The organism is Arthrobacter gengyunqii (assembly GCF_023022985.1).
GTDB classification, from domain to species: domain Bacteria; phylum Actinomycetota; class Actinomycetes; order Actinomycetales; family Micrococcaceae; genus Arthrobacter_B; species Arthrobacter_B gengyunqii.
Window position 1 is genome coordinate 3,411,589 of the sequence record NZ_CP095461.1, and the last position, 53,668, is coordinate 3,465,256.

Annotated in this window: 59 protein-coding genes, 1 other RNA gene, 1 pseudogene and 1 riboswitch (1 of these 62 cut by a window edge); of the genes and pseudogenes, 31 read left to right on the forward strand and 30 right to left on the reverse strand. The window is 65.2% G+C overall.

Annotated elements, in window-relative coordinates:
- From MUG94_RS15765 to MUG94_RS15790, 6 genes are all read right to left on the reverse strand, one after another.
- Positions 1–926: the 5' portion of a YsnF/AvaK domain-containing protein gene (locus tag MUG94_RS15765; protein WP_227890635.1), read on the reverse strand. It extends 34 nt beyond the left edge of the window; only the first 926 of its 960 coding nucleotides appear in the window; the start codon lies at positions 924–926; the stop codon falls past the left edge of the window.
- Between the two features lie 261 nt (positions 927–1,187).
- Positions 1,188–2,876: a long-chain-fatty-acid--CoA ligase gene (locus tag MUG94_RS15770; protein ID WP_227890636.1), complete on the reverse strand. Its 1,689-nt coding sequence runs from the start codon at positions 2,874–2,876 to the stop codon at positions 1,188–1,190.
- Between the two features lie 105 nt (positions 2,877–2,981).
- Positions 2,982–3,944 (reverse strand): ATP-grasp domain-containing protein, encoded by a 963-nt coding sequence (locus MUG94_RS15775; protein ID WP_227890637.1) that lies wholly within the window; start codon positions 3,942–3,944, stop codon positions 2,982–2,984.
- A gap of 38 nt (positions 3,945–3,982) precedes the next feature.
- Positions 3,983–5,587 (reverse strand): AbgT family transporter, encoded by a 1,605-nt coding sequence (locus MUG94_RS15780; RefSeq protein WP_227890638.1) that lies wholly within the window; start codon positions 5,585–5,587, stop codon positions 3,983–3,985.
- 17 nt (positions 5,588–5,604) lie between these two features.
- Entirely contained in the window at positions 5,605–6,960 is a 1,356-nt protein-coding gene (locus MUG94_RS15785) for an amidohydrolase (RefSeq protein ID WP_227907095.1), read from the reverse strand.
- A gap of 72 nt (positions 6,961–7,032) precedes the next feature.
- Complete coding sequence (locus MUG94_RS15790; RefSeq protein ID WP_227890640.1) at positions 7,033–7,794, reverse strand: SDR family NAD(P)-dependent oxidoreductase; 762 nt, start codon at positions 7,792–7,794, stop codon at positions 7,033–7,035.
- 138 nt (positions 7,795–7,932) lie between these two features.
- Between MUG94_RS15790 and MUG94_RS15795 the strand changes: the two genes are divergently transcribed.
- From MUG94_RS15795 to MUG94_RS15815, 5 genes are all read left to right on the forward strand, one after another.
- The gene (locus MUG94_RS15795) at positions 7,933–8,628 is read left to right on the forward strand and encodes a phosphoribosyltransferase (protein ID WP_227907096.1); all 696 of its coding nucleotides are present in this window, start codon (positions 7,933–7,935) and stop codon (positions 8,626–8,628) included.
- 26 nt (positions 8,629–8,654) lie between these two features.
- Positions 8,655–9,479 (forward strand): SGNH/GDSL hydrolase family protein, encoded by an 825-nt coding sequence (locus MUG94_RS15800; RefSeq protein WP_227890642.1) that lies wholly within the window; start codon positions 8,655–8,657, stop codon positions 9,477–9,479.
- 18 nt (positions 9,480–9,497) lie between these two features.
- Positions 9,498–10,031 carry a DinB family protein gene (locus tag MUG94_RS15805; protein ID WP_227890643.1) on the forward strand — a complete coding sequence of 178 codons (534 nt, stop codon included), beginning with the start codon at positions 9,498–9,500 and terminating at the stop codon, positions 10,029–10,031.
- Positions 10,032–10,154: 123 nt separating this feature from the next.
- Positions 10,155–10,748, forward strand: coding sequence for an HdeD family acid-resistance protein (locus MUG94_RS15810; RefSeq protein ID WP_104053228.1), 594 nt, complete (start codon positions 10,155–10,157; stop codon positions 10,746–10,748).
- A gap of 151 nt (positions 10,749–10,899) precedes the next feature.
- The gene (locus MUG94_RS15815; RefSeq protein ID WP_227907097.1) at positions 10,900–12,180 is read left to right on the forward strand and encodes an ammonium transporter; all 1,281 of its coding nucleotides are present in this window, start codon (positions 10,900–10,902) and stop codon (positions 12,178–12,180) included.
- A gap of 20 nt (positions 12,181–12,200) precedes the next feature.
- Here MUG94_RS15815 and MUG94_RS15820 read toward each other — a convergent pair whose 3' ends face one another.
- Both MUG94_RS15820 and MUG94_RS15825 read right to left on the reverse strand, forming a co-directional pair.
- Positions 12,201–14,009 carry a thiamine pyrophosphate-requiring protein gene (locus MUG94_RS15820; RefSeq protein ID WP_227907098.1) on the reverse strand — a complete coding sequence of 603 codons (1,809 nt, stop codon included), beginning with the start codon at positions 14,007–14,009 and terminating at the stop codon, positions 12,201–12,203.
- A gap of 109 nt (positions 14,010–14,118) precedes the next feature.
- Positions 14,119–15,474 carry a GntP family permease gene (locus MUG94_RS15825; protein WP_227890646.1) on the reverse strand — a complete coding sequence of 452 codons (1,356 nt, stop codon included), beginning with the start codon at positions 15,472–15,474 and terminating at the stop codon, positions 14,119–14,121.
- Between the two features lie 173 nt (positions 15,475–15,647).
- Here MUG94_RS15825 and MUG94_RS15830 point away from each other — a divergent pair, with 173 nt between their 5' ends.
- Together MUG94_RS15830 and MUG94_RS15835 are read left to right on the forward strand one after the other, a co-directional pair.
- Positions 15,648–16,184, forward strand: a complete 537-nt coding sequence (locus MUG94_RS15830; RefSeq protein WP_227890647.1) for a dihydrofolate reductase family protein — start codon at positions 15,648–15,650, stop codon at positions 16,182–16,184.
- Positions 16,185–16,435: 251 nt separating this feature from the next.
- On the forward strand, positions 16,436–16,906 hold the full coding sequence (locus tag MUG94_RS15835) for a GtrA family protein (protein ID WP_227890648.1): 471 nt from the start codon (positions 16,436–16,438) through the stop codon (positions 16,904–16,906).
- Between the two features lie 24 nt (positions 16,907–16,930).
- Here MUG94_RS15835 and MUG94_RS15840 read toward each other — a convergent pair whose 3' ends face one another.
- The 4 genes from MUG94_RS15840 to MUG94_RS15855 form a co-directional block, all read right to left on the reverse strand.
- Positions 16,931–18,313, reverse strand: a complete 1,383-nt coding sequence (locus tag MUG94_RS15840) for an NAD-dependent succinate-semialdehyde dehydrogenase (protein ID WP_227890649.1) — start codon at positions 18,311–18,313, stop codon at positions 16,931–16,933.
- 85 nt (positions 18,314–18,398) lie between these two features.
- Positions 18,399–19,202 carry a trimeric intracellular cation channel family protein gene (locus tag MUG94_RS15845; protein WP_227907099.1) on the reverse strand — a complete coding sequence of 268 codons (804 nt, stop codon included), beginning with the start codon at positions 19,200–19,202 and terminating at the stop codon, positions 18,399–18,401.
- 89 nt (positions 19,203–19,291) lie between these two features.
- Entirely contained in the window at positions 19,292–19,732 is a 441-nt protein-coding gene (locus MUG94_RS15850) for an SRPBCC family protein (protein ID WP_227907100.1), read from the reverse strand.
- Positions 19,733–19,779: 47 nt separating this feature from the next.
- Complete coding sequence (locus MUG94_RS15855; protein ID WP_227907101.1) at positions 19,780–20,478, reverse strand: NUDIX hydrolase; 699 nt, start codon at positions 20,476–20,478, stop codon at positions 19,780–19,782.
- Between the two features lie 139 nt (positions 20,479–20,617).
- Between MUG94_RS15855 and MUG94_RS15860 the strand changes: the two genes are divergently transcribed.
- Entirely contained in the window at positions 20,618–21,298 is a 681-nt protein-coding gene (locus MUG94_RS15860) for a GyrI-like domain-containing protein (RefSeq protein WP_227907102.1), read from the forward strand.
- Here MUG94_RS15860 and MUG94_RS15865 read toward each other — a convergent pair.
- Positions 21,295–21,759 (reverse strand): TetR family transcriptional regulator, encoded by a 465-nt coding sequence (locus MUG94_RS15865; RefSeq protein WP_227907103.1) that lies wholly within the window; start codon positions 21,757–21,759, stop codon positions 21,295–21,297. The two genes, MUG94_RS15860 and MUG94_RS15865, sit on opposite strands and share 4 nt — an antisense overlap.
- A 145-nt stretch (positions 21,760–21,904) precedes the next feature.
- Here MUG94_RS15865 and yczE point away from each other — a divergent pair, with 145 nt between their 5' ends.
- Entirely contained in the window at positions 21,905–22,549 is a 645-nt protein-coding gene (gene yczE / locus MUG94_RS15870) for a membrane protein YczE (RefSeq protein WP_227907104.1), read from the forward strand.
- Here yczE and MUG94_RS15875 read toward each other — a convergent pair.
- Positions 22,511–23,060, reverse strand: a pseudogene (locus tag MUG94_RS15875) (dihydrofolate reductase family protein). The gene yczE and the pseudogene MUG94_RS15875 sit on opposite strands and share 39 nt — an antisense overlap.
- Positions 23,061–23,202: 142 nt before the next feature.
- On the opposite strand from MUG94_RS15875, the gene MUG94_RS15880 reads away from it, so the two are divergent.
- Positions 23,203–23,547: a hypothetical protein gene (locus MUG94_RS15880; RefSeq protein ID WP_227907105.1), complete on the forward strand. Its 345-nt coding sequence runs from the start codon at positions 23,203–23,205 to the stop codon at positions 23,545–23,547.
- Here the strand turns inward: MUG94_RS15880 and MUG94_RS15885 are convergent.
- The 3 genes from MUG94_RS15885 to MUG94_RS15895 are packed head-to-tail and all read right to left on the reverse strand — an operon-like array spanning position 23,544 to position 26,203.
- On the reverse strand, positions 23,544–24,173 hold the full coding sequence (locus MUG94_RS15885; protein WP_227890658.1) for a TetR/AcrR family transcriptional regulator: 630 nt from the start codon (positions 24,171–24,173) through the stop codon (positions 23,544–23,546). The genes MUG94_RS15880 and MUG94_RS15885 overlap by 4 nt on opposite strands.
- Before the next feature lie 42 nt (positions 24,174–24,215).
- A complete protein-coding gene (locus MUG94_RS15890; protein WP_227890659.1) occupies positions 24,216–25,484 on the reverse strand; it encodes an ABC transporter permease in 1,269 nt (422 codons plus the stop codon).
- Entirely contained in the window at positions 25,481–26,203 is a 723-nt protein-coding gene (locus MUG94_RS15895) for an ABC transporter ATP-binding protein (protein WP_227890660.1), read from the reverse strand. Before MUG94_RS15895 ends, MUG94_RS15890 begins: the two co-directional genes overlap by 4 nt.
- A gap of 113 nt (positions 26,204–26,316) precedes the next feature.
- Here MUG94_RS15895 and MUG94_RS15900 point away from each other — a divergent pair, with 113 nt between their 5' ends.
- Positions 26,317–27,102 (forward strand): alpha/beta hydrolase, encoded by a 786-nt coding sequence (locus tag MUG94_RS15900; RefSeq protein WP_227907106.1) that lies wholly within the window; start codon positions 26,317–26,319, stop codon positions 27,100–27,102.
- A gap of 3 nt (positions 27,103–27,105) precedes the next feature.
- Here MUG94_RS15900 and MUG94_RS15905 read toward each other — a convergent pair whose 3' ends face one another.
- A complete protein-coding gene (locus MUG94_RS15905) occupies positions 27,106–27,687 on the reverse strand; it encodes a TIGR03086 family metal-binding protein (protein ID WP_227907107.1) in 582 nt (193 codons plus the stop codon).
- Positions 27,688–27,867: 180 nt separating this feature from the next.
- Here MUG94_RS15905 and MUG94_RS15910 point away from each other — a divergent pair, with 180 nt between their 5' ends.
- Together MUG94_RS15910 and MUG94_RS15915 are read left to right on the forward strand one after the other, a co-directional pair.
- Entirely contained in the window at positions 27,868–28,206 is a 339-nt protein-coding gene (locus MUG94_RS15910) for a PadR family transcriptional regulator (RefSeq protein ID WP_227907108.1), read from the forward strand.
- Positions 28,203–29,192 (forward strand): permease prefix domain 1-containing protein, encoded by a 990-nt coding sequence (locus tag MUG94_RS15915; RefSeq protein WP_227907109.1) that lies wholly within the window; start codon positions 28,203–28,205, stop codon positions 29,190–29,192. The genes MUG94_RS15910 and MUG94_RS15915 overlap by 4 nt, the downstream gene beginning before the upstream one ends.
- On the opposite strand, the gene MUG94_RS15920 is transcribed toward MUG94_RS15915, so the two are convergent.
- Positions 29,185–29,952, reverse strand: a complete 768-nt coding sequence (locus tag MUG94_RS15920; RefSeq protein WP_227907110.1) for a LysE family translocator — start codon at positions 29,950–29,952, stop codon at positions 29,185–29,187. The genes MUG94_RS15915 and MUG94_RS15920 overlap by 8 nt on opposite strands.
- 80 nt (positions 29,953–30,032) lie before the next feature.
- Between MUG94_RS15920 and MUG94_RS15925 the strand changes: the two genes are divergently transcribed.
- From MUG94_RS15925 to MUG94_RS15935, 3 genes are read left to right on the forward strand one after another with little or no spacing between them, the layout of a single operon-like run.
- Positions 30,033–30,509: an Lrp/AsnC family transcriptional regulator gene (locus MUG94_RS15925; RefSeq protein WP_227907111.1), complete on the forward strand. Its 477-nt coding sequence runs from the start codon at positions 30,033–30,035 to the stop codon at positions 30,507–30,509.
- Between the two features lie 10 nt (positions 30,510–30,519).
- A complete protein-coding gene (locus tag MUG94_RS15930; protein ID WP_227907112.1) occupies positions 30,520–31,188 on the forward strand; it encodes an alpha/beta hydrolase family protein in 669 nt (222 codons plus the stop codon).
- Between the two features lie 46 nt (positions 31,189–31,234).
- Entirely contained in the window at positions 31,235–31,864 is a 630-nt protein-coding gene (locus MUG94_RS15935) for a flavin reductase family protein (protein ID WP_227907113.1), read from the forward strand.
- 9 nt (positions 31,865–31,873) lie between these two features.
- Here the strand turns inward: MUG94_RS15935 and MUG94_RS15940 are convergent, their stop codons facing one another.
- Positions 31,874–32,479 carry an antibiotic biosynthesis monooxygenase gene (locus MUG94_RS15940; RefSeq protein WP_227890668.1) on the reverse strand — a complete coding sequence of 202 codons (606 nt, stop codon included), beginning with the start codon at positions 32,477–32,479 and terminating at the stop codon, positions 31,874–31,876.
- A gap of 81 nt (positions 32,480–32,560) precedes the next feature.
- Positions 32,561–33,058: a MarR family winged helix-turn-helix transcriptional regulator gene (locus tag MUG94_RS15945; RefSeq protein ID WP_227907114.1), complete on the reverse strand. Its 498-nt coding sequence runs from the start codon at positions 33,056–33,058 to the stop codon at positions 32,561–32,563.
- A gap of 145 nt (positions 33,059–33,203) precedes the next feature.
- Between MUG94_RS15945 and MUG94_RS15950 the strand changes: the two genes are divergently transcribed.
- Positions 33,204–33,995, forward strand: a complete 792-nt coding sequence (locus MUG94_RS15950) for a hypothetical protein (RefSeq protein ID WP_227907115.1) — start codon at positions 33,204–33,206, stop codon at positions 33,993–33,995.
- An 18-nt stretch (positions 33,996–34,013) separates the two neighbouring features.
- On the opposite strand, the gene MUG94_RS15955 is transcribed toward MUG94_RS15950, so the two are convergent.
- Complete coding sequence (locus tag MUG94_RS15955) at positions 34,014–34,244, reverse strand: hypothetical protein (RefSeq protein ID WP_227907116.1); 231 nt, start codon at positions 34,242–34,244, stop codon at positions 34,014–34,016.
- A 228-nt stretch (positions 34,245–34,472) separates the two neighbouring features.
- Between MUG94_RS15955 and galT the strand changes: the two genes are divergently transcribed.
- Together galT and galK are read left to right on the forward strand one after the other, a co-directional pair.
- Positions 34,473–35,597, forward strand: a complete 1,125-nt coding sequence (gene galT / locus MUG94_RS15960; RefSeq protein ID WP_227907117.1) for a galactose-1-phosphate uridylyltransferase — start codon at positions 34,473–34,475, stop codon at positions 35,595–35,597.
- Entirely contained in the window at positions 35,594–36,751 is a 1,158-nt protein-coding gene (gene galK / locus MUG94_RS15965) for a galactokinase (protein ID WP_227907118.1), read from the forward strand. Before galT ends, galK begins: the two co-directional genes overlap by 4 nt.
- 32 nt (positions 36,752–36,783) lie before the next feature.
- Here galK and MUG94_RS15970 read toward each other — a convergent pair whose 3' ends face one another.
- Positions 36,784–37,689 (reverse strand): ABC transporter substrate-binding protein, encoded by a 906-nt coding sequence (locus MUG94_RS15970; RefSeq protein WP_231704886.1) that lies wholly within the window; start codon positions 37,687–37,689, stop codon positions 36,784–36,786.
- 161 nt (positions 37,690–37,850) lie between these two features.
- Here MUG94_RS15970 and MUG94_RS15975 point away from each other — a divergent pair, with 161 nt between their 5' ends.
- Entirely contained in the window at positions 37,851–38,222 is a 372-nt protein-coding gene (locus tag MUG94_RS15975) for a nuclear transport factor 2 family protein (RefSeq protein ID WP_227907120.1), read from the forward strand.
- Between the two features lie 46 nt (positions 38,223–38,268).
- Here the strand turns inward: MUG94_RS15975 and ssrA are convergent.
- Positions 38,269–38,638: a transfer-messenger RNA gene (ssrA, locus tag MUG94_RS15980) on the reverse strand.
- Between the two features lie 125 nt (positions 38,639–38,763).
- On the opposite strand from ssrA, the gene MUG94_RS15985 reads away from it, so the two are divergent.
- Positions 38,764–39,429, forward strand: a complete 666-nt coding sequence (locus tag MUG94_RS15985; protein WP_227907121.1) for a nucleoside/nucleotide kinase family protein — start codon at positions 38,764–38,766, stop codon at positions 39,427–39,429.
- Between the two features lie 35 nt (positions 39,430–39,464).
- Here the strand turns inward: MUG94_RS15985 and MUG94_RS15990 are convergent, their stop codons facing one another.
- Positions 39,465–41,117 carry a thiamine pyrophosphate-binding protein gene (locus MUG94_RS15990; RefSeq protein WP_227907122.1) on the reverse strand — a complete coding sequence of 551 codons (1,653 nt, stop codon included), beginning with the start codon at positions 41,115–41,117 and terminating at the stop codon, positions 39,465–39,467.
- Between the two features lie 54 nt (positions 41,118–41,171).
- Between MUG94_RS15990 and MUG94_RS17365 the strand changes: the two genes are divergently transcribed.
- Entirely contained in the window at positions 41,172–41,426 is a 255-nt protein-coding gene (locus tag MUG94_RS17365; RefSeq protein ID WP_423724283.1) for a hypothetical protein, read from the forward strand.
- A 208-nt stretch (positions 41,427–41,634) separates the two neighbouring features.
- Here MUG94_RS17365 and MUG94_RS16000 read toward each other — a convergent pair whose 3' ends face one another.
- Positions 41,635–41,934, reverse strand: coding sequence for a hypothetical protein (locus tag MUG94_RS16000; RefSeq protein ID WP_227907123.1), 300 nt, complete (start codon positions 41,932–41,934; stop codon positions 41,635–41,637).
- A gap of 114 nt (positions 41,935–42,048) precedes the next feature.
- Between MUG94_RS16000 and MUG94_RS16005 the strand changes: the two genes are divergently transcribed.
- From MUG94_RS16005 to MUG94_RS16020, 4 genes are all read left to right on the forward strand, one after another.
- Complete coding sequence (locus MUG94_RS16005; protein ID WP_227907124.1) at positions 42,049–42,990, forward strand: SMP-30/gluconolactonase/LRE family protein; 942 nt, start codon at positions 42,049–42,051, stop codon at positions 42,988–42,990.
- 64 nt (positions 42,991–43,054) lie between these two features.
- A riboswitch (guanidine-III (ykkC-III) riboswitch) is annotated at positions 43,055–43,119 on the forward strand.
- 10 nt (positions 43,120–43,129) lie between these two features.
- Positions 43,130–43,444 (forward strand): DMT family transporter, encoded by a 315-nt coding sequence (locus MUG94_RS16010; protein WP_227890680.1) that lies wholly within the window; start codon positions 43,130–43,132, stop codon positions 43,442–43,444.
- 2 nt (positions 43,445–43,446) lie between these two features.
- On the forward strand, positions 43,447–43,800 hold the full coding sequence (locus MUG94_RS16015) for a DMT family transporter (RefSeq protein WP_227907125.1): 354 nt from the start codon (positions 43,447–43,449) through the stop codon (positions 43,798–43,800).
- Between the two features lie 179 nt (positions 43,801–43,979).
- A complete protein-coding gene (locus tag MUG94_RS16020) occupies positions 43,980–45,455 on the forward strand; it encodes an amino acid permease (RefSeq protein WP_227907126.1) in 1,476 nt (491 codons plus the stop codon).
- A gap of 3 nt (positions 45,456–45,458) precedes the next feature.
- Here the strand turns inward: MUG94_RS16020 and MUG94_RS16025 are convergent, their stop codons facing one another.
- Entirely contained in the window at positions 45,459–46,670 is a 1,212-nt protein-coding gene (locus MUG94_RS16025) for an MFS transporter (RefSeq protein WP_227907127.1), read from the reverse strand.
- A 169-nt stretch (positions 46,671–46,839) separates the two neighbouring features.
- On the opposite strand from MUG94_RS16025, the gene MUG94_RS16030 reads away from it, so the two are divergent.
- The 3 genes from MUG94_RS16030 (at position 46,840) to MUG94_RS16040 (ending at position 48,119) form a co-directional block, all read left to right on the forward strand.
- Positions 46,840–47,229: a hypothetical protein gene (locus MUG94_RS16030; protein ID WP_227907128.1), complete on the forward strand. Its 390-nt coding sequence runs from the start codon at positions 46,840–46,842 to the stop codon at positions 47,227–47,229.
- Between the two features lie 112 nt (positions 47,230–47,341).
- The gene (locus MUG94_RS16035) at positions 47,342–47,638 is read left to right on the forward strand and encodes a hypothetical protein (RefSeq protein ID WP_227890685.1); all 297 of its coding nucleotides are present in this window, start codon (positions 47,342–47,344) and stop codon (positions 47,636–47,638) included.
- 112 nt (positions 47,639–47,750) lie between these two features.
- Positions 47,751–48,119 (forward strand): DUF1622 domain-containing protein, encoded by a 369-nt coding sequence (locus MUG94_RS16040; protein WP_227890686.1) that lies wholly within the window; start codon positions 47,751–47,753, stop codon positions 48,117–48,119.
- Between the two features lie 14 nt (positions 48,120–48,133).
- Here MUG94_RS16040 and MUG94_RS16045 read toward each other — a convergent pair whose 3' ends face one another.
- Positions 48,134–48,631 carry a hypothetical protein gene (locus MUG94_RS16045; protein ID WP_227890687.1) on the reverse strand — a complete coding sequence of 166 codons (498 nt, stop codon included), beginning with the start codon at positions 48,629–48,631 and terminating at the stop codon, positions 48,134–48,136.
- 222 nt (positions 48,632–48,853) lie between these two features.
- Between MUG94_RS16045 and MUG94_RS16050 the strand changes: the two genes are divergently transcribed.
- Positions 48,854–49,198, forward strand: a complete 345-nt coding sequence (locus MUG94_RS16050) for a PLD nuclease N-terminal domain-containing protein (protein ID WP_227890688.1) — start codon at positions 48,854–48,856, stop codon at positions 49,196–49,198.
- Here MUG94_RS16050 and MUG94_RS16055 read toward each other — a convergent pair.
- Complete coding sequence (locus MUG94_RS16055) at positions 49,195–50,802, reverse strand: HNH endonuclease signature motif containing protein (protein WP_227890689.1); 1,608 nt, start codon at positions 50,800–50,802, stop codon at positions 49,195–49,197. The genes MUG94_RS16050 and MUG94_RS16055 overlap by 4 nt on opposite strands.
- 300 nt (positions 50,803–51,102) lie before the next feature.
- Here MUG94_RS16055 and MUG94_RS16060 point away from each other — a divergent pair, with 300 nt between their 5' ends.
- Positions 51,103–52,428, forward strand: a complete 1,326-nt coding sequence (locus MUG94_RS16060; RefSeq protein ID WP_227907129.1) for an Nramp family divalent metal transporter — start codon at positions 51,103–51,105, stop codon at positions 52,426–52,428.
- A 94-nt stretch (positions 52,429–52,522) separates the two neighbouring features.
- On the opposite strand, the gene trxB is transcribed toward MUG94_RS16060, so the two are convergent.
- Complete coding sequence (trxB, locus tag MUG94_RS16065; protein ID WP_227907130.1) at positions 52,523–53,500, reverse strand: thioredoxin-disulfide reductase; 978 nt, start codon at positions 53,498–53,500, stop codon at positions 52,523–52,525.
- Between the last annotated feature and the right edge of the window lie 168 nt (positions 53,501–53,668).

Sequence of the window (53,668 nt, forward strand, 5' to 3'; positions counted from 1 at the left end):
GAGCCGCTGTCCCCCGACGTGCCGCCGGAGTGCCCGGAACCGCCGCGGGAATCCGTGCCGGAGCTTCGGCGAATACCGCCGTCCGTCTCAGTTTCGATCTGCTCCTTGCGGACTTCCTCCGACACACTTTCCGTGCCAGTGACGGTTTCCGTGTCCATCCGGACACGTTCCACCGGCACCGTCTTCTTGCTGACGACCGGTTCCTCGGCGTGGAGCGTCACTTCATGCTCTTCCTCGCTGAGGTCCGCTCCGGCCATGGCGGAGTCGGCGTTGGCATCCGTGATCGGCTCCGTCTCAATCCGGACCTCTTCATGGCTGACCGGAACCTCGGTGGTGACGGTCTCCGTGACGATGTACTTCCGCAGGCGCGCCTTGCCGGCCTCACGCGACCGGGTGCCCACGTCAAGCCGCTCTTCCGAGCGGGTCATGGCGTCATCAGTGGTGGGGCCAGAGGCATCGTGACCCACGGTCCCGCCCGAGGACCTGCCCGAGCGCGTGATGTCACTGTCATCGACAAGGCCCGACCTGTTCCCGGTCCCCGTGCCAACGCCGGAATCGGTCATGGTTCCCGAATCCATGGTGGTGACGTCGTCACCGCCGTCGTCGTCGTAGGTAAATCCGTAGTACCGATAGAGGGTCACCTCCTCTTCGGGGGTGATGGACCCGTCGGATTCGACCTGCGGGGAGTTCTTCACTTCATCCTTGGAGTACGGGACCATAACGTCCACGCCCTCCACCGTCGCTTCGCTCAGCGGAACAAAGGACTCGTTTGTTCCGAGGAGTCCCGTATTGACCGTGACCCACGCGGGTTCATTGGTCTGGTCATCCAAATAGAACGTTCCAACGGCACCGATTTTGTCCCCGTTGGGCCCCAAAACGTTGCCGGACCCTGCCATGAGACCTTCAACTTGCTGGTTGCTGATCATACTGTTCTCCTTCAGCTGTGAACCATGACCGTTGTACGGTCTGGTCCACGTTTGGCCGGAGCGTGCCAGCAAATCATCGAGAGGAACGACGGGAAACGACCAGACGCCGTTCGGCCTTCGACGGATACCGTGCCAAACTCCGGATGACCTTGTTAGGGCCCTGTTGGGCGGCTGCGATGCTAAGCCGGCCTGGAATCCCAAGCCTGCTTACCATTTCAACCCAACGGCATCGGAGCGTCAATAGGTAGTTCGGAAGGAAGCCTACTTCGAGTCCGTCAGCAGTTCGCGCACCTGGCGGCGCAGGACCTTGCCCAGCAGCGACTTGGGCAGCTCTTCAATCGCCACGATGCGGCGGGGAACCTTGTAGGGGGTGAGCCGCTCGCGGCACCAAGCCCGCAGGGCCGCTTCATCCAATTCCGCGCCCTCCGTCAGGACAACGGCCGCGACCACCTGCTCGCCGCCGTCGGGCCGGGGCAGGCCCACCACTGCGACGTCGGCGATGGCCTGGTTGCTGCGCAGTACTTCCTCCACCTCGGTGGGAGAAACGTTGAAGCCGCCGGTGATGATCAGTTCCTTGCGGCGGTCCACCACCTTCACAAAACCGTCGTCATCCACGGTGACAATGTCGCCGGTCCGCAGCCAGCCGCCGTCGAGCAGCACCTGTTCTGTGTCCTCGGTGTTGTTCCAGTAGCCCGCGAAGACCTGCGGGCCGCGGATCAGCAGTTCACCCGGCACGCCGTGCGGCACCTCGGAGGAGGGCTGTTCCGGATCGACAACGCGCATTTCCGTGCTGGGGAACGGAACACCGATGGTGCCGTTGCGGCGGGTTTCGGCGAACGGATTGCCCAGGGCCACCGGCGAAGATTCGGTGAGGCCGTAGCCCTCCACCAGCAGACCGCCGGAAACCTCTTCCCAGAGCTTCACGGTGGTGGCCGGCAGGGTCATTGCGCCGGAAATGGCGAAGCGGATGGTGGAGAGGTCAATGCCCCTCTTCTTGGATTCCAGCGCCGTCCTCTCATAGATCGGCGGGACGGCGCAGAAGACGGTGGGCTTGGATTTCTTGGCGGCGTCCAGCACCAGATCCACGTCAAACTTGGGGAAAAGCACCAGCCGTGACCCGGTCAGGACGGAGAAGGTCAGGTACAGGGTCAGGCCGAAGGCATGGAACATCGGCAGCACGCCGTAAATGACTTCCTTGCCCTCCTGCGCACCGTGCATCCAGGCCTGCCCCTGCAGCGCGTTGGAGCGCAGGTTGAAGTGGGTGAGCATGACGCCCTTGGGGATTCCCGTGGTGCCCGAGGTGTACTGCAGGGCGGCCAGGTCCCGCACCGACGGGCGGGGATGGGCACTGTCGATCGGAGCGGAGCTGAGCAGCTTTTCCCAGGACATGGTGTTCTCGGTCTTGGTTGTCAGGCCGGCCCTGGTGCGGCGGATCGAGGGCAGCGGCAACCGCAAGCCAATGCGCTTCAGCCGCGGCATCGCCTTGGTGATGTCCACGGCGATGACGGTTTTCACGGCGATGTCGTCGGGGAAGTCCTGGATTTTCTCCGCGGCCTTGTCCCAGATAATGGCCACCTGCGCGCCGTGGTTTTCGAACTGGTGGCGCAGCTCGCGCTCGGTGTACAGCGGGTTGTGCCCGACGACGACGGCGCCCAGGCGCAGCACGGCGTAGAACGCGATGAGGTACTGGGGGCAGTTCGGAAGCACAATTGCCACGCGGTGTCCGCGGCGCACGCCCAGCTTTCGGAGTCCTTCGGCCGCCCGGTTGATCTGGTCGCCCAACTCGGTGTAGGTGGTTTCGGCACCGAAGAATTCGAGCGCCACCTTCGGCCCGTAGCGGGCGACGGCGTCCTCCACCATGTCCGTCAGTGACTCGGTGGGCAGCTCAATAGTTGCCGGAACGCCGGGCTGATAGTTCTTGACCCACAGTGGTTCCTGGGCAGCGGTCATTCGAGGAGCTCCTTCGGTTTCGATAATTCTGACTATATCGACGGGCTGCTCCGGAGGATAAATTTCTTGTCGAAAGCCACTCGCCGGGAAGGAAGCTGCCGCTCCTCAGTCGCCAAGCCCCCTAAGATACCGAGCGAGCGCTTTGGGCGCCGAGCGCGGAGCGGCGGCTTCGACCACGGCGTTGTAGTTGGTGTTGGTGTTCACGTCGTAGGTGAGGATGCGGCCGTCTGCCGTTTCCATGAATTCGATTCCGCAGATCTCCAGGCCGTTGCGCTTCGCGAACTCAAGGTACTTGCCGATGATCGGATGGTCGAAATCCTCCAGCAGGCTGAAGAGCTGGGTGTCTTCATCCGGGGCGATGGTGGCGCCGGGCGGCATGATCGGCTTGCCGGTGGACGGGTCAATGGCGCAGGCGTCCGCGGGGCAGAGCTGGAATCCGCCGCGGGCGGTGTCTGCCCTGATGGCGTAGATGAACTCACCGCCGACAATCTCCACGCGGGTGATGAACGGCTCGGCTGCGGCAATGAATTCTTGGACGAGCGTGATTCCGTCAGCAGGCTCCTCGAAGTCGTTCCCCGCCACATAGTCGGCAAGCTCGCCGTGGGACTCGAATTTGCGGACCCCCAAACCCTTGCCGCCCTGGTTGTGCTTGATGATGAAGGGCGTCGGAAATTCCTTGGCAGCAGCCAAAATGGAGTTCCGGCCGACGGCGGCCACCGTGCGCGGCGTATCGATTCCGGCGGCGCGCAGGGCGGTGAGCTGGTCCACCTTGCTCATTTCCAGTTCCAGGATCCGGCGTCCGTTGACGGTCCGCCGGCCGTGGGCTTCCAGCCAGGACAACACCGCCCGGGCATAGTCCTTGGACAGCGCGTGGTCCCGGGTGTGGGATGAGGCGCTGATCCGGGACCAGAAGATTCCCTCCGGCGGCACCGAGTCCAAATCCAGGACGCCGTCGGTCAGCAGCCATTCCTCCACTTCCAGCCCTTCGGCTTCGAAAGCGCGGGCGAACGGCGGAAACCATTCGGGGTTCTCATGCAGGGCGTAGATCTTGGGGCCGGTCGAACTCATGCGCGTTGCCTTTCGATGTGGTTACTGGAATCCAGCGCTTAGCCGTCGATGTATATTCCATTGCCGGGGCCCATGGGCAGGCCGAAGACAAAGAACACGGTCAGCACACCCACCCAGGCGAGCCAGAAGAGCACGGTAAAGGGCAGCATCCGTGCAATTACCGTCCCCAGCCCGGCCTGCGGTTCATATTTGCGGAGCATGGTCAGCAGCACAATCATGTACGGGTTCAGCGGGGTCAGGATCTGCGTGGCCGAGTCCCCCACCCGGAAGGCGCCCTGGATGAAGGCCGGTTCGAAGCCGAGCAGGGCGAACATCGGCACGAACACCGACGCCATCAGGGTCCACATGGCCGAACCGGAAATGATGAACAGGTTCAGCAGTGACGCCAGGAGGATGAAGCCGATGATGGCCGGGTAGCCGGTCAGACCGATGGATTCCAGGCCCGAAGCTCCGGCGACGGCCAGCCAGTTGCCGATTCCCGACCAGTTGAACAGGGCAATGAACTGGCCCAGGATGAACGCCAGCACCAGGAAGCCGCTCATGTCCTTGATCGAGGCCCCCATGACCCGGGGAACATCCTTGCCGGAGGCGATGGTGCCGGTGATCTTTCCGTAGACCAGCCCGGGCACGGTGAACATGATGAAAACAATGAAGACGATGGAGCTCAGCAGCGGAGACTTGGGCAGGTAACCGCCGTCCTCGTTCCGCCACGGCGAATCCGGCAGCAAAGCTCCCGTGAGGATGACGGCGGCGACGACGGCGCCGGCCGCGGCTGCCCAAAGCACGCCCCGGCGTTCAACCGCGGTGAGGGTGGACGACATGGAGGGAGGCAGCGCACCGGAGGGCAGCGCACCCGGCACGGAATCGTCCTCGGAGGCAGTTTCCTCGGTGGGAACACCCTGCCGGCGCAGCCGGGGTTCCAGGATCTTGTCGATAATGAACCCGGCCAGCAGGATGAGCACGATCGAGGACGCAAAGTTGAAGAAGTAGTTCGACAGCGGGTTGACCGGCGAACCGGGATTCGGCAGTGTCTCGGTGACCGCCGTCGTAATTCCGGAGAACAGAGCGTCGAGGCTGGTCACCAGCATCGAGGTGGAATAACCGGCCCCGGCCGCAGCGAAACCGCCCAGCAGCCCGGCCACCGGATGACGCCCCGCCGCCTTGAAGACCAGCGCTGCCAGCGGGGGTATGACCACGAAGGCGGCATCGGACATGATCGACCCGAGGACCCCCACGAAGCCAACGGCGTATGGGAGCGCCCACCGGGGTGCGGAGCCGAAGGCCTTGCGGATCAGTGCCGAGAGCAGCCCGGACTTCTCGGCCACGCCCACGGCCAGCAGGATCGGCAGCACCGTCGCCAGCGGAGGAAAGCCCAGATAATTCGCGCCCAGGGTGGTGGTGAACCAGCTCAGTCCCTCCGCGGTGAAGAAGCCCTTGATGACCGTTGCCTCGGTTGCCCCGGGGACGGTCACCACTACGTTCGCCCAGGCCATGGCAGTGGAAGCCACAGCCACGATGAGGAAAAGGATCAAGAAGAGCATGAACGGATCCGGCAGTTTGTTGCCGACGCGTTCAATGCCGCCCAAAAGGCGGTCGGGAAGACTGCCGCGGGTTTTGACGGAGGCTGAGGGGGTGCTGGTCATGCCGGTCTCGTTTCTCGTCAGTCGAAGTAGCGGGCAACGTCAACGGGCCCGCCGGCGGCAGCGAACTCCCGGGCGGCGGCGGCGCGCAGTTCCGGGTCGCAGAGGTAGTCCAGGGCGGTCAGGGCCAGGCCCGCCGCGCCGTCGAGTGCCCCGGATTCGGCGGCGGGTGACGCTGCTGCATCGGCGAAAGCCCGGGTATGCAGGGCAACGTCCGCCGGCGCAATGCCAATCAGCGGATGGATGCCGGGGATCCGGTAGCTGACGTTGCCGAAGTCCGTGGAGGCGGCGATGGTTTCGGAAACTACGCCGGCGGGCAGGGGGCTGCGCCCGCGTCGCTGCTGTGCGTGAACCCACCGCCCGGTCAACGCGGAGTTCGTGCGGACGGGCAGCGACGGCGGGTGTTCATCCCAGTCGATGGTGACGCCGGTGCCGGTCATGAGGGCGGCGCCGCGGGCAACATCTTCCAGCCTGGCGCTGAGGTCCTTGAGCGTTTCCGGATACTTGGAACGCGCATAGAGTTTCATAACGGCCTTCTCAGGGATCACGCTCGGTCGCTGCCCGCCCTCGGTGATGATGGCGTGGACCCTGTCCACGGGCGGCAGCTGCTGTCGGAGCAGGCCAATGGCGCTGTAGGCCAGCGTCGCGGCGTCCAGGGCGTTGCGGCCCATGAACGGCTGGGCGGAGGCATGCGCGGCGACGCCGGAGAAGGTCACGGTCAGCAGCCGTCGGCCCAGCCAGACCTGCTCGGCCAGGTCCATGGCATAGGGGTGCACCATGATCGCTGCATCCACGTCATCGAAGGCGCCGTTGCGCGCCATGACTTCCTTGCCGGAATGTCCCTCTTCGGCCGGTGTGCCCAGAAAAACGACGCGGCCGGGGAAGGCGTCAGGGTTCTCCTCGAGCGTTTTCGCCAGCGCAATGAACGCTCCGGCTCCGGTGGCCGCGATGACGTTGTGCCCGCAGGCATGACCCACTTCGGGCAGGGCATCATATTCACTGAGGATGGCGATGGCGGGTTCGCGGTCCGCTCCTGCAACTTCGCCCGCGGCGGCTGCGCCGATTTCGGCCCGGATGGCGGTGGGCAGCCCGTGGGCACCAAGCTCCGCCTTGATGCCGTGGCGGCGCAGCAGGTCCACGAGGAACGCTGCGCTTCGGTGCTCCTCATAGGCCGTTTCCGGATCCCCGTGCAGCGTGTGGACAACGTCGTTGAGGTCCGCAGCCAGCGCATCCACCTGCGCTTCAACCGCCGCGGAAAGCTCGGCGGAAGCTCCGGCAAAAGGCGACACAGAAGCCTGCGCCGTTTCCATGCGGCGCCCGGTTTCGGCGTCGAGCTGGTTGAGGTAAGCGGGACTGGGGGTTGCGGCGCTCGTCATAGCCACCCACCGTAGAGGCGGGCCCCGGAAGGGGCCAAGTTGAATGACGCCGTGTTCCGCGGCGGAGGCCGGCTACCGGCCGCGGCCGGCGATTCGCGCTACAAGGGCCTGCGGACCGCGGGCGCCGAACCACGCCAGGACCTTGTACCGCTTGCTGGGAATGGAAATCCCCTTGCCGGCAAAGGCATCTGCAAGTCCTTCGCGGACCACGCGCTCGGCATCGAGCCACATCCAGCCCGGGTAGACGGTCTTGTCCATGTCCATGCGCTGGTGGAATTCCGTGTGCACAAACCCGGGACACAGTGCCGTGACGTGCACGCCGCGCCCGCCGTAGTTGATGTTCGCCCAGCGGCTGAAGGTGATGACCCAGGACTTGGCGGCACTGTAGGTGCCACGGGGAATGAACCCTGCCACCGAGGCAACGTTGATGATGTGTCCCCGCGGTTCTTCCATCTTCGAAAGCATTGTGTTCAGGGCGGTGTGGCTCAACTGCAGCGGCGCGGCCACCAGCACATTCAAATGGTCCATTTCGGCAGACAGCTCATTGCGTTCGAAGCTGTTCTTCAACCCGTAGCCCGCGTTGTTCACGAGCATGGCGATGTCCGGGTTCTCCAGCCGGCGGCTCACCAACTCGACGCCGTCGGGCTCGGACAGGTCCGCTGCAATGTATTCGGTCTGCACGGAGTATTCGCGGGCCAGGAGGGCCGCTGAGTCCTTCAACCGTTCCTCGTTCCGGGCGGTGAGGACCAGGTTGTAGCCGCGGTTCGCGAGCTGACGGGCAAATTCGGCACCAATGCCGGACGTGGCGCCGGTAATCAAAGCTGTGGGAGTCATGGGTCCACCTTTCCACGCCCACCCTGCTATGCCCGGCAACCTTTCGCAATCCGCCGCACGGGATCACTGCCGGTGCCTTGCCAGCCGTGCCGGCGGCACCCTACCGTGTCAAGAAACCGGCCCCTGCAAGGAGGAGCCATGGCACCATTTAGCCGATATCGGGACAGGCAGGACGCCGGAGTCCAGCTGGGCGTAGCGCTCGCTCCCTACCTCGGCGCGCCAAACCTGGTGGTGTTGGGACTGCCGCGCGGCGGCGTGCCCGTGGCTGCCGAAGTCGCCAAGCTGCTCCACGCGCCGCTGGATGTTGTCGCGGTGCAGAAAGTGGGTCTCCCCGGGCAGCCCGAGCTGGCCGCCGGAGCACTGGCATGGGTGGCCGGGACAGTCACCACCGTGCAAAACGAGGCCGTTCTTGCAGACTGGCAGAGCTCCCTGCATTCCGGCACCTCCTCCAGCGACGGTCCCGGCTCCGCGGAACAGGCCTTCGAAGCCGCCGCCGCCATCGCGCAGCTCGAGCTGATCCGCCGCGACAAGCTTTACCGCATGCGGCGGGACCCGTTGAATGTTTCCGGCCGCACCGTGGTGGTGGTGGACGATGGTCTGGCCACGGGCGCCACCATGCGTGCCGCGCTGCAGGGACTAGGCCGGCAGAACCCGGCCAGGCTCGTGGCGGCGGCTCCCGTGAGCTGCGGGCCGGGTGCGGAAACCGCGGTCGCGCTGGCGGACGACGTCGTCATCCCCTGGCAGGCCATTGGCCTGTCCTCCGTGGGACAGGCCTACGAGAACTTCGACGAGATTACCGACGCCGATGTCCAACGCCTCCTCAACATCCCGTAAAAACGTCCCGTGAAGGGGAACATTCCATGAATCCAGCATCCAGAGACTGGTCCGGGGCAAGCTACGTCGCCTTGGGCAGTTCCTTCGCATCAGCACCCGGGCTGGGCACCCCGGTACCCGGCAGCCCGCCGGAGGCTGGCCGCACCGACGTCAATTACCCTCACCTGCTGGCGCGCCAGCTGCAGCTTTCCCTCACTGATGCCACCAGCTCCGGAGCCACCACCGCGGACGTGCTGTGGCGCTCCCAGTACGGGCAGGCACCGCAGGCAGATGCCCTGGCGGCGGACACGGACCTGGTCACCGTCACCATCGGCGGCAATGACATTGGCTTCGCGGCGTCCCTGATGGCAGCAGGCCTGCCCCCGCTGGCCCGTCTCAAGCATCTGCCCTCACTCGAAATGCTCATGGCCCTTGCACCGGCTGTGCTCAACCGGCAGCTTGCACTGCTTCCTGCGGCCATGGCCTCCGTGGGTCAGCTGATCCGGCGGCGCTCCCCCAACGCCGTCGTCCTGTTCGTGGAATACCTGACCGTGCTGCCGGTGGACCCGCACATCCGGGTGGCCGGCATGAAACCGGCGCAGGCCGCCGCCTGCCGTGCGCTCGCCGTACATCTGGCGCTGGCCACGGAAGCCGGAGCCAACGCCACCGGATGTTCCGTGGTCCGGGTGGCCAAGGCAAGCGCGGACCACTACGCCGGTTCCGCCGACCCGTGGACGGTGGGCGCCTTCGTCCCCACCGACGGCGGGCCGCTGCCGTACCATCCGAACCAGGCCGGGCATGAAGCCGTTGCGAGAATCATCCAGGACCACCTCTACCGGCTCACCGGAACGGATTCCGGCCAGCCGGGATGAATGAATTAGATTGGGCGGATGACTGCACAGACACCACCGGATACCCGCACGGAACCGCCCGAAGCTGCCGGTGAACGGGAGACGCTGACCGGTTTTGTGGATTACTTCCGGGCCACCGTGGTGATGAAGGCTGCCGGACTCAGCGATGCCGACGGTGCCAAGCGGCTGCTGCCCTCCCTCACCACGGTGTCCGGGCTCATCAAACATCTGGCCGACGTCGAGCGTTACTGGTTCCGCACCCGGCTCGACGGGCAGACGGACGTGCCCACGAGGTGGTCCGCCGCTGACCCGGACGGGGAATTCAGGGTTCACGATGGTGACAGCCTGGCGGAGCTGATCGAGGACTACCAAGCCGCCTGCCGCGAATCCCGCGAGGTGCTGGAACGCTATGACCTGGAGGACCGCTGCCGCGGCAAAAGCGGCGACGGGGACGGGGACGCCGACGGGCAGAACGTGCGGTGGGTCCTGGTGCACATGATTGAGGAAACCGGCCGGCACTGCGGCCACTTGGACATCCTGCGCGAACTGCTGGACGGATCCACCGGAGACTGACCGGCGTGCTGTCTGGCCCTTCTGAGGGCTCTGCGGCAGGCCAACCCTAGAGATCAGGGCATTCCCGGAAGGATAATTTTCGGAACAGGGGCGCTGCCAGCCCGACTCTACGGGAGGTTCCACATGTCCATGTCAGGAAGTACTTTTGGGTTCGGTGGGTTGAGCCTGGAGGTCAGCGAGCTCACCCGCAAGGTGGTCCGGGGCATCCGCACGGGCATGGTCGTCACCGGGGTCCTCTCAGTGGTGCTGGGTGCGCTGGTTCTGTTCTGGCCCGGAGCCACCCTGGACGTGATTGCCGTCCTGTTTGGCCTGTATTTCGTCGTCGCCGGGGCGGTCCGGGTGGTCACCGGGCTGGTGACTCCGCTGCTCGGCGGACTGCGCGTCCTGAACATCCTCATCGGCCTTCTGCTCTTGATCGCCGGAGTGGCAGCGATCCGTAATCCGCTGGCCTCCCTGTCCGTCCTCGCCCTGTTCATTGGAATCGCCTGGATTGTGGAGGGCATCATGTCCCTGACCGAGGTGGAGAGCGGCGGATCACGGTGGTACGCCATCATCTACGGGATCGTCAGCATTATTGCCGGCGTGGTGGTCCTGTTCCTCCCGGTGAGCTCCCTTGCAGCACTGGTGATTTTCGGCGGCGTTGCCCTGGTGGTGCTGGGCATCGTGGAAGTGGTGCGTGCCTTTTCCTTCGGCCGCGGCATGCCGCTCAACTACTAGGAAACGTTCAGCGAGCATCCAGCAGCTGTTAACACAGGGATAACTTGCGCGGAAACGCGGTTGTAATACGGGGCGCCCACGCTGGGAAGAGCACGGTTTCCACCCGCCGCTCCGGCCCGCGCGGCCGGCCACCCCCGAATGGAGTATCTCCATGGACTCTGGAAACACCGCCTGGCTGCTCGCCAGCGCCGCCCTGGTTTGTCTAATGATCCCCGGCATCGCCTTCTTCTACGGAGGAATGGTGGGCTCACGCCGAATCCTGAACATGATGCTGATGTGCTTCGGCGGGGCCAGCCTTGTCGCAGTCCTCTGGGTGCTTTACGGCTATTCCGCAGCGTTCGGCAACTCCCTCACGGGAGCCGGCCTGCTCGGAAATCCGCTGGAATTCTTCGGTCTTTCCCAACTGCTGGTCGAGGATCCCGACTCTTCGATCCCCGTGGCATTGTTTGCCGCCTTCCAGCTGATGTTTGCCTGCGTGACCACCGCGCTGGTGGCAGGCGCCGCCGCCGGCCGGATGAAGTTCGGCGCGTGGATGCTGTTCGCAGGGCTCTGGGCCACCCTGGTCTATTTCCCCGTGGCGCACTGGGTGTTCGCCTTCAGCAGTGAGGACGGATCCGTAACCGGCGGCTGGATTGCTAACCAGCTCGGTGCCATCGACTTCGCCGGCGGCACCGCCGTCCACATGAACGCCGGCGTCGCAGCCCTGGCCCTGGCTCTGGTCCTGGGCCGGAGCAAGGGCTGGCCGCATGCCCACGGCAAACCGCACAGCCGACCCCTGGTGCTCCTCGGTGCCGGACTGCTGTGGGTGGGGTGGTACGGATTCAACGCCGGTTCGGCGCTGAGCGCCGGGCATTCCGCCGCCGTCGTCTTCCTGAACACCGCGGTGGCAGCCGCCGCCGGTCTGCTCGGTTGGATGCTGATGGACCGGCTGCGGCTGGGCACCTCGTCCTCCCTCGGTGCCGCCTCGGGTTTGATTTCCGCCTTGGTGGCCATCACCCCGGCATGCGGAGCCGTCAGCCCGCTGGGCGCCCTGGCCATCGGACTGATTGCCGGGCTCGTCTGCTCCCTGGCCATTGAATGGAAGTACCGGCTCGGCTATGACGACTCCCTCGACGTCGTCGGCGTCCATGCCGTGGGCGGCCTGCTCGGCACCCTGCTGATCGGCCTTTTCGCCACCGACGCAGCTCCCAACGGTGTCAGCGGCCTGTTCTACGGCGGCGGGCTCGAACTGCTGGGCATCCAGGCACTGGCCTCCGCTGCGGTGCTCGTCTACTCCTTCCTGGTCACCTGGGTCATCGCCAAGGTCCTGGCGATGACCATCGGCCTGCGCATTCCGGAGGAAAGCGAACTGCAGGGCATCGATATGGCAGCCCATGCCGAATCTGCGTACCTGAACGACGAGGAGCCCGTGGAGCTGGGCGCCCGGCCGTAGCTTTCCTCCTCCGCCGGGGATCAGCCCTCCAGGGCTTCCTCCTGGCGGAGGTAGACGGACAGGAGGTCCCGGGCGTGCTGCGTCTGGGGCCCTTCCTTTTCCATCGCTTCCATCATGGACGCTGCCTGTGCCTTGCCGCCGGGGAACGGGGGCAGGAGCGGAATGTCAGGATCCGAGACCACCTCGATGATGCACGGCCGGTCAGCTGCGAGCGCCCGGTCCCAGGCAGCACCGAGCTGCTCCGGATCGTCCACCCGGAGGCCCTCAAAGCCCAGCAGCTCCGCGTAGCCGGCATAGTTGAAGTCCGGAAGCGCCTGGCTGTCCGGGAAGCGCGGTTCGGTTTCCATCTCCCGCTGTTCCCACGTCACTTCCGCCAGTTCTCGGTTGTTCAGGACGCAGACAATGAAGCGCGGGTCCGCCCACTCCTTCCAGAGCCTGCTGACCGTAATCAGTTCGGTGATCCCCGCCATCTGCATGGCTCCGTCTCCGGACAGGGCAATAAGCGGCCGGTCCGGATGGGCAAGCTTCGCGGCCACGCCGTAGGGAACCGCACAGCCCATGCTTGCCAGCGTGCTGGACAGATGCGCCGGCACACCGGCCGGCAGCCGCAGCTGGCGGGCGTACCAGTAAACGCTGCTGCCCACGTCCACGGCCACCTGGGCGTCCGCCGGCATGCGGCTGCTCAGCTCGTAGACCGCGCGCTCGGGGTTCACCGGGTCGGCCGGGGTAAAGGCACGCTCGCGGGCAAGTGCGTGCCAGGAACGCACCGCCTGTTCGACGTCGTTCCGCCAGTCGGAAGGTCCGCGTTCCTTCAGCAGCGGCAACAGGGCATCCAGGCTCGCGGCAGCTTCACCGGGAAGCGCCACCTCCACCGGGTACCGGTTACCGATCGCCGCCGAATCAATGTCAATCTGCACGGCTCGAGCTGCTCCGGGCGGCGGATAGAACTCGGTCCACGGGTCATTGGAGCCGATAATCAGCAGCGTGTCGCAGTTGCCCAGCACGAAACCGCTGGCTGAGGACCCCAAATGGCCCATAACTCCGGCCGCCAGGGGAAGCGACTCGTCCACATACGGTTTGCCGAGCAGGCTGGTGGTGATGGCAGCACCCAGCTTCTCGGCCAGCGCCACCACCTGCTCCTGCGCTCCACGGGCTCCCTGCCCCACCAAGAGAGCTACCTTCTGTCCGCTGTTCAGCAGGTTGGCTGCGGCCTGCACGTCTTCGTCGCGCGGCAAGATCCGGGCCGGCCGCCACACCGGAGCGGTGGTGAGCACGCCGTGTTCCTGGTCCAGTTCCGGAGCCGGTGCCTGCTGAACGTCATGGGGCAGGATCACCACGGAGGGCGTGCGCGTGGCGAGGGCCTCCTTGAAGGCCCGGTCAATGACCAAGGGCGCCTGTTCCGGACTGGACACCTGCTGGCGGAATCCTGACGCAACATCACGGAACAGATGCATCAGATCCACTTCCTGCATGTAGCCGGACCCCAGCACGCTCAGGCTCTGCTGCCCAATAATGGCCACCACCGGCACCGAATCCATCCGGGCGTCATACAGGCCGTTGAGCAGGTGAATCGCGCCCGGCCCCTGAGTGGACGTCATCACCCCCACTTCCCCGGTGTACTTGGCATGGCCCACCGCCATGAAGGCCGCATTCTCCTCATGCCGTGCCTGGACAAACTCGGGTCCGCCGGCCCGCCGCAAGGCACCCATCAGCGGGTTGATGCCGTCTCCGCTGTACCCGAAGATCCGGCCCACTCCCCACGCCTGCAGCCGCCGGACCACCAGGTCCGCCACCAGTTCCGGTTCATCCTGTGGTCCTGTGCCGCCCATTGCATGCCTCCCGATAAAAGATCAGTGCGCTTGGTATCCCCCACTCTTCCATCCCGCGGGCAGAAAATGCACGTCTGGCGGCAGCCTCACCAGGTTCCGGCGGAACCGGTCAGATCAGGAACAGGCTCAGGACCCACACTGCAGCAAAGCCGGCACTACCCTGGACCGCTGTCGCCGGGGTGAGGGTCCGGTAGGCGGTGGCGGTGGGAATACGGCTGAACTGGGATACCACCCAGAAATAGGAATCATTGGCGTGGGACACCACCATGGCGCCGGCACCAATGGCGAGGACCGCCAGCACCGGACCGGCACCGGCCGCCAGGCCCAGAGGTTCCAGCAGCGGCAGCAGCATGGCTGATGTGGTCACCATGGCCACTGTGGAGGAACCCTGAGCCGTCTTCAGCGCTGCGGAGATCACGAACGGTACGGCAATGCCCAGCCCCAGAGTGGAGAGGTTGTCGGAGAGGAAGGTGGTGATGGCACTCTTCCCGAGGACGCCGCCAAAAGCAGCTCCGGCGCTGGTGATCAGCAGGATGGGGGCGGCCAGGACAATGGAGTCCGAAATCTGGGTGTTGAAGGAGGCGAGCTTGCCCTTGCCGTGCAGCAGGAACACTGCGGCCACCAGGCCAAGCGCGAGTGCAATGACAGGCGTGCCGAGGAACGTGACGGTCGAGGCCAGGTTCCCCTCACCCATCGGCTTGCCGGGCAGCGCGGCAACCGAGGAAAGGCAGATGAGCAGGATAGGCAGCAGGATGGGCAGGAAAGCCATGAACCCGCTGGGCAGTTTTCCGTACTGCGTCCGAAGATCTTCGTAGCTGACATCCGCCTCTTCGGCGGGAACCGGCAGCAGCTCGATGTCCTTTTTCAGGAACCGGTTGGCATACAGCAGTCCGGCACCGGCCGAAATTGCCGCCACCACGAGGCCCAGGCCGATCAACAGGCCCAGGCTGTCCACGACATTCAGGTTTGACGCCGCGGCCAGCGGGCCGGGAGTGGGCGGGACCATCGTGTGCGTGGCGTACAGCCCGGTCATCAGGGCAATGGACATGGCCACCAGGGAGACCTTGGCCCGTTCCGCCATGGCCTTCTTGAGCGAGTTGAGAATGATGAAGCCGGAATCGCAGAAAACCGGAATGGACACGATGTAGCCGATGATGCTCATGGTCAGGGTGGGGAAGCGCGTCCCCAGGACCTTGATCAGGGCGTCAGCCATGGCGATGGCACCGCCGGAACGCTCGAGGATGACGCCGATCATTGTGCCGAAAAGAATCACCAGGCCGATGTTGCCCATGGTGTTGCCGAACGCCGTCGTAATGGTGGGAATGATGTCCGCGACCGGAAGGCGGAACGCAAACGCTCCGACGAGGGCAGCCCCGAGCAGGGCCAGGAACGGCGAAACTTTAAGTTTTGCCGTAACGGCGACAATGCCGATCACCAGCGCCAGCAATATCAACAGATCAATCATGGAATTCCTTTAAAATGAAAAACTTCAATGTTTATCAACAGGGCAAACCATGGAAGCACGGTTTGAGTGTGATCCCCAACTCAGTGGGAGGCCGGACGGAAAATCAGCCCTTCCGGTACCGTTCGGCTGGTGGCACCTAAACGTCGCGGGCCCCCGCCGCTATGCTCAAAAGCATGGGCAAGGTCATCTATTACGTTGCATCGTCACTGGATGGCTACATAGCCACCGAAGACAACAAGCTCGACTGGCTGCTGGACTTCGGCTTCGCAGCTTTCCAAACCCACTACGATCAGTTCCTGGCCGGTGTCGGCGCGCTGGTGATGGGCTCGGTGACGTACGACTTCGTCCGTGCCCAGGATCCGGATTCCTGGGATTACGGCGCCCTGCCCGCCCAGGTGCTGACCAGCAGAAACCTGCAGCCACCGCTGAACAGCGGTGTGCGCTTCGCCGCCGGCGACATCCGGCGCATCTGTGCTGACGCGCTGGCCGACGCCGGCAACCGGAACGTCTGGGTGGTGGGCGGCGGTCACGTCGCAGCACAATTTGCCGACGCCGGGCTGTTGGACGAAGTGCGGGTCACCTACATGCCCGTGGCGCTCGGCAGCGGGCGGCCGCTGCTCCCCGTGGCAGCGCCCACCGGCCGCATGCGGTTGACGGGGACGACGTCGTTCAACGGCGGCGCTGCGGAACTCCGTTTTTCCGCGGAATAGGCATCAACCGGCTTCCCTGGGCGGTCATTGCCTTCAGCGACGCCACCGGCCGGATCTCCTCACGGCCGCCACGGGTCGAGGAGCACGGCGGCACCATCACCCTGCGCAGCGAAGCCGGCCGCGGAACTGTCTTCACCGTCACGCTGCCGCTAGCCCGTTCCGGTGCTGATTTTGTGCCCCGCGCAAGGCTGTGAAAATATCCAGATGGATCCGGCACCCTACCGGGCACATTCAGCAGGGGAATTTACTTGATGGCCAACCACGGCATTTCACCCGTCCGCAAGGTACTGCGGCGTCTGGGATCCTTCTCCCTCGTCGGCGCAGTGGCCTTCGTGGTGGATGTTTCCCTTTTCAACGTCCTGGCCTCGACGGTGCTCGATGACAGCCCCATAACCGCCAAGGTCATCTCCGTTGCCGCTGCCACGACCGTCTCCTGGGTCGGCAGCCGGTATCTGACGTTCCGCAGCACACGGGGGCGCAGCGTCCGCAGCGAAACGCTGCTCTTCGCCCTGACCAATGTGGTGGGCCTGCTCATTGCCACCGGATGCCTGTTCGTATCCCACTATCTGCTGGGTTTCACCAGCCAGTTCGCTGACAACATTTCCGGCAACGTGGTGGGCGTCCTGGCCGGCAACGTTTTCCGGTACTTCGCGTACCGCTACGTTGTGTTCACCACCGAAGAGGAACGGGCCGCCCGGAGCGCGCTCAAGGAAAACGTTTAGGGGCCGCCCGTTCCTCCGGCAACGCTACTTTCGGGACCGCGGCGTGCGGATCAGCTTCTTGTTGACGAACTCATCCATGCCGTAGCGTCCCAATTCCCGGCCCACACCGGAGCGCTTGACGCCGCCGAAGGGCAGGTCCTCCTGGGTGCCGGACACGCCGTTGATCCAGACCATTCCCGATTCCAGCCGGTCAGCAATCTCAAGTGCCTTGTCCTCGTCGGCACTGAAGACGGCGCCACCCAAGCCGTACGGCGAGCTGTTGGCAAGCTCCACCGCTTCATCGGCACTGGACACCTTGTAGATGACCGCGGCCGGACCGAAGAGCTCCTCCGAGAAGGCACGCATGTCCTCTGTGACGCCCGTCAGCACGGTCGGCTGGACGTAGGCGCCTGGCCCGTCCACCAATGCACCGCCGGTATGGAGCGTGGCGCCTTTGTCCACGGCATCCCGGATCTGCTCCACCAGGCCGTCTGCGGCAGCCTGCGAGGACAGCGGCCCAAAGCGGGTGGCCTCGTCCATCGGGTCGCCGGGCTGGATCTTCTGCATTTTTGCGGTGAACTTCTCCACGAAGTCATCGTAGAGATCCGCCATGACAATGAAGCGCTTGGCGGCGTTGCAGGCCTGTCCGCCGTTGCCCATGCGTCCGGCCACGGCGGACTTGACTGTGGCGTCCAGGTCCTCGGAGTCCAGGACGATGAACGGATCACTGCCGCCCAGTTCCAGCACGTACTTCTTCAGGTTCCGGCCGGCCACCTCGGCGACGGCGGAGCCGGCCCGCTCGGAGCCGGTCAGGGACACGCCCTGGATCCGGGAGTCGGCGATGATGTCCGCGGCCTGGTCGTTGGTGGCGAACAGGTTGATGTAGGCGTCCCGGGGCAGTCCGGCGTCGCGGAAGATCTGTTCCATGGCCAGGGCCGACTGTGGGCAGTTGTTGGCGTGCTTGAGCAGCACGGTATTGCCCAGCATCAGGTTGGGTCCGGCGAAACGTGCCACCTGGTAGTACGGGTAGTTCCACGGCATGATGCCCAGGATGGCGCCGATCGGTTCGGTGCGCACGGTGGCTCCGCCGCCGCCCTTTACGCTCAGTTCCTCATCGGCCATGAAGCCGGGGCCCTCGGTGGCGTAGTAATCGTAGATGTTTGCGGAGAGGGCAACTTCGCCCTTCGCCTCACGCAGGGGCTTGCCCATTTCGGTGGCGATCAGGGCTGCCAGCTCGTTGCTGCGTTCGCGGTACAGCTCGGCCACCCGGGCGATGATCTTGCTCCGGGCCTCAACCGGCTGGCTGCGCCAGGAGGCAAAGGCTCCGTGGGCGGCGCTGATTGCTTCGTTGATTTCGGCGTCGGTAGCTTCGGCGAATTCCTTCAGTGTTTCCCCGGTTGCGGGGTTCACGGTTTTGTAAGCAGTCATGGGCCTCACGTTACCGGCGGCCGTGGCAGGGGCCACAGCGGTTCGCTCTTGGCTCAACCTCAGTCCCGGCCATGCCCCGGCGCGGCTAACTGCCCACGGGGGCGGAGTCGTCGTCGGGCTCCGGCGGATTTCGGCGGCCGGGGCGAAGCCGGGGAATTCGGTTGAACCGGGGCCGCGGCCAGCCCGGTTCCTTCTTGCGGGCGCTGGTCCCGGTTTCCCCGGAGCCCGTGGGTTTGCTGCGCTGCCGGCGCGGAAGCCGAACACTCAACTCCCCCGGGCCGGGCAGGCGCCAGCCGCGGCGGCGGGCGACCGTGCAGATGACGGCGGCGGAGACGATGGCCACGGCCATGCCCACATTGCGCAGCCCCAGATGGTAGAGGACCGCCATTTCGATGGCGGCAATCAAGGCGCCGGTGGCATAGAGGGTATTGCCGCCAAAAATGGCGGGCACCCGTCCCACGGCGATGTCGCGGATCATGCCGCCGCCCACAGCCGTGGCCACGCCGATCAAAATGGCAGGCAGCCATTCCAGGCCAAAGCCCAGCGCCTTGGACGTCCCGGTGGCAGCCCAGCAGCCCAGCGCAAAGGAATCAATGACAATAAGGAACCGGTTGGCCCATTTGCCCTTGAGCTCGATCAGGTAGGCGACGAACGCGCCGGCGATGGCCGCCAGCAGGTAGGCGGGATCGGTCAGGGCCACCGGTGTCCCCGCCTGCAGGAGGGTATCTCGCAGGACACCGCCGCCGAGGGCTGACATGAGCGCCAGGACCACAAAACCCACCGGGTCCATTCGCAGCTGCCGGGCCACCGCTCCGCCGAGCACTCCGTTTGCCAGCACTCCGGCCAGGTCCACGACCCTGAACACGGCCTCCGGATCCAATATCTCCACGCCGCTCCCGCTGTTGATTGGTGCCGTGTTTTCCGGCGTCCAGTCTAGCGCGGCAGGCTCCGGTGTCCGGCAGCGTCACCCCATAACGGTCAGGGAGCCTTAAAGTAATTCGCCAGCTTCTCCAGTGTTTGTTCCAGATTTGCCGGATGCCGGCGGGTCACGCCCATGATCCGGTACATGACACGGTGGCGGACGCCCCTGGCGTCCCACTGCTCGGTCACGAGGGTGCCTCCGTCTGCAGGCTCCAGCAGGTAGCGCCAGACGTGACCGCCCATATGCCGCCAGGCGATCCTGTGCCCCTCGTCGAACTCCGTGACGGTGTTGCGGATCTTGTAGGGAACACCCATCTTCATGTCCATCCCGAAGGTGGCCCCGGGTCCCAGGCGATCGGGACCGTTGGGCTGCGCTTCGCGGACGGTTCCGGACCCGTCAATCACACTGTGCATGGCCGGGCGGGCCAACAGGTCGAACACGGATTCCGGCGAGGCGGGAACAAAGCGCTCGCGGCTGATCAAATAGGGGCTGTTCATCGGGTCAGTCTAACCGCCGGAGTTTTCCGCATTGCTTGGGATTCCGGCTACGGGGTCCGCTCGTAGGACCAGTTGTTTCCGTCCATGATCAGCCGGTGCCGCTTCTCCGGTTCCCCGGGCTTCTCCGGTTCTTCCCCGGGGTCACCCGGATATCCGGGGTCGCCCTGCCAGACCATCGCCGGAGGTACATGTCCGGGCAGCCGGCGGGTGGCATAGGTCTGGGGCACGGCCTGCGCGGCGGCGGTCAGCGCGGCGGCAACTGTTTCCGAGCCCAGCAGTCCGTGCAGCGTCACCCAGGTGGGCGGGAAAAGCTCCAGGGTCCCCGCCCGCTGCCGGCGGAAGGCTTCGGCGGGTGTCAGCCAAACAGCATCCACGTGTTCATCGGGGCTGAGCAGGACCTCTCCCTCCGGTGCTTCGGCCAGGAAAAACCATGTCTTGTATCGGCGCGGCGTTTCGGGCGGCGGCACCCAGCAGGACAGCCCCACCAGGTCCGGCTCCTGCAGGTGCAGCCCGGTTTCCTCGGCGGTTTCGCGCACCGCAGCCCGCCGTGCGGCGGCGAGTTCACCGTCGTCGCTGTCGTCCTCTTCCCCGGGCAGCGCATAGTCCTCGGGATCCACCCGCCCTCCGGGGAACACCCAGGCGCCGGCAAAGGATCCCCGGTGCCGGGGACGCTCCAGCATCAGCACCTGCAGTCCGTCGGGGTGGTCGCGCATCAGCACCACTGTGGCAGCCGTGCCGTGAAGCATGGTGGAATCCGTTCGTGAGGTTCGGGACGTGCGGGACCGGTTGGGTTCCCCTGAAGGATGCTAGCGGTTATCCGCGTGCAGTAGCCGCGGGCGCGCGACCCGCCCTATCCTGAAAACCCCTCGGAAGGGCGCGCCTGCCATGGAAAAACCGGGAACGAAAAAGTTCGACTTCAAGAAGAGCTACCCCGAGCTCTACGCCCCGAAATCCGGGGACTTTGCGCTGGTTGACGTTCCTGCGCTGCAGTACCTTGCCTATGACGGCCACGGGGATCCCAACACGTCACAGGAGTATCAGCGGGCCCTTGAATGCCTTTACCCCACGGCCTATGCGGTGAAGTTTGCGTCTAAAAAAGACCTCGGACGTGATTTCACCGTCGGTCCGCTCGAAGGACAGTGGCGCGCCGCTGACATGGACGCTTTCAGCCGGGGCGACAAGGACTCCTGGGACTGGACCATGCTGGTCGCCCAGCCGCCGTGGATCACGCCGGACCTGGTTTCGGACGCCATCGCCGCAGTTTCCAGGAAGAAGGACCCGCCGGGGCTGGACCGGGTGCGCCTGGTCCAGCTCGAGGAAGGCACCTCGGCGCAGATCCTGTACATCGGAGCCTACGACGCCGAGGGCCCGGTCCTTGAGCGTCTGCACCACCAGTGGATGCCGGCACACGCGCTCACCTTCAACGGCGACCACCATGAGATCTACCTCAGCGATCCCCGGCGGACGGCCGCGCACAAACTCCGGACGGTGCTGCGGCAGCCGGTCCGGCCGCTGGGCCTTTCGAGCCAGCCCGGCCCTTCCAGCCAGCCGGGCCCTTCGAGCTAGCTGGGCTCGCCGGCCGGCGAACCCAGCATCCCTTCCAGCTGGTCATCACTCACCCGTGTCAGGGCGGTGAGCAGGTTCATGATGCGGGCGCGCTCCGGGGAGTCAAAGCGGGTGGCATCAAGAATGTCACTGACCCACAGTCCGTCCATGGCCAGACGGACAATGACGCCGATGATTCCGGTGGGCTGCCCGGGGTCCAAATTGTCCCGGTCCAGCCTGCGGTTCAGGTAGATCAGGGACTCAGCCAGGTTTGGACGCCCGACGGCGGTGGCCAGCAGCGCCCCCTGGTCAGTGTCGCTGTTGGACTCGGCATCCGAGAACGCCTTGATGTAGGCGCGGTCCGAGGCTCCCACCCGTTCCGGATCCGAGTCGGCGAGACGGCCCAGCTTGTGGACCAGCTCAATAATCATTGCTTCAACGTCCTGCTCGATTTCCTCGACAGGTGCGCCTAGCCTGAACATTTTTCCTCCAGCTCAACGGTCAACCGCCGTTCGGTTGACCGACCAGCCTAGCCCGGTTTCGTTTTATTCTCAGCTCCTGAGTGCTGACCGCCGCCTCACCGGGCGCCGGTTTGAATAAGGGCAGACAACCGGCTTGTCTTAGTCCATGACTTGGATCACCGTGCGCCGTGCCGTCCAGCTGCTGGTCGGGCTGTTTTGCTATGGCTTTGCGATCGGCATGATGATCCAGGCTCATCTGGGGGTCTCTCCGTGGGATGTGCTGGGACAGGGCGCAGCCCGTTTTTCGGGCATCCCGTTCGGCGTGATGACCGTCCTGATCGGTGCATTGGTGCTGTTGCTGTGGATCCCGCTGAGGCAGAAACCCGGGATTGGCACCGTACTGAATGTGCTGCTGATTGGCCCCAGCGCCGAAGTTTGCCTGGCCCTGGTGGCCGCACCGGAGCAGCTGTGGGCGAAGGTTCTGCTGTTCACCGGCGGCCTTGTGCTGCTGGCTGCCGCCACCGGCGTGTACCTTGGGGCGCGGTTGGGGCCGGGGCCGCGGGACGGGCTGATGACCGGGATGCACCACCGCTTCGGATGGCCGGTCTGGGCAGCGCGCACCGGCATAGAGGTGACGGTGCTGAGTGCCGGCTGGGCATTGGGCGGCACCGTGGGGCTGGGGACTGTGGCTTTTGCCCTGCTGGTGGGGCCGCTGGTCAGCCGTACGATGCCGTTCTTTGATATCCGTGCACTCGGTCCGCTTCCGGAAGCGTCACGTCCGCGGCCCGTAGGTCAGGATGGCATTGCCTGATGCGGTGATCCGGGAGTCCAGCAGCTTTAGCCGGGTGAGCGGATCTCCGGGCTGAAACAACCGCTGCCCCGAGCCGGCCACCACCGGATGCACCATGAGCGTCAGGGAATCCAGCAACCCGGCGAAGAGCAGTTGGCGGACCAGGGAAATGCTCCCGTTCACGGCGATGTCTCCGCCGTCGCGCTCCTTGAGCCGCCGGACGAAAGCCTCCAGCTCATCGTCCATTAAGTGGGAGTTGTTCCAGCTCAGGTCCTTATCACCGAGCGTCCGGGAGGCAACGAACTTTTCGACCGGGTTGATGAAGCTCCCGAAGCCGTCTTCGGTGTTTCCCGGCCAGTAGTCCGCCCACTGCTGATAGGTCACCCGGCCCAGCAGCACCGTGTCCTGGCCTGCCAGCACCGATTCCATCAAGGGCCCCATATCCTCGTCAAAGTGGTCAAACTGCCACTCCCCCGGGGTTCTCGACCACGCCGTCGACTGAGCTGAACAGTGCCGCTGTGACCTTACGCATCGTGATTCTCCCCGCTGCTGATCTCCCGTGCGTGCCCACCGGATCGGGCCTTCTCCGTGAAGGTACCCCAAGACCCTTCCGGGCGGGAAGCAGCGGACTTACGATAGCCGTGCCGCTTCACCCTTCCGCAGGAGGACAACCCATGGCTGACGGCTCATCTTCACCATCGGGAACGCAGGGAACGCCTGCCAATTACGGCAACGTGCCGGTGATCTTTTCGGCCGTGCTGGCCGCCGTGGCCGGTGTGGCCGTGGCCGTGTTTTCCACCGGCGGAACGGAACGCCAATTCCGCTGGGAACTGGGTGTTGCGGCGGCCTGCGCCACCTTCATCGTGTCGCTGCTGATTTTCCTGCTGCTGATCGTCACGGCCCGGCCCAACCCGGAGGAGCTGGGCCAGGGCACCGGCATCAAGAAGAGCTTCGGCTCCCTTCCTGAAGCGCCCGACGGCGATGAGGGATTCCGCGCGGACGGCACCGACCGGCGTTAGCTCCTGAAGATCCGGTCCAGGAGCACCCCGGCACGTTCCATGGTGCCGGTGTCCGGCCAGACGTCGTCGTGCTCTGCGCGATTTTGCTGCAGCACCACCCGGACCACCCCCAGCGCCAGCCCCACCACCATGCGGGCCTCCGCGGCAAGGTCCGCTTCGGGTTCCGGCCCCTCAGAACCGGCGTACCGCTCCAGGACGAGGTCCGTCAGGTGGTTCTCGTGATCCGCCATCCATTCGTTTTGTTTGGCAAACAGGTCCGGCGAGGCCATGATCGCCTTCATCCTGCGGCCGGCCAAATCCGGGTCGGGCTGGCCTGCCACCAGAGCCGAAACCACTGCCGCAGCGAGGCTCTGGACAACCGGGGTGCCGTGGTCGGCCAGGAACTCCCGGGCAACGGCTGCCCGCATTTCAGCGGGCGGCGGGCCGAGAAAGACGCCTTCCTTCGACCCGAAATAGTTGAAGAACGTCCGTTGGGACACCATGCACGCCGTGCAGATCATGTCCACAGTGACGTTGTCGTAGCCCCGTTCCAGGACCATCGCCACAGCCGTTCTTTCGATCTCGGACCGGGCGGCCGCGCGCTTGCGGGCCCGCAGCCCGCCGGATGGTTCAACACCGTGTTCCATCGCTGTGCCTTCCTCCGCTGTCCGGATTTCCTGTTTCCGCTGTTATTCGTACCGCAGCGCATCAATCGGGTTCTGCCGGGCTGCCCGCCGGGCCGGCAGCGTGCCGGCGAGGAAGGCGATCAGCATGACAACGCCAATGATGGTGGCCACGGAGGCCGGCGTAAACAGCATGATGTTCAACCCGGGAAGGGCAGACAGCACCGTGTTGGACAGCACGGAGCTGATGGCCGTGCCGAGGCCGATGGCAACGCCTGCTCCCAGCGCGGAGCCGAGGAAGCCAATGAAGATCGCTTCGAAGCTGAACAGGGCGAAGATCTTGCCGCCGCCCATGCCCATGGCCTTCATGAGGCCAATCTCGCGGGTGCGTTCCTGCACGCTCATCAACAGGGTGTTGACGATGCCGAAGCCGGCAGCGATCAGGGCGATGACTGCGAAGGCATTCAGCACGCCAATGATGCCGTTGATGACGGTCTGGATGGCACCGATCTGGTCCGCGACGGTCAGGCCGGTGAAGCCCTGCGCTTCAAGGTCGGCCTTGACGGCCGCGATCTGCTCTTCGTCCGCGCCGGCGTCCAGGAAGGCAATGGAGGTGATGTACCCGGTGGAGACACCCTCCGGGATGCCGGTGCGCTGCAGAGCGTCCAGTTCGGCGCGCAGGTCGGAGTTGAAGCCGGCACCGTCGCCGAACAGCGAGTCGTTCTGCACGCCGGCTATGACGGCCTCAACGGTGTGCTGGGTGCCGGCGTAGTCGGTGACCGCGATGGACACGGTCTGGTCCAGGGCGGCGTCGGCGTCGGCAAAGCCCAGCGGTTCCACGTAGCTGGACGGGATCAGCATTTCCGCTCCGGTGCCTTCGCCCAGCTGGCGTCCGGCGGCGAGGTCGGCATCGGCCAGCCCCACCATCGGGTTGGTGGTCAGCTCGAACTTGGCTCCGCCGTCGTACTGGATGTAGTCCGGCGCCAGCATCGCGGCGGGCTCGACCTTTTCGATGCCCTCGGTGGTGCGGATGGTCTCGATGTCCGCGTCGGAGAGCAGGGTGAAGTTGCCCTGGGTGGCGGCGCCGTCGGGGTTGTATTCCTTGGGCCCGTCATCTTCGGCTGCGGCCTCGGTGGTGGGTGAGACGGTCATCAGGTTGTCGCCGCCGATGGCGCCCACCTGCTTGTCGATGTAGTCCGAGACGCCGGCGCCGATCGCGCTGGTCAGGGTCAGGGTGAAGGCACCGATGAAGATTGCGACGACTGTCAGCGCCGTGCGGACCTTGCTGCGGAAGGTGTTGGATACTGCTGAGCGGAGAATGTCGCCGGCGGTCATGCGGAGGCCCCTGTGGTGATGGTGGTTGAAGTGAGTTCAGCGGCGGACACTTCGCGTCCGTCCTTGATGTAGAACTGGCGGCTGCAGCGGGCCGCAAGATCGGTGTCGTGCGTGACGGCAATCAAGGTGATGCCCTGTTCCTTGTTCAGCGAGAAGAGGATGTCCTCCACGACGGCGCCGGTGGCGGTGTCCAGGTTGCCGGTGGGCTCGTCGGCGAAAATCACCGACGGGTTGTTGACCAGGGCGCGGGCGATCACCACGCGCTGCTTCTGCCCGCCGGAGAGGTCGGTGGCCTTGTTTCGAGCCTTGTCCGCCATTTCCAGGCGCTCCAGGGCTTCCATGCCGCGGCGCTTGCGTTCAGCGGGCTTCACTCCGGCAATCATCAGCGGCAGCACCACGTTGTCCAGCACGGAGGAGTTGGGGGTGAGGAAGAACTGCTGGAACACGAAGCCGAAGTCCCGGTTGCGCAACTCATTCAGCTCGTTCTTTCCCAGCGAGCGGGCATCCTGGCCCTTGACGGAAATGATCCCCTCGTCGGGGCTGTCCAGCAGGGCGAGCAGGTGCATGAGGGTGGACTTCCCCGAACCGCTCTTGCCGACGATCGCCAGGGATTCGCCGCTTTCCACGGTTAGACTGACGCCCTTGAGGGCATCAAACCGGTTCTCCCCCTGCCCGTACGATTTCGTCAGGTTCTGCGCGCTGAGTACGTGTGGTGTCATCTTTCCGACGTTACATGCAGTTCCTGCAAGTTTGCCGAGACTGCAAGTTTGTCGCCGTCGTTTACACCGCACGGATGCGGCGGTTAACTCGGACGGAAGGAAAGGGAACCGGGATGTCTGCACTCACATTGGCTTCGACGCTGATCCTGCTGGTTGCCGGTGCTTTCATTCCGGGCTGCCGTCCCGTTCGTCCCACCCGCGGCGGAACACAGGCAGCGCGCCTGTCTGCCCGCCCGGATGCATCCGTCAGCGCGATATCGGTTCATGCAGCAGCATCCGTGCAGCCGGCGCTGCGCACAGTGGGAGACGGGGACGCCCTGCTCCGTCTCCCGGCGCTTCCTCCCGGTTTTCCCGATACTCCGGAGAAGTCCCTGCCGCTGCTGCTGGTCCTGCACGGTGCCGGCTCAGGCGCCGCCGAAGGAATATCGGAGCTGGCGGGGCTGGCGGATGAATTCGGCATTGCACTGCTGGCGCCGTCTTCCCGCTCGGGCACATGGGATGCCATCCGCGGAAACTATGACGCAGACGTGCGCCGGATCAACAGTGCGCTTGAGGACACCTTTGCCGCGGTGCGCATTGATCCCCACCGGATTGGTGTTGCCGGTTTTTCCGACGGGGCGTCTTATGCCCTGGGGCTGGGGCTGGCCAACGGAGATTTGTTCTCCCGGGCCATCGCGTTCTCACCGGGTTTCATCCCCGGCGGCCCGCGCCGGGGGATCCCTCCATTCTTCGTGTCCCATGGCGCCGGTGACGACGTCCTGCCCATCCACGTGACCGCCCGCAAGATCGTGCCGGCACTCGAACGTGACGGGTACCAGGTCACCTATCGGGAGTTCGACGGCGGCCACACCGTTCCGCCGCGGATCGCCCGGGACGCTCTGGCCTGGCTGTGCTGGTAGTACTCAGATCTCGGGAATCCAGGCGGGATCGCGCCCGGTCAGTCCCACCAGCCGGTCCAGCGGCGAAGCAGAGTCATCAACCGGAACCACCGGGCCGAAGAGGTCCGGATTACGGGGCTGTTCGCCGAGGAACTCCGCACAGGCCTGTACGGCACGCAGATCCGGGTTGTATCTCTGTCCGGTGGAGCGCGCCAGATCCCAGCCGTGCACAATGATCTCGTCCAGAGCAAACATGCCGGCATCCACAGCATCGAGCGGAACCCGGCCCGCCACCGTCTCCCCGTCCCACGCCGCCGGATCCGCCCAGGCGCCGGCCAGGGCAGTGAGCTGGTTGGGAATGCGCTCACGCCAGCCTTCGGCCAGGTTCCTGCCGTCCGCTTCAGGAACCTCCCCGGCTCCCGGCGGCAGGGCAGTCTTGTGCGCGGAGAGCTGGAATTCCAGCGACAGTCCGTCGATGTGCTCCAGAAGGTCGCCCACCGTGTAGTCGGGCGACGGTGTGGGCCAGCTGAGCTGGTCATCCTGGATTCGGGCGATCACGGCGCCGGTGTCACGGGCTGCATGGCGGAAATCGACTGGAGCACGCATGGTTCCTCCTCGAGGAAAACGCATCGGTGTCTTTTCTAAAACCTGACTCTCTCTGACCCTGCCGCTATCAAAAACGGTAGCAACGCGGAGTTCCGTCCGTAAGGGGATCCGGACCCGGCGGTTTCCCCAGTATCCGGTTACCCATTGCAATGTTGTGTGAGACACACCATAGTGTGAGTCATGGAAGAAGATCTGCTCGGTGGACATCTTCAGGAACTGCGCCGGGGAACCGTGGTGCTGGCCTGCCTCTCCATCCTGAAACAGCCCGGCTACGGCTACGGCCTGCTCGAAGAACTGGAACGAGCAGGATTCGGCGTCGAGGCCAACACCCTTTACCCATTGCTGCGCCGCTTGGAAAAACAGGGGCTGCTCACCAGCTCCTGGGACACCGAAGAGGCCCGTCCGCGGAAGTTCTACACCACCAGCGAGAAGGGCACCGAGTTACTGGACGCCCTGCTGAAGGATTGGGAAAAACTGCATGCCTCCATTCGCCAACTCAACGAAGGAAACCAATCATGAGCACCCTCACTGACCGGTACGTCTTCGCTGCCCTTGCCGCCATTCCCGAGGCCCAGCGGTCCGACATCGAGCGGGAACTCCGCACGTCCATTGCAGACGCCGTCGAAGCCCGGACCGACGCGGGCCAGTCACCGGCTGAAGCCGAACGCCTTGTCCTCACCGAGTTCGGAGATCCCGTGCGGTTGGCCGCCAGCTACACGGACCGCCCCCTCTACCTGATTGGACCGGACCTTTTCCTGGACTGGTGGCGGCTGCTGAAACGGGTGCTGGCGATCGTGGTGCCTCTCGCCTTCGTGGCCACGGTGGTGTTCCGGATGACAACTGATCCCGAAGATCCGACCCAGGCCTTTGGTGCGGCTCTCAGCAACTCCCTCGGAGCGGTGGTGCAGGTCGGCTTCTGGCTCACCTTGGTTTTTGCGGTCATCCAGTACAACGGAACGCGCCGGAAGGATCTGGGGCTGGCCCCGTGGTCCCCGGCTGCGCTCCCCTCCCTGCCGCGGCAGGCCTCGGTTTCCCTGGGTGACACGATCGCCACGGTGGTGCTTCTCGCGTTCTTCATCGGACTGCTGCTGTGGCAAAAAGTGGGATCGCTGCTGTTCCTTGACGGTGAACCCGTAGTGGTCCTGCAGGACAGCCTCTGGAGTTTTTGGCTCCCGTCCCTGATCGCCCTGCTGGCAGCCAAGGCGGTGTTCGCCGTCGTCCTCTATGTTTCCGGACGATGGACCTATCTCTTCGCCGCCGTGAACACCGCCCTGGCACTGCTGTTTACGGTTCCGGTGCTCTGGCTGCTGGCCACGGACAGGGTCTTTGACTTGACCATCCTCAGCGCCGACGGCAGGGGACAAGAGGCCTCGTCGTGGACCGTCGGGATCACCGCTGCCACAGTGCTGGTCATTGGCGTGTGGGAGATCGCCGACGGATTCATCAAGGCCTTCAAGGCCTCACGCGCGGCGCCGGCCGTGTCAGTGCCGGTCCCGTCTAGCTGATCAGCGAAGCGCCCTGTTCGGCGAGCAGCACCAGGGACAGGCAAACCATCAGGACGCCGCTGGCCAGCGTAACGGCGCGGGCACCGGCCGGCCGCGAGCGCAGCAGCCGCCGGGCCGCAAGGGCCACGAAAGTGTAGACCAGCACGGACACGCCAAAGTGGGACAGTCCCAGGATCAGGGTCTGCAGTGGTACAGCCAGGCCGGCATCTGCGTCGACAAACTGCGGGATGAGCGCCAGATAAAGTAGCAGCGCCTTGGGGTTGCTGCCACTGGTGCCCAGCCCCTTGAAGAAGTCCCGCCGACCCTCGGCGCGGCCCCGAACGGGGCGGACAGGAATCGGAGGGGCGAGGGTGGCCAGCCTGCCTCCGGCGTCAACCGATTCCGGCTGAGCCCCGCCGGGCAGGGCGGGTCCCGCACCGCCCGTCGACCCACCGGCACCGGAACCCCCGGAACCCGCCGTCGTCGTCGTAAATCCGGCCGAGCGCCAGGTGCGCAGCGTGGAAATCCCCAGCCAGAGCAGGTAAGCCGCGCCGAGCAGTGTCAGGCCGGCCAGAAGCTGCGGGGTGGCGGAAATCAGCGCCGCAAGCCCGGCGACGATCAGTGCGGTGTGAAAAAGGTAGCCGGCGGACAGGCCGGCCACCGCGGGTGCAATCCTTCGGGCGCGCAGGCCGGAGGAGATGCAATACGCCCAGTCCGCCCCCGGAGTCATGGCCAGGGTGACAGAGACGATCGCAAAGCCCGCGAACTGCTGAAAATCCATTCCTCAAGCCTAGGGATCCAACGGCGAGAAGTGCTGACCGGAATAAGCCCTCCGGCGGCTGCCAACGATACGATTCTTGCGTGATTGACGCCATTGACCATGAAATTTTGCGCCTCCTCCAAAAAGACGGGCGGATGAGTGCCACGGCGCTCGCCGCTGAGGTGGGGCTGACGGTTGCGCCCTGCCACCGCCGCATCAAGGAGCTTGAACGCAAGGGAGTACTGACGGGCTACCGTGCCGTGGTTGATCCCGCCGCCGTCGGGCTGAGTTTCCAGGCCCTGGTGTTCGTGACCCTACGCGACCGTGCACAGATGCTTGCGTTTGAGGAGGCCGTTGGCCTGCACGAGCAGATCGTGAAGGCGGACAGGCTTTTCGGGGATCCGGATTTCCTGCTCAAGGTCATCGCGGCGGATCTCCCCGGCTACCAGCAGTTCTATGATGACGTGCTCGTGAGCCTGCCCGGCGTCGAGAAGCTCACCAGCACCATCGTGATGAAAACCGTGAAGGAAGAAGCCGGCCTGCCGCTCCGAGGTGAGAGGTCCGGACGAGTCCCGTAAATTGGAACCCATGCCAGCTCAGTCCGAACATCTAACCGTGGCGGTCGGCGACGGCGAAGTCAGCGCCGTCTACGCTCAGCCCGCCGATCCGTGGGTGTCCATGGTCGTGGCACACGGCGCCGGGTCCGGAATGGAGCACCCGTTCCTCACCGGGTTTACCGATGCAATGAACGACGGCGGCGTGGCCACCTGGCGGTTCAACTTTCCTTACCGGGAGGCCGGGAAGAAGTTCCCGGACCGGGCTCCCGCCGCCATCGAGACGTGGCGCGCGGTGATGTCCGCCGCTAAGGGCCGTGCCGGCGGCGCACCAGTGTGGGCGTGCGGAAAGTCCTTCGGCGGCCGGATGGCGTCCAGGGCCGTGGCTGAGGGGATGCAGGCAGCGGGACTGGTGTTCCTGGGCTATCCCCTGCACCCGCCGGGCAAACCCGAAAAGCTGCGCGACGAGCATCTGTACGGATTGACCCTGCCCATGCTGTTCCTGCAGGGCACCCGGGATCCCTTCGCACTGCCGGGCGAACTGGAACCGGTGGTGGAGCAGATCGGGCGGGGCGCCGTCGTGGAACGCGTTGACGGCGGAAACCACATGTTCGAAGTGCGTGGGAACAAGCGTCCGCAGGAGTGGATCGGCGCATCCCTGGCCGAACCGGTGCTGAAGTTTATGCGGGGCCGTCACGGCTAAGAGCCGCTCCCGCCGGCATGCTTCATCCGCGGCTAAGCTCAACCGTATGAGAACGGATTTTGATCCAGCAGTCATGGGCGGCCGCAGTTTCTACCGGTTGCTTACCTCCGTGGTGGTGCCGCGCCCCATCGCCTGGGTTTCGACCGTCTCAGCCGATGGCGTGGACAATCTTGCCCCGCATTCCTTTTTTACCGTCGCATCGGTCAACCCGCCGGTGGTCTCCTTCACATCGGTGGGCGAGAAGGATTCGCTGCGCAACATCCGCGAGACGGGCGAGTTCGTCATCAGCCTCGCCCCGGAGAACCTGTTTGAGGCAATCAACGCCACCGGCACCGGCTTCACCGCTGAGGTCAGCGAGTTCGCCGCCGCGGGGATTGAGCGCGAGCCCAGTGCCACGGTGCGCCCTCCCCGCGTTGCAGGCTCCCCGGTGGCTCTTGAATGCCGGCTGCGGGAGATCCATCCGGTGGGCGATTGTTTTGTGGTCTACGGCGAAATCATCCTCGCGGCCATCCAGACGGACACGCTCGACGGCGATTCCCATCCGCGCATCGAAAAGCTGCGGCCGCTCTCCCGGCTGGGCCTGAACGAGTGGGGCACTATCGGCGAGGTCCGGAAGATCACCCGGATCCCTGCCGAAGAATGGCCCGGTCACTACCGGGGCGACCAGCTCTTGTAGACCCCGGCGTTAGGGCGTTTTCCTGCGCTGGAGCCAGGGCTGAAGCAGGCCGGTGACCCAGGGCAGCACCCAGTACGCCATGATCGGCGTCAGGATGGCGGTGGTGAGGAACACGCGCAGCGGCATCAGCAGCGAGTCCCACCACTGGGGCAGCAGCAGGCCCACCAGAGCAGTGAACGCAAGGTTGACCGGGAAGAAGCCCAGCCAGATGGCCACGGCCTGCTTCCAGCGCGGCGGCTTGACCGGTGTCTCAAGATCGGTGGAGACCGACGGGGCGTCAAACCAGCCTTCGATGCCGGTGCGGCGCAGAACGTGACGGTCCTCCACCATGTCGCGGCCCCGTTCCAGCCAGGCAAGGCGGGGTTCGGAGTGCTCCCAGGCGTCCAGCGCCTCCTCATCGGCAAAGCGGTACAGCATGTGCCATTCATCGGACTCAGCAGATGCGCGGACCCAGCCGGAGCCCAGGAAACCGGGCCAGCTGTTGGCGAGGTTAACGCCTTCCTGGACCCAGTGAGTGGCCTCCGGCACCCGGAGGGGATCGACCCGCCGGGTGATGGAGACCGTTACCGCCCCCGGCCCGCGGAGCGGAAGGGCGTCAGCGTGCGTTGAAGTCATGCGTTCCAGTATTCACGGCAGAGGCCGACGGCGGCGAATCGGGTGCGGGATCCCACAGGCTCGAAGGCCGGCTGCGAGCCGCTAACCCGGCGACCCGTCCTGGGCCTCAAGACCGGACAACAACGCACGCAGATGCCCGGCAAGCTGGATGCGGACAGCTTCCGGAAGATGGGCGATCATCTCCGCTTCGTGCTGCGCCGTGGCTGCCAGCACCCGGTGCACCAGTACGGACGCCGCGGGCGTGGGATCGATCAATGCTCCGCGCCCGTCCAGGGGATTCACGGTCCGGATGACCAACCCCGCGTCCACCAGCTTTGCGATCCGCTTGGTGGTTCCGGCGGCCGAGGTGAGGAGATCGGCCGCGATTTCGGAGGGAGTCATGGGCCGGCCCGTTCGAGTCAGCAGGAACAACAGCTCCGCCTCGCCGCGGGTGAGCTGGAATTCCTGCAGCACGGCGTCGCCGCGCATCTGGACCAACTGCGCCAGCCGGCTGATGCGCGGAATGATGCCTGACGGCTCGACGCTGACCTGCGGCAGCGCATCCCACTGTTCTTTCGCCCGATCCAGATAATCCTTCACCGCAACAGGATACTTCGCCGGCAAATCCATGTCCCTCGCGGGGCACGGCCAGCCCGTTCGTGAGTTGGCCCTCACCCCCTGTGCCGGCAGGCCCCGCTTTCGGTAAGCTGTCGCCATGCTGAAGAAAGTGGCAAAAAAAGTCGCGGTGGCAGCATTAATCATTACGGCCTTTGCTGCAGGCCTGTTCGCGGTGCTGGGCTACGGGCTCATTCAGCTGCTCCAGGTGGCAGTGACCGGCGAAGCCGGCTCAGCGTCGGCCTTTTCCTTCTTCGCCGTCTTCATCACTCCGTCGCTGTTTATTGGCGGCGTGACGCTGCTGGCCCTTGGCGGGCGGGCTCTTCGGCGACGCCTCCGGGACCAGCAAAACCGGCGCAGCGACGCCGCTGCACAGGCCGAGTCCTGGCGCCGTCTGTACGTGCGCCGGGATGAGCTGCTGGTGCGGTGGTCCCGGTATGAAACCGACGTGGCGCTGATGATCGACTATCCCGTGATGACGGATTACACGGACCCGGTGGTCCGGGATGTCATCCTCGCCATGCAAGGCATCCGTTCCGCCGAAGCCGAAGCACTGGATCTGGGACGCGGTCCGGCCGAAGCATCCAAGCTGTTCCGGGCGGTAGACCGGTTTGAGGTTGCCTTCCTAACGGCTGAGAAATATGCCCGCCGGTGCGGACAGTCGAAGCTCAACATCACTGAACGCAGCAAGCTCGCCAGCGCGCGCCAGGCGTTGAACATCATCCTGGACGGAGCGGCAACACCGGCCGAAGTGGACGCAGCCTACCGAAGCCTGCGCGGGTCGCTGCGCGGCATCATTGATCTGCCGGACCGGGCCGTGGCCGATTTGGAGGCCCACACGCGCCAGAGCCTGGGCGTTCACCCGCACGGTTCCACTGCGGCATCAGCGGCGGCATCAACTCCGGCAGACCGGGCGGCATAACCGCCTAACGCGTGCCGCTCAACCCGCGTTGCCGCGCGGATATTCGTCCTCGTCCGCGTTTCCCCCGTCCGCGTTCTGCTCCAGGCGGTCCGCTTCGGAGCCGTCCGCGCGCAGCGGATCCCCGTGTGGCTGCACGGGATCTTCGGCTCCGGTGTCCTCCTGCGCGTCGGGAACCGCGGGAGTCTGCTGCTCCTGGGCATCGACTTCGTTTTCGGTGGGTACGGAGGGGCGGTCATCTGCTGCGGGCATCGCTGTTTTCCTTTCGGGAGGCGTGTTCCTGTGCGGGAAAACGGGAGCTCTTACAAGCACCCTCGCCACTTAGTTTATAAGCCTGCTTGCGAACTATCCATGGAAAGGTGCCGGCCAGAAGCCGGCAGCAGCATTTCCAGCGCCGTCACAGGCGCCGTGATGAAGTCGGAGCGGACCGGTCCTGAGATAGTCTGTGATTTCCCGGGCAAGCGGCGGCAGAAGGAATCCATGACAGTCCACACCAGCACTCGGCTCTCAGACGGCCGGGAGCTCATCTATTTCGATTCCTCCCCGGAAACCGCACAGCGCAGGCAGTCCGCTCCGGCAGACACCCGCGGCCTTCCGGCCCGGCCCGGAAACGGAACCGCCCGGTACGACGCCCTGACCGGCGAGTGGATCGCGGTGGCCGCACACCGGCAGTCGCGGACCCACCTGCCGCCCGCCGACCAGTGCCCGCTGTGCCCCTCGTCGCCGTCGCGCGCGTCGGAAATCCCGGCCGAGGACTACGAGGTGGTGGTCTTCGAGAACCGGTTCCCCTCCTTCGGCCCGGATTTGGGCCAGCTGCCGGCAGACCCGGCCTGGGGAACGACGGCGCCGGCGTACGGCCGCTGCGAAGTGGTGGCCTTCGATTCCGCGCATGAGGGGTCCTTCGGGTCCCTCTCCCCCGCCCGCGCCCGGACCGTAGTGGACGCCTGGGCGCAGCGCACCGCTGCACTGTCCGCGATGGACGGCATCCGCCAGGTGTTCTGTTTCGAAAACCGCGGCGAGGACATCGGCGTCACGCTGCTGCATCCGCACGGCCAGATTTACGCCTATCCGTTCATTCCGCCGCGCTCCGCGGTGATGGCGCAGCAGGCGGCCGCCTTTTACGAAGCGTCCGACCGCCGGCAGACCCTGGTGGGAGCGGCGCTGGACGCCGAACGCACCTCAGGAGACCGGATGATCCTCGAAGGCAAACATTTCAGCGCCTTTGTGCCCTTCGCCGCCCGCTGGCCGCTGGAAGTCCACCTCGTGCCGCACCGGCAGGTTGCGGACCTCGCTGAACTGCGGGACGACGAACGCGATGACCTGACCGCCGTTTATCTGGACCTGCTCGCCCGCGTCGACGGCCTCTACTCCACCCCCACCCCGTACATTGCCGCCTGGCAGCAGGCGCCGCTGGATGCGCGCTTCCGCCCGGCCAGCCGCCTGCACCTGCAGCTCACCTCCCCGCGCCGGGCCGAAGACAAGCTGAAATTCCTGGCCGGCTCCGAAGCCGCCATGGGCGCCTTCATCAACGACACCATCCCCGAGCAGGTGGCAGCGAACCTGCGTGCCGCCGTTCCCGCGGCCCCCGGAAAGGTGCTGTCATGACCCTCTCGGCCACTGAGCTGTCCGCCGCCTTCACCGCCCGTTTCGGCAGGGAGCCGGCGGGGATCTGGGCCGCGCCCGGCCGCGTAAACCTGATCGGCGAGCACACCGACTATAACGACGGCTTTGTGCTGCCCTTCGCCATCAACCGCTCGACGGCGGTGGCTGCCGCGCCGCGGCGGGACCGGACCGCGCGGGTGTACTCGGCGTTCGGCGAGGGCAGCCTGGTCAGCGCCGACCTGAATGAGCTGAGCACCGGAAGCGTGCAGGGCTGGGCAGCGTATCCGCTGGGCGTCCTGTGGGCCTTCGAGGACCGCGGCACCGGGGTTCCCGGACTGGATTTGTACGTCGATTCCGATGTACCGGTGGGGGCCGGACTATCTTCGTCCGCCGCCCTGGAATGCGCCGTGGCTGTGATGGCCAACGACCTCTCCGATGCCGGACTGACCGGCCCCGAGCTTGCCGCGCTGGGCCAGCGCGCCGAGAACCTCATGGTGGGTGCCCCCACGGGAATCATGGACCAGTCCGCGTCCCTGCTGGGCGAAGAAGGCCACGCCGTGTTCCTCGACTGCCGAAGCCGGGAAGCCGAACTGGTGCCGCTGGATCTGGCCGGCAGCGGTCTGACGCTGCTGGTGATCGATACCCGGGTCAGCCATGAGCATGCCAGCGGCGGTTATGCCTCCCGGCGCGCCTCCTGCGAGCAGGGCGCCAAGGAGATGGGCGTGGCCGCACTGCGGGACCTCACCGTAAAGGACCTCGCGGCGGCCGCAGGCGTCCTGGACGAGGAAACCTTCAGGCGGGTCCGGCATGTGGTGACGGAGAACGCCCGGGTGCTGGCCGCCGTCGACATCCTGCGGACGGACGGGCCCGGCAAGCTGGGCCCGCTGCTCAACGAGAGCCACGCGTCGATGCGGGACGACTTCGAGATCTCCTGCCCGGAACTGGATCTGGCGGTGGAGACTGCCCGCCGGGCCGGGGCACTGGGGGCACGGATGACAGGCGGCGGTTTCGGCGGTTCCGCCATTGCACTGGTGGACAGCACAGCAGCTGACGCCGTGACGGCAGCCGTTTCAGACGCCTTTGCGGCGGCCGGTTATGCCGCTCCGGCCGTCTTCACGGTGCTTCCTGCGTCCGGTGCCGGGCGGGTGGAGGGCTAAAGCGAACCCACCGGGGGGGTCACGCCCGCCGGCTACGAGGCGTTCGGGCCGCTGTTGACGAAGAACGGAGCCAGATCGCCGTACGGGTTTACCGCCGGGTCTTCGTCGAAGCCGTCATACTGCTGCCGCAGTGCGATCACTGCCCGGGCGGCCTCGTCGGTGATATGTGTGTCTCGGGCCAGACCCCACGGGCCGAGTTCGGCGTCGAACACCACGCGGGCGTCCTGCGGGGGCAGCCCGCGCACCGTGGCCACCAGCTCAGCTGCCTCATCGCGGTTGCCCGGTTCCAGCACCCAGCCGAGCGCAGCCTCGTAGGCATCACGGAAGCGCATGGCCGTGTCCCGGTTGTCGGCGTACCAGTCCCCGTTCCAGGCCGCCACGTTCCCGACGTAGGGCGTACCAAGCGCTGATTCATCGGCCAGCTGATTCATGCCCAGCTCGCGGGCCAGCGCCTCGAGGCCGTCACTCAGCAGGGTGGCCGAGGCGTAGCCGTCACTCATCTTCCGGTAACGTTCGGCGACACTTCCCTGGCTGACCACCGTGTAGTCGATGTCCCGGCGCAGACCCGCTTTTTCCAGGAGGGAATAGAGAACGTAGGCGTAGCCGCTGTCGGCCGCATCCACCGCCACCTCGCCGCCGCGGACCGCCTCCATCGAGGGGATTTCGGGCGGAGTGACCACGCTTAGTCCCATCCCGAGGTCCAGGGCAAAATCGGCCAGGACGTTGAGCGGACGGCCCAAATCGTTGGAAGCGTTGCACCGGTAGTTGACCACGTTGTCCCAGGAGGTCTGCAGGACGTCATAGGCTCCGGCGTCGAAGTCCCGGAACTGCTGCTCGGAGGACTCCACCTGCTCCAACGTCACATGGACGTCGTTGTCTGCGAAGAAACCCTTCTTCTCACCCGCGGCCAACGCCGGCGAGATTGAAAAGACACCCATTCTCAGGGGATTTGCGCTGCTGCCCGGCTGTGCCATTGACGGTCCTTGATCTCTCGGAGGAAGCCCCCTGCCCTTGTTCCAGCGTAGGGAGGCGCACCGCGTTGGAAAAGGACCCACGGCAATTAGGACCGCGGGCAGCCGGATGCGGCACACTAAAACCCATGGGAGTGCACGGAGTTATCCGGACGGCGGAGCTGGAACTTCTCGCGTCGTCCACCCGGGTTGATGCGGCCCGCCTGCGCCGCCTGTTGCACCCGGAGTTCCTCGAGATTGGACGTTCGGGGCAGCGGTGGACACGCGAGGACATCATTGCGGCCCTCGGTGCCGAGGATCAGCGGCCCACGCCGGAGACAGATGAATGGGAATTCTCGCAGCTCGCGCCGCATCTGTTCCTCGTCACCTACCGGATCCGGTCCGGCATCCCGCTGGATTCAGGCACCCCGCGCAGCCGGCATTCCTCCGTCTGGGACACCTCGACAGGTCAGCCACGTCTCCGCTTCCATCAGGGAACCCCCGTCCTCCGCGGCAACTAAGGAAACACCGAAGGCCCGTCCCAGGGGACAGGCCTTCGGTGCAGGTTCGTGGAGATGGGGGGAATCGAACCCCCGTCCGATGTTGTATTGCCAGGACTTCTCCGGGCGCAGTATGCGTCGGATTTTCTCGGCCCCAGCCATCCTGCATACAGGTGGCTGATCCGGGCCCAGCCGTCCAAAAGTCCCGAACACCCAGACGGCGAAGGTGTTCGGCAGTGGCCCTCTAAACGACGCCAGGATCCGGAGCGAGAGCGACTCCGGGCTGACGGACTACTCCGGCTGCTTAGGCAGCGAGAGCGAAGTCAGTGCGCATAGGTTTGGCACTTATTTTTTTGCAGAGAGCGTTAGCGAGATAACTCTGCGTCCTCGGCCCGCTTCCCCTGACTCAACAGACATCGTCGAAACCGATCATCCCCGTATTCAGTTGCCAACCAGCTGTCCGCCGCATGGCGTACACATCTAATAACGATTGTCCATCACAGATCATTCCCTGTCCGGGACGCTTGCTCCGCGCAGAAATCCGTGGGAAAGAATGTCCTCCATGGAGACTTCCCCTGCGCGCCATGAATCCATGGATCCCGCCGAGCTCATTCAGCGGGCACGTTCCCTCGCCTGCTCCGGCACCCGTCGCATCCTGGGCATCACCGGAGCACCCGGATCCGGAAAATCCACTGTTGCCCGGCTTCTGGTGGACGCGCTCGGTCCGGACACTGCCGCCCTGGTGCCGATGGACGGGTTCCATCTGGCGAACAGCTTGCTGAAGGACCTTGGACGGCAGCAACGGAAGGGAGCTCCGGACACGTTCGACGACGGCGGATACGCAGCGCTGCTGGCGCGGCTTCACGGCCAGTCGGCGGAGGAGCCTCAGATCTATGCACCCGATTTCCGGCGCGAACTGGAGGAATCGATCGGATCGGCCCTGCCCGTCCGGGCCACCGTCCCGCTGGTCATTACGGAAGGCAACTATCTGTTGCTGCAGGAGGGTCACTGGCCGCACGCCCGGACGCTGATGGATGAAGTTTGGTACCTCGAAATTGACGACGTCGTCCGCCGGAAACGGCTCATCCGGCGGCATGCGGAATTTGGCAGGACTCCGGACGAGGCCCGGGCCTGGGCCCTGGGCAGCGACGAAGCCAATGCCCGGCTGATCATCGGCCACGCTCACCGCGCCGATATCCGCATCCGGCTGGATGCCCGTCCGGCGTGAGGAATCCGGGGGCAGATGGGGACAGGCAGCTGCGCTCAATGTCCCTTGAACGCTTCGGTGAGCCACCAGGCGCCGCCGTCGGACGCGATTTTCGCGTCAATGACGAGCGGTCTGCGCGGGCCGGACGCCAGCCAGGCGCTCACGGCGTCGAGGTCCTGAACCGTGCGGACGGTAAGCCCGTCCGCACCGAAGCCGCGGCCGATGGCAGCGGCGTCGGTCTCCGGGAACACGACCGTGCCCATGTCCGCCTGCGGGTTCTCGGCACCAAAGTGATGCACCTCCGCTCCGTAGGCGGCGTCGTTGTAGACAATGCAGACCAGCGGCAGTTCCAGCCGTACGGCGGTTTCCAGCTCAGCCACGGCCATATGGAACCCTCCGTCACCGGTGCCGAGCACGGGCAGGCGGTCCGGCCGCGCCACCGCCGCTCCGATCGCCGTCGCAAGCCCCAGCCCAATGGACTGGAAGGCCTGGGTGAAGCAGAATCCGTTTTCGTCGGGCACCTCCAGGAACTGGCTCGGGTACCCCATGAAGTTGCCCGAGTCCACAGCGACAATCCGTTCCCGGGGCAGCAGTTCATCGAGGCGGCGGGTCAGGATGCGGGGATCGATTCGACTGTCGGTGGAAAAATCGTCCAGTTCCTCGTCCTGCCACCGGATGGACGCCATCCGCTGGCGCACACTGTCCGTTCGATACCCGGCCCGCGGTGCATCACCGCGGGCAACCAGCTCAGTCAGCACCGCTGCCGCGGTTTCAGCGGAGTCCCCCAGAACGCCCAGCGTCACGGCCCGGTTGGCACCGAGCGCTGCGTCCTCCAGGTCCACCTGCACGACGGCGGTTTCCGGCCCAATCAGGGTGCCCTGCCGCATGGTCCACATGTTCAGCGCGCACCCGAAGCCCACAATCAGATCAGCTCCGGTAATGAGATCGGCGGCCATCGGCGAGGAGAATCCGCCGGAAATTCCGAGGTTGAACTTCTCCCCGTTGAACAATCCCTTGGCCACCGCGGAAGTGGCCACCAGTGCGCCGGCGTGCTCGGCCAGGGCCAACACTTCATTCCGTGCTCCGCGGCCGCCGCGGCCGGCAATGAAAACCGGCCGTTCCGCCTGCTCCAGCAGATCCGCCAGCGCGGCCACGGACGCCCGTCCGGGACGGACCGGAACCGAGAACGGGACGGAGACCGGCGCTGCCGCCGTCTCCGGCACCTCTTGTGCCTGTAGGTCGAGTGGAAGGTTCAAGACCACCGTGCGCCGGTCGTTGACGGCTCGCCGATAGGCGCGCACGGTGTCCGCGACGGCCGTGCGTGCTGAATGGATCCGTTCCGGAACGGCCTGGACCGATCGGGCAAAGCCGTCCTGGTCCATGCTGAAGTTGGAACCCACCGCCGAGGACGCAGCCTCCGCGGCCAGCACAATGAGCGGTGTGCGGGACTTGGCGGCTTCCCCGATGCCCGTTGCCGCGTTTGTGAGGCCGCAGCCCTGGTGCACGGACACCAGCCCCACCCTTCCGGAAACCCGCGCGTAGGCATCGGCCATGGTGGCTGCCCCACCCTCGTGCCGTGCTGCGGTAAACGGAACTCCGTGTTGGCGCAGCGCATTGGTCACGATGAAGTTGCCGGAACCGACCACTCCGAAACAGTGTCCGGCTCCCAGCTCGGCAAGGGTCCTGCCGACAACCTCCGCTACGAACATGTGTGCCCTCCTAGATAACGGAACTGTTCTCGATCGTAGGGAGGTTCCGTCTGCTTGGATGCATCGGCCGGAGAAGCAGCTGCTCCTGCTGCGGCTGCCGCGGTGCCGTCCAGCTGCGGAACACGCTTGGAAATCATCGCCACGGCACCGGCGGCAACGAGGCCGATGATGGCAAACACCGCGAAGTTCCGCTCAAGGGGAGCGTCCGAGGCAGCGATCCAGCCGCCGATGATCGGACCCGAAATGGCGCCGATCCGGGCGAATCTCAGGGCCCAGCCGGTGGCTGTGGCACGGGTGGCGGCGGGGTAATAGTCCGCAATGTAACCGGTCCGGACCAGGGAAGTGGAAATCGATCCGATTCCGGCGATGCCATAAATGCAAGGTTCACCACCATGGAGTTGGGGAACATCATTCGAGAAGGGCCGGGCAGGTATTCCCGCCCGGCCCCTCTTGTTCTCTGCGTTGTGGTGCCGCCGATACGGCTAGGCGCAGAGTTTATCCACCGACGCGCTCAGAGCTAGCGGCGGCGCCCGAAAACCAAAGAAGCCGCGGCGGTAGCGGCAGTGACGGCGTAGACCGACGGCCAGGCGCCGATCTTCTTCGCCAGCGGGTGGGACAGGCCGAAAGCTGCCACGTAACCGGCGGTGAGGGCCGCGGCGGTGCCGGTGCCGGCGTCGCGCTTCCACATCGTGAAGGCTGTTGCTCCGGCTGCAGCCAGGACCGCGCCGCCCAGCTGCCGGTTGCCGGTATCCCGAGCGGTCTTGTAGCCGCCGATCAGGCCGGCGCTGGAAACGAGGGAGGTCAGAAGTGCACTCACAGTTGTTTTCTCCTCTTAGCTGCTGATAACAAATCCCAGCCTATCTCCGGAGTGCGGCCGGGGCGTGCGTCTAAACTGTGAGCCAAAGCCAATCCCCACCGCAAAGGACCGCGCATGCCGACAACGCCCGAGAACCTGCTCGCCCCGGACGCCACAGTAGAGAAGGTTGCCACCGGCGCGCAGTGGGCTGAGGGACCGGTATGGATCCCCGGCCGTTCCGCCGTGCGCTTCAGCGACATTCCGGGCAACCGGATCCTGGAGTACCGCGAGGCGACCGGCGCACTGGAGGTCTATGCCTCCGACGCCGAGTTTGCCAACGGCCGCTCGCTGGACCGCGACGGCGCAGTGATCCAGTGCTCGCACGGCCGGCGCGCCATCGAGCGGGACACCGGCACCGCAGCCGATGCTGTTCCCGCCGTGCACACGCTTGTCGACTCCTGGAACGGCCGGCGGCTGAACTCCCCCAACGACGTTGTTGTGAAGTCCGACGGCACCATCTGGTTTTCGGACCCCTCCTACGGCATCCAGAAGGAGGAAGAAGGTCATCCGGGCCACGAAGAATACGGCGACCGCTGGGTGTTCCGTTTCGATCCGGCCAGCGGAGAGCTGACACCGGCCGTCATCGACGTTGAGGTGCCCAACGGCCTGGCCTTTTCACCCGATGAGTCCATCCTTTACGTCTCCGACACCTCGCTGGGCACCCCCGCCATGGACGACGGGCAGCGGCTGCACGGTCATGCCATCCACGCGTACGACGTCGTTCAGGGCCGGTTTGCGCGAAACGGCCGGGTATTTGCCGAGGTGGGTCCGGGTGTTCCGGACGGTTTCCGGGTGGATGTGCACGGCAACATCTGGTCCTCCTCGAAGGAGGGCGTGCAGGTCTTCTCCCCCGCCGGGGAGCGGATCCTGCAGATTGCGGTTCCGGAGACCGTGAGCAATGTCTGTTTTGGGGGCGACGACGGCCGCACCCTGTATATGACAGCGTCCACCAGCCTGTACCGGATCCGCACCACCGTGACCGATGCCGCTGCTGCGCTGCGGGGCCCCCAACCGTAGGGAGTGGACATATGCCCGCCGGCTCAGGCGGAGGCGGGCCGCCGTCAATTTGCTACCCTAGGTAGCCAAGACCGGATCCCGGTCTCCGGACGACGGTTCAGTACCCGGACAGCGACAAGACTGGCCAAAGGATTTAGTCATGGCATGGGTCATCCTTGTTCTCTCCGGCATGCTGGAGGCCGTCTGGGCCACGGCGCTGGGCAAATCGCAGAACTTCCGCAGGCTTTGGCCCACGGTAATATTCGCCGTCGGTATCATCCTGAGCATGGCTGGCCTGGCGGTCGCCATGCAGAGCATCCCGGTGGGCACCGCGTACGCGGTCTGGGTGGGGATCGGCGCGGTGCTGACCGCGGCCTATGCCATGGCCTTCGGCGGAGAAAAAGCCACCCTGCTCAAGGTCCTGCTGCTGCTGGGTGTGGTGGGATGCGTTATCGGCCTGAAGGTGGTGGGCTGACGATGCCGTGGATTGTCTTGCTCCTGAGCGCAGTGCTGGAAGCCGTTTGGGCAACCGCCCTGGATGCTTCGGCCGGTTTCACCATACTGATTCCCTCCCTCATCTTCCTGGTCGCCGGCGTGGCCTCCATGGTGGGCCTGGCGTACGCCATGAACTCCATTCCCATCTCCACGGCGTATGCCGTGTGGACCGGGGTGGGCGCCGTCCTGACCGTTGCGTACGCCATGGCTTTCGGCAACGAACAGCCTGGGCTGCTGAAAATCCTCTTCCTCGCCGGGATCATCGGCTGCGTGGTCGGCTTGAAGTTTGTGGAATCCGCGCCTCGGGACAAGGGTTCCGGCACGCCGGAAGGCTGAGGCGCCGCCGCGCCGCTGAGCACTGACCGGTTCCCGTGATACGGCGGGTCCCTGCGGCCGCACAATTTTGGCTCCGGCACTGTTCACGGGTCTTCGGCGGGATGATACTTCTCTGAGCGCCGGGAAATGCGTCATCACCGGTGCCCTGCGGTACCGGCAGCGATGATCGGAGCCCTCCCATGGCCACAGCGGAAAGCCCGTCTTCTTCCTCGTCCTCCTCCCTTTTCCGGCGCAAGCCCATCGACGAGGTGGAGGACGAAAAAAGCGGCAGCAAACTCTTCAAGAGCCTGGGTTTATGGCAACTTACTGCCATCGGTGTCGGCGGCATCATTGGCATCGGCATCTTCACCCTCGCCGGGCTGGTGGCCAACGGCGGACCTGATGCCGCCGGCGTCGGGCCCGCTGTGCTGATCTCCTTTCTGGTCGCCGGTCTGGCGAGCGCCGCGGCGGCGCTGTCCTATGCCGAGTTTGCCGGCATGGTGCCGCGCGCCGGTTCCGCTTACACCTACGGGTATGTGGCCCTGGGCGAGATTATCGGCTGGTTCATCGGCTGGGACCTGCTTCTGGAGTACACGGCGATTGTGGCTGTCGTCGCCATCGGCATTTCCGGCTATTTCACCGAATTCATGAGCGGGATCGGCATCGACATTCCAGCCTGGATGCAGGGCACCGGTGACACCGTTGAGGGCGGGGTCATCAATGTGCCGGCCCTGGTGGTCTGCCTGTTCATCACCTGGATTCTCAGCCGGGGCACCAAGACTTTCGGGCGGTTCGAACTGGTGGCGGTGGGACTGAAAGTGCTGCTGATTCTCTTCATTGTGGGTCTTGGCTTCTTCTTCGTGGACACCGCAAACTACACACCGTTCCTGCCCAACGGGTTCGGTGCTGTCTTCACCGGCGCCGCCACGGTGTTCTTCGCAGTGTTCGGCTACGACGCCATGAGCACCGCTGCGGAAGAAGCCACGGACGGGAAAAAGCACATGCCCAAGGCCATCCTGCTCTCCCTGGCCGTGGCCATGGTTCTGTACATCCTGGCAACGCTGGTACTGACCGGCATGCAGAACTACACCGACATCAGTCCGACCGCCGGGTTTGCTTCCGCGTTCCAATCGGTGGGGCTTCCGGTCATCGCCACTGTCATCTCGGCCTTCGCCGTGTTGTCCATCCTCACCGTCATGCTCACGTTCCTGTTGGGCGTCACCCGGGTGTGGTTCTCCATGAGCCGCGACGGCCTGCTTCCGGGTTGGTTCTCCGGCACCGACCGGCGCGGTACGCCGCAGCGGGTCACCTGGATTGCCGGGATTGCCTCGGCGCTGCTGGCCGGTGTCTTTCCGATCCGTGCCGTGGCGGACCTGACGAACATCGGCATTCTGGCGGCATTTGTGGTGGTCTGTGTGGCCGTCATTGTGCTGCGCCGCCGCCAGCCGGACGCTCCCCGGGAATTCCGGCTGCCGCTGATGCCGTGGATTCCGGCGTTCGGCGTGCTGTCCTCGGGGTTCCTCATGCTGCAGCTGCACTGGGAAACCTGGCTGCGCTTTGCCATCTGGCTCGTGATCGGCGTCGTCATCTACTGGTTCTACGGCCGCCGCCACTCGCTGTTGAATCCGAACAGCCCGCGCTTGGCCAAGCTCCCGCCGACCCCGGAAACCGCCTGACTCCTACGCTTTGGTTCCTCTCTCCGCCGCCGCCGGGGTGCGTGCGGAGGTCCTCCCGCGGAGGATCAGCCCCAGAACCACGCAGAGCAGATAGCCTGCAGCCACGAACAGCCAGCCGGCGAGGAATCCACCCGAATACTCCAGCAGCAGGCCCATGGCCAGCGGACCCGCTGCAAAACCGACGTACATGCCCAGCGAGACCACGCCGGAGGCCGCTCCCACCCGGGACGGATCCACCTCCCGCATCACTGCGGCCATAACCACCACATTCACCCCAAGCACCGTGGCGCCGTGGACAGCCACTCCGGCCCACAGGAGCAACGGCAGCCCGGTCTGCCCGGCCGCCAGCAAAAGCGCCGTACCGCCAATGGCTCCCACCGCCAAAATGACCAGCAGCGACGACACCGTGGTTCCGCCGGCCATCCGCCGGCCCCACAACACCCGGGAAGCCACCCCCACCACGCCGGCAACGGCGGCGGCCGCGCCGGCCATCAGCAGTGAGAAGTTGAGTTCGCGCTGAGCAAACATCGGCAGATAAACGTTGGTGGCCTGCATCCCGGCACCCGACAACAGGGCAAAGCCGGCCAAAAGCCAGACCGTGGGCGGGAAAGGGTCGCGCGTTCCGGGAGTTGCGCCCGTCGTCGGCAACGGCGGCGGTGCTGCGGGCAGCTTATTCCACGAATACACCAGGAGCACCGCCATGACGACGGCGGCTCCGGCCGCTGCGCCGCGCCAGCCCACCAGCAGCGCGGCTGCGGGGAAAAAGAGGCTGGAAAACAACTGACTGGCCTGCACCCCTGACTGCTTGATGCCCAGCCAGCCCGGACGCCGGGCAGGGTCCACCTGATGGGCAATCACCCGGTTGGTGGTGGGATTGGAAATCGCCTGGGCCGGTCCGGCAAGAGCCACGGCAATCAGCAGCCACAAATAGCTGCCGGACACTGCCATCAGCAAGAGGGCCAGAGCAGTGCCCCCGAAAATCAGCATGAGCTGCGCGCGGCCGGAAATCCTGTCGCTAAGCCGGCCAAGAGACACGGAGGACAATGCTGCACTGAGGAAACACACGGTGGCCAACAGCCCGAACTGCGCCTCGCTGATGCCCAGATCGCCAATGATGAGCGTGCTGGTGGCGCTGATGCCGTAATTCATGACGGGTCCGGCGCCCATGGCGCACACCAGCACAAATAAAAGTCCGGGGCCGGATTTATTGTTCACTTTCTGCCCTTCTCGCAGCGACACAGTACATTCTGGCTTACCTGTGAACAAGCGATGACGGATAGGGGCTATCATCTGCTTAGGACCTGTTTATCCGGGTCCGTTAGCTGGGGGAGTAGAAATGGGCGGGGAGTCTCAAACGGTGCCTTCTGTGCGGAAAAAATCCGCCATGCTTTTTCGTCGCGGACGAACAATGTTCGTGCTCGTCGCTGTCTTCTGGCTGTGGCTGCTGCTGGGCAGCGCAAACTTCATTGCCGGTCTCTTTGATACCCCCTTCTACGCGATGCTTGCCCTTTACGGGCTGGGCGTCGTGACCCTCATTTCCCTCGGGGTGGCCGGAATGGCCATTTTCTACATGGTGGTGAATAAGCCCGCCCGCGTGGAACAGCCCGCCGGCAGCTCCGCCCAACCCGGCATTTCCGCCCGCCCCGGCATTTCCGCCCGCCAGGGTATTTCGGAGCTGGCACCCGTTATCCGCATGGTCCCGCGTCGAGTTGCCGACCACAGTGCCGCACTGACCAACAAGGCCGCCGCCAAGTGGCGGGACCTGGCTTCCTAGCTTCCGGGCTTCCTCCCCTCCGGCGTTTCCGGCCGGTCCCCGGCCTGACCTGCTGACCAAGCCGCAGCCTGCCGCCCGCCAAAGTGTCAGTGCCGCACGGCAGGGTGGTGCCATGACAGTCACTCACGCCCCGTACCGCCGCGAGCCGTACGTCCGTTTTCGGACGCCGTCGTCGTTCATTGACGGCAAGGCTGCGGCCTGGACCCGTGTCTCGGTGCTCCTGCATTGGATTGACGACCTCGGGCGGGTCCACAACCGCTGGGTGCCGGCAGAAAACGTCCGCCGTGTGGCCCGTGATGATTCATCGTGGCAGGACCCCTACGACGACTGGTCCTTCTACTATCCCGAGGCTTCCGCAGGATCTTGCCCGGAACGTCCCTCCAGGGAACTTCTGTCCACTGCCGCCTAAGACCTTGCCGGGGCGCGTTCCCTTGACACGGGCCGGGGTCCGCCTTGCTTATGGAGGTACGGGCGATCCGCCCTGTGGACGCAACCATTGAAGCCGGTGAGTGGAGCAGAGAATGGAATTCAAGGGCATCATCGAAGCCGCCGGCGAGCTGGTGGACCTGGCCGGGGTGGCCGTGATCATTATCGGTGCCATCCTCGCTACGGTGTCCGTGCTGCGCACACTCCTGCGGCGCACCGGCCGGCCGGTCTATGAGGCGTACCGGCAGCAACTGGGCCGTTCCATCCTGCTGGGGCTGGAGTTGCTGGTTGCAGCGGACATCATCCGGACCGTGGCGGTGACTCCCACTTTTGAATCGCTGGGAGTGCTGGCTCTCATCGTCCTGATACGGACCTTCCTCAGTTACGCCCTGCAGCTGGAAGTAACCGGACGGCTGCCCTGGCAGCAGGCCCGCACCGCTGAAACGGCACCGCCGCCGAAGTGACCGGCGGACCCGGCTTAGGCTTGGCGACTGTCCCTCACCGACACAACGAGCAGAACCACGGTCAGACCCAGTGTCAGCATGCCGACCGGGTTGGCCAGCGCTGCAGAGAAACCTCCTGCGTCCGATCCCAGCAGCGCGGTCACGATTGAACCGTTGCGCCCTGATCCACCGCCGACGTCGGGCACCAAGAATCCAAAGGTGCCACCTGCCAGCCACAGTCCCAGCAGGAGGAAAGACGTCCGCATGGGAGCACCAAATCGCGGCCGCCGAGTGGCTGCCACGGTGATTCGCACTGCGGACAGCAACATCAAAATGACCATCAGCGGTCCGATGGTTGCGGCAAAGATCGCCACCAGATTCCCGTGGATCCCGAACAGCACCCGTCCTGCTGTGATCCAGAGGGGGATCAGCAGCGCCATCGGGATGCTCAGGGCAGCAGTGAGCGCGCAAAAGAGCGTTGCGGGATGGACCTTGGAGGTTGCGGGCGCCGGTGCACGGAATGTGGAGCTCATGGATTAAGGCTAGGCGCACGTGAGCAGTTTTCCTGTCCGGCCTTGCTTCCACCCGGTACTACTTGGGGACGGCACGGCTCGTCTGGATGTCATCACAGGGGATGAGGTGTTTCACCTCGCAGGAACCCTATTCTGGAAGAGCGTCCACCCCCGATCGACGGCGCCAACCCCGTTCATTGTTTGTTCTGACTCCGTTCATGATGAAAGAGCATGGTTTTCGTTATGCCTATCGAATACCTGATGTGGGCTCCGCTGGTGGTGCTGTCACTGATCCTGTACCTCACGCTGGCTGCCGCTGCGCTCTGCAGTTTGGCGGGTTCGTCGTGGGTTTCCCGCTCGGCGCGCCGTGCCTGGATGCTGGTTGTCGTCCTGCTTCCGGTGGCAGGGTCCATCCTCTGGTTCGCGGCTTCACATCGGAGGACGCTTGCCTTTCCAACTGACTACGGCGAAAACCCTCCCACGCCTGACACACCCGATGTAGCTGACACGCCGGATGCGGCTGGCACACCCGATGTACCTGATGCACCCGAAGAACCTGTTGTCCTGTTGGACGTCCACGAGCGCTAGAAGGGCGGCGGATCATCCCCGTAGTCGTTGGGATTCTCGCTCACTGTCCCGCCGTACGAAACGAACACAGCACCAGGTCTCCCCGCTGATTTCCCCGGCACCGTTCCGTGGTCAGGCGCCAGCGCGAGGTGTGGGTCGGTGCGGTAGGTTCGGCCTCCCGGTGAGGTCCACTCGATAATCCCCGGACGGTGTTGCCGTGCTTTCCAGAACCCCCGGGTTTTGAACATGTGGTGCCGCCGGCAGAGGTGTTCGAGGTTGTCGTGGTCGGTGGTTCCGCCGTGGGACCAGGGTTTGGTGTGGTCGAGCTCGGAGATCACGGCGTTGGTCCGGCATCCCGGGAACCGGCAGGTTCCGTCGCGGGCACGAAGCCAGCGCTGCAACCCGGCAGGAACCTTTCTTCGCCGGCCGACCCGCAAAATCTCGTCGGTGCCCGGGTGACGTTCCACCGGTGTCCAGTGGGCTGCCTGCCGGGCGAGCCTGCGGGCGGTTTCAGGGCTGATGGGCCCGTACCCGTGCAGTTCCGCCGGTTGTTCGTCAGCTCCGAAGAGGGTTTCGGCGTTGATGAGGACCAGGATTTCGGTGCGTGCCCGCGCCCGAGCCTTGGCGTCCTTGGTGCCGCCGTTGTCCCGGGTATCCATGATCGGGTGGTTGTCCAGGCCATCATCAACGCGGTTATCGTGGACGTCCCCACCTTCATCGCCACCCGTATCGCCAACCGCATCCTCGCCCTCGAGGAGGTCCGCCAGAATGTCCGCCCGCAACGCATCCACAAGCCGCGGGTCCCCGGCCGCCTGTTCACCCCGCGCAGCTGTGGTCAGCTGCGTGTAGATCAACTGGGCACGGACTGCCGGCAACAAGGCCGACAACCAGGACATCCCGTCCTCGTCCGGTGCCAAACAGACCCGGCGCTGCTCAAACGCCGTCTTGTGCCGGACGCTAATGGTCTCCGGATATGTCTTTTCCCGCATCCGGCGGGCCTTCACCCGGAACTTGGACGGCGTCTGTCCCGCCGCCGCCATTTCCAGCAGATCCTTTTCAAAGCTCGCCAGCTCAGCCTCGGGGACGTTCTGGGACTGATCCAGCACGGTTTGGACATGCCCGTAACTGAGGGTGCCTTCTTCCAAACCAGCCAGGGTTGTCGTGTGGGTGGAACACAACTGTCCGGCGTCGCTCATCAGCATCTTCGCGGTGTTGGTGGGCAGATGCAGGATCGCGGCAGCTTCCTCCGCAGCAAGACTGAACGTCAGCCCCGGATCTTCCCTACCGATGTCTTGGAGTAGATCGTCGCGGAAGACGGTCTCCATCCGGTGCAGGACTTTCGCTTGCTGAGCTTGAGCCCACCGCATCAGGGAATCCAACCGTGACAACACAGCCCCGGCTTCGTCCTGGGTCAGGGACTCAGCCGACTGCAGGGCCAGGGACCCAGTGAACCCCTCACGGTAGGTGGGGCCGGGGTGGGAGACCTGCGCGGGATCGTACTGGGCACGAGGGCTCCCGGCAGTACCTGACTCAGCCTCGTAAACCGACAGGCTCGCGCCAGCAGCCTGTCCGGCACCGGTGAAATCACCAGTGCCTCCGAGCCGAGAAGATCCGTTCTGATCCATGTCTTCAGGCTTTCACCCGGCACTGACATTTCCGTCCCGAAAACAGCCCCAAAAGCCTCAAAACAGGCCCTCCCGGGCCCTCGAAATACCCGACTTTTTACCGGAACTACTTGCACGCCTCAGGGACACCTGCACCACTGATAGCTGCGCCCCGTCAGCCCACCTCCACCCCAACCCAGTGCTCCGGACATCTGTTCCGCGCAGCCGGGGAACCGACTCACCGGGCATGAATTCGCTGTAAGTTCGCCGTCCCCGCCGCCCAATCTTCGGGACACCGAACTTTCATGCTAGGTTGCTGTCATGAGCCGCAAGACCGCCCTCCTGAGGACCGACCAGCCGGCAAACGGCGCGCCTTCCAACGCGCCCGCTCCTCATTCCAACGCGCCCGTTCCTCCGTCCACGACACCCCCCTCCCCCAAACGCCTGATCTGGATGCTGGGGCCGGCACTGGTTGCGGGAGTCGCCTATCTGGACCCGGGAAACGTGGCCAGCAACATGACGGCAGGAGCCCGGTTCGGCTACCTGCTGGTGTGGGTTGTGGTCGGAGCCAACATCATGGCGTGGCTCATCCAATACCTCTCCGCGAAACTTGGCCTGGTCACCGGCAAGTCCCTGCCCGAGCTGCTGGGAGAACGCCTGGGCCGCAAAACCGGACGCCGCCTCTACTGGCTCCAGGCCGAACTCGTAGCCATGGCCACCGACGTGGCCGAGGTGATCGGCGGCGCCGTCGCTCTGTGGCTGTTGTTCGACCTTCCCCTGCTCCTTGGAGGCGTCATTACCGGGGTCATTTCCATGGCCGTCCTGGGCCTTCAGGGCAGCGGACGCCACCGCACGTTTGAATACGTGATCGTGTCCATGATGGCAGTTATCGCCGTCGGCTTCACGGCGGGCATCGTCATTTCACCGCCCGACGCCGGAGCCGTGGCAGACGGCCTCATCCCCCGCTTCGAGGGAAGCGAATCCGTGCTGCTCGCGGCCTCGATCCTGGGTGCCACTGTCATGCCGCACGCCATTTATGCGCATTCAGCACTGACCCGGGACCGGTTCCCGACCCGCACCGCTTCCCTGACAACCCCCCGGCTGATCCGCGCCACCCGCTGGGACGTCACCATTGCACTGGCCGTAGCCGGAACCGTAAACCTGGCGATCCTGCTCCTGGCCGCCAGCTCCCTCCAAGGCGTCGCCGGAACGGACACCTTGGAAGGCGCGCACGCCGCAATCGCCGCGTCCCTTGGCGGCGCCGTCGCCACCCTCTTTGCCGTCGGCCTGCTGGCATCGGGCCTGGCGTCAACCTCCGTGGGTGCCTACGCGGGTGCCGAAATCATGCAGGGGCTGCTGAAGGTCCGGATGCCGATGCTGCTGCGTCGCCTGATTACGCTGATTCCGGCCCTGTTGATCCTGGCGGCCGGCGTCGACCCCACCTGGGCGCTCATCCTGAGCCAGGTCATCCTGTCCTTCGGCATTCCGTTTGCCCTGATCCCGCTCGTGTGGCTGACCTCGCGGCGGGAGCTGATGGGCGTACACACCAACCGCTGGTGGACCACCGCACTGGGAGTGGTGGTGGCCATCCTGCTGGTGGGGTTGAACATTACGCTGCTCGTGCTGACGTTCACCGGTGCGGCTTAGCGGCAGGACGGCTCACCGCCGCCGCCCAACACACGGCACGACGACGACGGCGGCAAGGTTCCCGCGTCACCGGAACCCCGCCCAGTCGTTCAAGTCAGTCGCTCAGCGTTCCCTCCACCAGTGCGGTCGCAATGCTGTCAGCATCCTGAACCGCCGCCAGGTAGCGCTCCGCGTCCAGGGCGGCGGCACACCCGGTGCCGGCAGCAGTGATGGCCTGACGGTAGCGGTGGTCCACGGCGTCACCGCAGGCAAAAACACCGTCGGCGGAGGTGGCCGTGGTGGGAGCAGCGACGATGATGTAACCCTCCGAATCCAGATCCACCTGTCCGTGCAGCAGTTCGGTGCGCGGCACATGCCCGATGGCGACAAACACCCCGGCCGCAGGAAGCTCGCGCTTTTCTCCCGTGACGGTGTCGGTAAGGGTCGCCCCCGTCACCTTGTCCTGGCCGTGAACCGCGGTCACTTCGCTGTTCCACTCAAACCGGATCTTCTCGTGGCTCTTGGCCCGCATGGCCATGATGCGAGATGCCCGCAGCTCGCCGCGCCGCACAATCACCGTGACGGTCCGCCCGAACCGGCTCAGGAACAGCGCCTCCTCCATCGCTGAATCCCCGCCTCCCACCACCAGCACGTCCAGGTTGCGGAAGAAGAAACCGTCGCAGGTGGCACACCAGGAAATGCCGCGTCCGTTGAGCCGCTTTTCCTCGGGCAGGCCCAGTTCCTTATACGCGGATCCCGTGGCCAGGATGACGCTGCGTGCCTTGTATTTGTCGCCGCCGCCGGTCTCCACCCGCTTAATGTGTCCGCCCAGATCCACTGACACGACGTCGTCGTACTGGACAACCGCACCGAACTTTTCCGCCTGTCGGCGCAGACTGTCCATCAGGTCCGAACCCAGGATTCCATCCGGAAAGCCGGGAAAGTTTTCCACCTCGGTGGTGTTCATCAGGGCTCCGCCTGCGGTTACGGAACCGGCGAGGACCCGCGGCTTTAAACCCGCCCGGGCGGCATAGATAGCCGCTGTGTAGCCGGACGGGCCGGAGCCGATGATGAGAACCTGATCGGTGTTCATGGGGTGCTCCTTGCCGTGCGGACAGGTCTGGAACAGGAAGCGCACTGATCCCAGTGTGACCGGCCCGGCACCGGCCGGGAAGAAGTTCCGTGCCGTCGCCGCCATAATGGACCGATGCCCTCCCCTCCACGAACTCCCCCAACACAGCACCCCGCAGTCCGGCACCCC

Coding starts and splice junctions, on each gene's coding strand:
- MUG94_RS15770 (WP_227890636.1), bottom strand. CDS start 2,876: ATGACCGCTGCCCAGGAACCACTGTGGGTCAAGAACTATCAGCCCGGC.
- MUG94_RS15775 (WP_227890637.1), bottom strand. CDS start 3,944: ATGAGTTCGACCGGCCCCAAGATCTACGCCCTGCATGAGAACCCCGAA.
- MUG94_RS15780 (WP_227890638.1), bottom strand. CDS start 5,587: ATGACCAGCACCCCCTCAGCCTCCGTCAAAACCCGCGGCAGTCTTCCC.
- MUG94_RS15785 (WP_227907095.1), bottom strand. CDS start 6,960: ATGACGAGCGCCGCAACCCCCAGTCCCGCTTACCTCAACCAGCTCGAC.
- MUG94_RS15790 (WP_227890640.1), bottom strand. CDS start 7,794: ATGACTCCCACAGCTTTGATTACCGGCGCCACGTCCGGCATTGGTGCC.
- MUG94_RS15795 (WP_227907096.1), top strand. CDS start 7,933: ATGGCACCATTTAGCCGATATCGGGACAGGCAGGACGCCGGAGTCCAG.
- MUG94_RS15800 (WP_227890642.1), top strand. CDS start 8,655: ATGAATCCAGCATCCAGAGACTGGTCCGGGGCAAGCTACGTCGCCTTG.
- MUG94_RS15805 (WP_227890643.1), top strand. CDS start 9,498: ATGACTGCACAGACACCACCGGATACCCGCACGGAACCGCCCGAAGCT.
- MUG94_RS15810 (WP_104053228.1), top strand. CDS start 10,155: ATGTCCATGTCAGGAAGTACTTTTGGGTTCGGTGGGTTGAGCCTGGAG.
- MUG94_RS15815 (WP_227907097.1), top strand. CDS start 10,900: ATGGACTCTGGAAACACCGCCTGGCTGCTCGCCAGCGCCGCCCTGGTT.
- MUG94_RS15820 (WP_227907098.1), bottom strand. CDS start 14,009: ATGGGCGGCACAGGACCACAGGATGAACCGGAACTGGTGGCGGACCTG.
- MUG94_RS15825 (WP_227890646.1), bottom strand. CDS start 15,474: ATGATTGATCTGTTGATATTGCTGGCGCTGGTGATCGGCATTGTCGCC.
- MUG94_RS15830 (WP_227890647.1), top strand. CDS start 15,648: ATGGGCAAGGTCATCTATTACGTTGCATCGTCACTGGATGGCTACATA.
- MUG94_RS15835 (WP_227890648.1), top strand. CDS start 16,436: ATGGCCAACCACGGCATTTCACCCGTCCGCAAGGTACTGCGGCGTCTG.
- MUG94_RS15840 (WP_227890649.1), bottom strand. CDS start 18,313: ATGACTGCTTACAAAACCGTGAACCCCGCAACCGGGGAAACACTGAAG.
- MUG94_RS15850 (WP_227907100.1), bottom strand. CDS start 19,732: ATGAACAGCCCCTATTTGATCAGCCGCGAGCGCTTTGTTCCCGCCTCG.
- MUG94_RS15855 (WP_227907101.1), bottom strand. CDS start 20,478: ATGCTTCACGGCACGGCTGCCACAGTGGTGCTGATGCGCGACCACCCC.
- MUG94_RS15860 (WP_227907102.1), top strand. CDS start 20,618: ATGGAAAAACCGGGAACGAAAAAGTTCGACTTCAAGAAGAGCTACCCC.
- MUG94_RS15865 (WP_227907103.1), bottom strand. CDS start 21,759: ATGTTCAGGCTAGGCGCACCTGTCGAGGAAATCGAGCAGGACGTTGAA.
- yczE (WP_227907104.1), top strand. CDS start 21,905: ATGACTTGGATCACCGTGCGCCGTGCCGTCCAGCTGCTGGTCGGGCTG.
- MUG94_RS15880 (WP_227907105.1), top strand. CDS start 23,203: ATGGCTGACGGCTCATCTTCACCATCGGGAACGCAGGGAACGCCTGCC.
- MUG94_RS15885 (WP_227890658.1), bottom strand. CDS start 24,173: ATGGAACACGGTGTTGAACCATCCGGCGGGCTGCGGGCCCGCAAGCGC.
- MUG94_RS15890 (WP_227890659.1), bottom strand. CDS start 25,484: ATGACCGCCGGCGACATTCTCCGCTCAGCAGTATCCAACACCTTCCGC.
- MUG94_RS15895 (WP_227890660.1), bottom strand. CDS start 26,203: ATGACACCACACGTACTCAGCGCGCAGAACCTGACGAAATCGTACGGG.
- MUG94_RS15900 (WP_227907106.1), top strand. CDS start 26,317: ATGTCTGCACTCACATTGGCTTCGACGCTGATCCTGCTGGTTGCCGGT.
- MUG94_RS15905 (WP_227907107.1), bottom strand. CDS start 27,687: ATGCGTGCTCCAGTCGATTTCCGCCATGCAGCCCGTGACACCGGCGCC.
- MUG94_RS15910 (WP_227907108.1), top strand. CDS start 27,868: ATGGAAGAAGATCTGCTCGGTGGACATCTTCAGGAACTGCGCCGGGGA.
- MUG94_RS15915 (WP_227907109.1), top strand. CDS start 28,203: ATGAGCACCCTCACTGACCGGTACGTCTTCGCTGCCCTTGCCGCCATT.
- MUG94_RS15920 (WP_227907110.1), bottom strand. CDS start 29,952: ATGGATTTTCAGCAGTTCGCGGGCTTTGCGATCGTCTCTGTCACCCTG.
- MUG94_RS15930 (WP_227907112.1), top strand. CDS start 30,520: ATGCCAGCTCAGTCCGAACATCTAACCGTGGCGGTCGGCGACGGCGAA.
- MUG94_RS15935 (WP_227907113.1), top strand. CDS start 31,235: ATGAGAACGGATTTTGATCCAGCAGTCATGGGCGGCCGCAGTTTCTAC.
- MUG94_RS15940 (WP_227890668.1), bottom strand. CDS start 32,479: ATGACTTCAACGCACGCTGACGCCCTTCCGCTCCGCGGGCCGGGGGCG.
- MUG94_RS15955 (WP_227907116.1), bottom strand. CDS start 34,244: ATGCCCGCAGCAGATGACCGCCCCTCCGTACCCACCGAAAACGAAGTC.
- galT (WP_227907117.1), top strand. CDS start 34,473: ATGACAGTCCACACCAGCACTCGGCTCTCAGACGGCCGGGAGCTCATC.
- galK (WP_227907118.1), top strand. CDS start 35,594: ATGACCCTCTCGGCCACTGAGCTGTCCGCCGCCTTCACCGCCCGTTTC.
- MUG94_RS15970 (WP_231704886.1), bottom strand. CDS start 37,689: ATGGGTGTCTTTTCAATCTCGCCGGCGTTGGCCGCGGGTGAGAAGAAG.
- MUG94_RS15975 (WP_227907120.1), top strand. CDS start 37,851: ATGGGAGTGCACGGAGTTATCCGGACGGCGGAGCTGGAACTTCTCGCG.
- MUG94_RS15985 (WP_227907121.1), top strand. CDS start 38,764: ATGGAGACTTCCCCTGCGCGCCATGAATCCATGGATCCCGCCGAGCTC.
- MUG94_RS15990 (WP_227907122.1), bottom strand. CDS start 41,117: ATGTTCGTAGCGGAGGTTGTCGGCAGGACCCTTGCCGAGCTGGGAGCC.
- MUG94_RS16005 (WP_227907124.1), top strand. CDS start 42,049: ATGCCGACAACGCCCGAGAACCTGCTCGCCCCGGACGCCACAGTAGAG.
- MUG94_RS16010 (WP_227890680.1), top strand. CDS start 43,130: ATGGCATGGGTCATCCTTGTTCTCTCCGGCATGCTGGAGGCCGTCTGG.
- MUG94_RS16015 (WP_227907125.1), top strand. CDS start 43,447: ATGCCGTGGATTGTCTTGCTCCTGAGCGCAGTGCTGGAAGCCGTTTGG.
- MUG94_RS16020 (WP_227907126.1), top strand. CDS start 43,980: ATGGCCACAGCGGAAAGCCCGTCTTCTTCCTCGTCCTCCTCCCTTTTC.
- MUG94_RS16030 (WP_227907128.1), top strand. CDS start 46,840: ATGCTTTTTCGTCGCGGACGAACAATGTTCGTGCTCGTCGCTGTCTTC.
- MUG94_RS16035 (WP_227890685.1), top strand. CDS start 47,342: ATGACAGTCACTCACGCCCCGTACCGCCGCGAGCCGTACGTCCGTTTT.
- MUG94_RS16040 (WP_227890686.1), top strand. CDS start 47,751: ATGGAATTCAAGGGCATCATCGAAGCCGCCGGCGAGCTGGTGGACCTG.
- MUG94_RS16045 (WP_227890687.1), bottom strand. CDS start 48,631: ATGAGCTCCACATTCCGTGCACCGGCGCCCGCAACCTCCAAGGTCCAT.
- MUG94_RS16050 (WP_227890688.1), top strand. CDS start 48,854: ATGCCTATCGAATACCTGATGTGGGCTCCGCTGGTGGTGCTGTCACTG.
- MUG94_RS16055 (WP_227890689.1), bottom strand. CDS start 50,802: ATGGATCAGAACGGATCTTCTCGGCTCGGAGGCACTGGTGATTTCACC.
- MUG94_RS16060 (WP_227907129.1), top strand. CDS start 51,103: ATGAGCCGCAAGACCGCCCTCCTGAGGACCGACCAGCCGGCAAACGGC.
- trxB (WP_227907130.1), bottom strand. CDS start 53,500: ATGAACACCGATCAGGTTCTCATCATCGGCTCCGGCCCGTCCGGCTAC.